Below are 57,333 nucleotides of genomic sequence, written 5' to 3'. Positions count from 1 at the left end.
ATGTCGGCGTCGTTGAAGGCTTCGACGTTCTCGCCGGCCACCGCCTGCTGCATATCGTCCAGCACCCGGTCGAAGCGCTCGAAGTAGGCGGCGTCATAGCTTTCCAGGGCGGTGCGCAGAGCGAACTGCTCCACCTGTACGCGCACCGGCAGCAGGAGGTTCTCCACCTCCTCCCGCGAGACCGACGCCACCTCCGAGCCCTTGTAAGGGACGGAGACGATCAGCCCCTGGGACTCCAGGACCAGCATCGCTTCACGCACCACCGAACGGCTGGTGCCGTACTCATTGGCGAACATCTGTTCAGTCAGGCGCATCTTGGGTCCGAGCTCGCCGGAGAGGATCTTCGACCGGATCTCCGCCGCGGCCGGTCTTTCATCGAGACCTGGACGAACTTGGCCATGCGGTGACCTCCTGGGGTTGAGTTGATTACCCACCGCCGATTGTCGACACTGAGACCCGGTCGACCGTTGCCGTCGGGGCCAGGGGCCGGAGCCGGTGCCCGCCGGCCGGATGGCGACAAGGCGGCCTCCCCGGGCGCGGGCCGGAGCGGAAGACCGCTCCCCGGCCACGGCGATGCGAACGCCCTGAGGGGAACACCGCGAGGAAGGGACCGAGATGCAAATAGCCTGGAAGTTCGGACAACTGGCGATCACGGCCGAGGAGATCGACTTCGTGGACCCGGCCGAGACGGGTCCGAACGTCCGGGAGCGAGGACTGCGGATCGAGTTCCGCGTCGTACACGAACGGCAGGAGGGCAGCATCTACGCTTCTGACCGCTGGACGCTGGAGCCGGCGTTCTGCCGTCTCGATCTGCTGGAGTCCGGGCCGGGGCGCGGCGATCGCATTCACTGGCACCCGGCCGTCGAGGACGGTGAACCAGGAGACCGCGTATTCGACTCCGCCCTGACGGCTGACCCCGTCGCCTGGATACGGGAACAGCTCCAGGACCTCCCTGCTTTCCTTCGGCGCACCGGCCAGCCCGACCTTGCAATCGACCGGGAGAGCCTGGACGCCGAACTGGACGGCGTCATCGACTGGCTCCGAAACGCCCTCAGCCACTCGCGGCGCCCGTGGCCCACCGCTTCTCACGGCGAGCGGGGACTCGCTCTGAAGTCCTGAAGGACCGCCCTGCCAGGGCTCCAAAAAACCTGGCCCCCGGACTGACCTGCCGGCCGCCGCATCAGGGAAGAGGACGGGCGGTGTCCCAACGAAGCCCGGACGCCCGCACGGCGTGACGTCGTCACATCGCCTCGTCAGCCGACTCCGGACGTGCAGCCCGACCAGGACGAGCAGTCCGTCGCCACGGCCGACGCCGGTGCTGCCGGTGCTGCCGGTGCCGAAGACTCGGTGACGGCGCGCATGAGGCGCGCAGACAGGTCATGGGGCGGCGCACATCGTCCAGCCTGTTCGTGGCCGCCGCCGGGAAGCCGAGCCCGGTCGACAACGGAGCAGCCGGACAGTCGTGATCGGAGTCGGCTACGCACACCGAAGCGCCTCGGCTCTTGCGACTCGTGCGGAGAACCGGACGCAAAGTCGCGCCACCACGACGGCCCGGCTCAACCGAAGGACGTCAGCCGCACCGGAGTTGAGCGCCCGTCGACCGGGCCGCGCGCTGGCTCACGCCGTCCCACCGTCGAGCAGCTCGTCCACCGCCCGCCGCGGCTCCTCCAGCACGTCCCGCATCGCCCGCTCCGCACGCTCGGGGTCTCCGGCCTCGATCGCCTCCAGCACCGCCGCGTGGTCGTGCGGTGCGAGCGGGGACGTCTGTTCGTCGCGGAGCGACGGGAGGCGGGCGTCACGGAGCGAGGTGAGGAAGGCGTCGCGCACGGAGCCGCTCAGCCACCGGTACGTGGCACTGAGCGCGACGTTGTGCGCCGACTCGACGAGTGCGACGTGGAACGCGGTGTCCTGCTCGGCGAAGAGCTCGTACTGCCCCGCCCCGGGGCGCTGTTCGGCGTCGGCGTACGTCCCCAGCGCGGCGAGCGCCTCGCGCATCCGCGCGATGTCGGCCGGCTGCCTGCGTGTGGCGGCCAGGCGTGCGGCCTCGGTCTCCAGCGCGACACGGAGTTCCAACACGTCGCGTACGCCGGCCCGTTGGACGCTCCGCATCACCTCGCCCGCGTCGGAGGCCGAGACGACGAAGGTGCCCTCGCCCTGCCGCGACCGCAGCATCCCGGCGTGGACGAGGACGCGTACGGCCTCCCTGACGGTGTTCCGACCGACCTGGAGCTGTTCGGCGAGGGCGTGCTCGGTGGGTATGCGCTCGCCCACCTCCCATTCGCCGTCGGCGAGTTGGTCGCGCAGTTGAGCGACGACCGTGTCGACGAGGGACTGCCGTCCCGCGGCACGCAGTACCACCCGGACTCCTCTCACGCAGCAGCGAGCCGCCCCGGCGGGCGCCCCCTTCAATTGCCCAGTCATCCTACAACTCCCGGCCAGCTCCCCCGATGCCTACACTGAGCGTCACCAGGGCGGGGCAGCGGTCCGGGAGAGGCTTCCGGGGGCAACGGCGCCGAGGCAGCAGCCGCAGCGTCGCCGGTCGGGAGAGGTGGGGTTGCGGTGGCGGCGCAGAACGGCGGCTTCGACGGACCGACGAGCGCCCAGTACGGCGACCCGTCCAGCGAAGTGCTCGCCGAGGCGGCGGCCGCTTTCGGGCTCCTCGCCTCCCCCGCCCGCCTCCATCTCGTCTGGGCGCTCGCCCAGCACGAGTCCGACGTGAGCCACCTCGCACAGCGCGTCGGCGGCACCCTCCCCGCCGTCAGCCAGCATCTCGCCAAACTGAAGCTTGCCGGGCTCGTACGCTCCCGGCGCGAGGGGCGCCGAGTGGTGTACCTCGTCGACGACCCGGACGTCGTGACCCTCGTCCGCTGGCTCGTCGGGCGGCTGAGCGAACGCGGCGGCCACGGAATTGAAGCGCCGGGGACCGCACATGGCCTCGGAGCCTGACCACCGCACCAGGCCGAGACAGCGCCTCCCGAGCCGCGGAACGGACTCCGCACCGCGCTCCCTGCCCGTGCCCGACGGCGCCGCGGCCCCGCCGCGGACGGCACCGGACCCCGCCACGGCCGGCACCTCCCTCGAAGCACTCCGCCACCTGGGCTCAGGGCCCCGCGGTCTCCACGAGGCCGCAGCGGAAGGGCGGTTGACGCACTGGGGCGAGAACGCGCTCCCCGACCGCGAGACCCCTTCGTGGCCGCGGCGGCTGCTGCTGGCGCTGCGCGACCCCTTCGCCGCGGTGCTGCTCACGCTCGCCGTCGTCTCGGCGGCCGTCGCCTCGTGGGGGACGGCGTGCACCATCTCGCTGCTGGTGCTCGTCGGTTCGGGGCTGCGGGCAGCGGGCGAGCACCGCGCCGACCGCTCGACGTCGAGGTTGCGCGAACTCCTCGCCGCCACCGCCACCGTGCAGCGCCGAGCCACGGAGGGCGCGCCGTCCGCCGTGCGGGAGATCCCCGTCGACGAGCTCGTGCCCGGCGACGTCGTCCGCCTCGCTCCCGGCGACGCGGTCCCCGCCGACCTCCGCCTGCTGCGCGCCTCCGGGCTCACGGTGCGGCAGTCGGCGCTGACGGGCGAGTCGGCGCCGGTCCCCAAGTACCCGGTGGAGGAGCCCGATCGGGACCGCGGGCCGTTCGAAGGGCCGCATCTGTGCTTCCAGGGCAGCAGCGTCGCCGCCGGTACGGGGCAGGGCGTCGTCGTGGCGACGGGGGCGCGCACCCGCTTCGCGTCCGCCTACCGCCGGCAGCGGCGGCGGGGCGGCGGGGCCTTCGACCGGGCGGTGAGCCAAGTCGCGTGGATGCTCATGCGGTTCATGCTGCTGCTGCCGCCCGCCGCCCTCCTCGTCGACGCGCTGCTGCGTGGACGGGGCCTCGCCACGCTGCCGTTCGCGGTCGCCGTGGCCGTCGCGCTGACGCCCGAGATGCTTCCCGTCGTCGTCTCGACGGCGCTGTCGCGGGGCGCGGCGCGGCTGGCCGGGGACGGCGAGGTGCTCGTCAAACGCCTTCCCGCGCTCCACGACCTCGGCGCGGCCGAGGTCCTCTGCACCGACAAGACCGGCACGCTCACCCAGGGCCGCCCCGTCCTCGACTCCTCGGTGGACGGGACGGGCGCCGCCGAACCGCTCGTCGCCCACTGGGCCGCCGTCAACAGCCTGTGGACGCTCCAACTGGCCGACGCGCCCCGTCCGGACGCACTCGACGAGGCGCTGCTGGAGGCGGCGGAGGAGGCCGCTCCCGAGTCCGCCTCGCCGTGGGCGTACGAGGGCGTCGACGCATTGCCGCTCGACCCGGCGCACCGCAGCGCCTGCGCCGTGGTGCGCACGCCTCAGCGCGCCGGCTTCCACACGCTCGTCAGCAAAGGCGCCCCGGAGCAGATCCTGGAGCGCTGCACCGGCCTGCGCCTCCCCGACGGCACCGAGCGCCCTCTCGACGAGCGGGAGCGCGATCAACTCCGGCGCCGCGCCGTCGACTTCGGGGGCGACGGGCTGCGGGTTCTCGCCGTGGCGGCGGCGGAGCGCCCGGCACGGACGACGCGGTACACCCGGGCCGACGAGCGCGGCCTGACCCTCCTCGGCTACGTCGGCCTCCGCGACGCACCCGACCCCTCCGCCGGGGAGGCGCTCGCCGAACTCGGGGCCCTCGGCGTCTCCGTGAAGCTCCTCACCGGCGATCACCCCGGCACCGCGGCGCGAGCGGCACGCGACCTCGGTCTCGCCGCGCACGGGCCCGCGCACCCCGCGACACAGGAGTTCGGCAATGCGGGCGCCCGCTTCCCGGTCCTCACCGGCGACGCGACGGACCGCCTCGACGACGCCCAACTCGCCGACGCCGCCGAGCGTACCGACGTCTTCGCGCGGTGCACGCCCGAGCAGAAGGCCCGCGTCGTCACCGCGCTGCGCGCTCGGGGGCGCACGACGGCGTACCTGGGGGACGGAGTGAACGACCTGCCCGCACTCCAGTCGGCGGACGTCGGCCTCGCCCCGCGCGACGCGGCACCCGTGGCGCGCGAGGCGGCGGACATCGTGGTGGCCGTCGGTGCAGCGAAGGACCTCACCGCCGTCACCGGGGCCGTCACGGTGGGGAGGCGGTGCGGGGCCAACCTCGGTGCGTACTTGAGAGCCGTCCTCTCCTCCAACCTCGGCAACGTGCTGGCGATGCTCGTCGCCGGGCTCCTCCTGCCGTTCCTGCCGATGTTCCCCGCGCAGGTCCTCGTCCAGAACCTCTGCTTCGACGCCGCCCAGCTCGCCTTCGCCTTCGACCGGCCGGCGCCCGCGTCGCTGCGGAGGCCCACGGCGCTGCGCCCGCGCGAACTCCTCGGCTTCGTCGCGGGTTTCGGCCTGCTCAACGCCGTCGCCGACCTCGCCACCTTCGCGGTGCTCGCACTCGCCGTGCACGGGGCGCTGGGACCGGGCGGGCAGGACGAGTTCCACGCCGGCTGGTTCACGGAGAACCTGCTCACCCAAGCGCTCGTCATCCTCCTGCTGCGGACGGGGCGCGCGGCGTACGCGCCGGGGTGCGGTGCCGTGCCGCGCCCCGTGCTCGCGGCCGTCGCCGGACTCTCCTGCGTCGGCGTGGTGCTGCCGCTCTCGCCGCTCGCCTCGCCGCTCGGCATGACGGGGCTGCCGCCGCTGTACTACGCGCTGCTGGTCCCGGTGCTCGGGCTCTACGCCGTCGCTCTCGTCGTGGCCCGGCGCCGGTACGAAAGACGGCGCGAACTCGCCGCGTACGGCGGTGAATTCGGCCACCCCGCACACCGGGACGTCGCAGAGCGCGACGCCGCCGGAGCGGCGGACAGGACGGCGTCGCCGCGCTTCGCCGCAGGTGAGGAACGGTCACACCCGGGTAGGGATGTCGCGTGAAGGCGACGAGCCGGCAATCCACCCGACCGAGCGTGACCAACTCGCTTTAGGGATTGCGCAATACGGGAAATAGAATGGCGAGTGCAGCACCGTTCACGCTCGCCCGCCGGAGCGGCTCCCCGCCGGCCGGTCGAGGAGGCGGAGCGGTGCACGCACCACCGCCCGCAGCAAGGCCGCCGGGCGTACGCACGCCGTTCCACTGCAACCGGGGGTGTCCATGGACCGCGCCAACCGTCTCAAGGCGGAGGACAGGCCGGAGTTCGAGAGGGTACTCGACGAGGCGATCGGTTCCGAGGAGGTCGAATCCCTCCTCGACGCTCCCGAAACCCGCCTGGACGCCCGCAGGTTGCGTGCCCGCGCGCTCCGCGCGACCGACTCCGTGGCAGCACCGGCCGCCCCCGAGTACCGCGCCTACCTCACCCGCAGGCGCCCCCGCCCCGCCCGCTCCGGCATCCCCCGCCGCAGACACCCCGACGAGCCGCACACCCCCTGGACTCCTCGCGCCGTCCTCCAGGCGCTCGGCGCCATCGTCCCCTCGCTCGCCGCCGTCGCCGCGCTGGTCTTCCTCGCGGGCGGCTACGGCCTCCGGATACTCAGCGAACCCCCGCCGCTCGCCGACGGGTTGGTCACGGCGGGCTGGACGACGCTGGTGGTGGCGCTCGTCGCGCTGCTCGCGGCCCTCGTGGGCGTCGCCGTCGGGGCGCTGCGGAACCGCCCGCTCCACCGGCACGGCCCCGTCTCCCCCGAGGCGGCGCAGGCGGAGGAGGAGGCACGCGAGGCGTGGCTCACCGCTCTTCGGGACCGCGGCGTCCTCCCCTACCTGCGCAAACAGCTCAAGCCCGGCGGCAGCCCGCGACCCAACTCCGGTGACGCGCCCGCCCGTTCGACCCCGGCTTCCACGGGCGTTACGCTCCCGCCGCAGCGCGGCGCCGGAACCACCGAACAGGAGGACGCCCGCACCGAGGACGACCCCGGATACGCCGCGCCCGACTTCTCCAGCCCCGACTTCGCCACCCCGGGCTTCCGCAGTCCGCGGAGCGCCCCGGGGGACTCGGAGCGGACGTCGGACTGAGACCGGGACGCCTTGCCTGGCTGCCGCTCGGCGGGGCGGCGCGTCGTGGTTCTCCGGGAGTGGGCACGCGGAGGCGCGGCCGCGAGGTGAGCCGGGGGGCGGACCTACGTCGTCGGCGGCCACGTGCGGTTCCGTCGGGGGCGGCACCCCGCGTCCCCCACCGCGGCATCCCGTGTCCCGAAGTTTGGCGTTCAGCACCCGACATCCTCCGTCCCCACGGTCTGCGTCCCACGCCGGTGTCCAGCGTGACGCGTCCACCGCCCAAGGTCGGGCATGCGGCATTCCACGTCCGGCATGACGCGCCCGGCGTCCGCGTTCGACGCCCGGCACTCCTGCGTCTCGTGTCCTGCACCCGACACCCGAACGTTCTGCATCCGGCGTCCCGCGTCCGATGCCCGCCGTCCGGCGCCCAATGCCTGGCACGTGGCATTCCATGTCCGGCGCCACACGCCCGGGACCCCGCGTAGCCATGTCCGGCACCCCGCATCCGAACGTCCCACGTCCGCACGTCCGGCATCCCGCACTCCGCATTGCGATGTCCGGCATGCAGCATTCCCCGCCCGGCGCCGCCGCGCCAGCGTCCGGCATCCCGCGTCCGACGCCCGGCGTCCGTCGCCCCATGTCCGGCAACCGGCATCAGACAGCCGACAGCCAGCGTCCGCCAATCCCGCATCCGCCGCCCGCCATTCAGAGTCCGGCGCCACGCACCCCGCATCCACGTGTCCGGCGTGCGACGCCCGCGACCTGCGCCCCACCTCCGGTGCAGGGCCACCGACACCACGCGCCTGGCCCCCAGCACCAACCCCCAGCAGCCCGCCCGAAGTTGCCCCCCCTCCGCCGGACCTCGCGCGGCTGCCCTTGACCCGGCGGCGCTGCCTCAGTGCACGCAGAACTCGTTGCCCTCAGGGTCCGTCATCACCGTCCAACTCCCCGCCGGCTCCGCGACGTTCGCCTCGACGCGGGCGCCGAGGGCGCGGAGGCGCTCCACCTCCGGCTCGCGTGCGCCTTCGGGGCCGTGAAGGTCGATGTGGAGGCGGTTCCTCGCGGTCTTCTCCGGCAGTGGGACGCGGTTGAAGAGCAGGCGGCGGCCGAGTCCTGTGTCGCTCTCCGGGTCGTACGGGTCCGTGGGGTGGCGTACCGCGGCGGCGTCCCGCCAGGCGTCGCGGTCCCGGTGGCGGAGCACCAGTTCCTGGGTGATCGCGCCGAGTCCGAGGAGCTTGCCGATGAGGAGGCTGTGGTCCTCGAAGGTGTAGTGGAGGGCGGCAGCCCAGAACTCGGCCTGCGCATGCGGATCGCGGGCGTCGAGGACGAGCTTCCAGTGGACGGGTTCCCGAGTCATGCGCACAGTTATAGGCCCAGGCACTGACATCGGCGTCGCTCTGGAACACACAGCTACGGAACCCCCGCGGGCTGCCCGGAGCAAACGAGAGTCGGCCCCCGACCTTCGCGCGTCTGCGGCACGACGTCGTTCCCCCGGCAGTGCACGACCGAACCGACCTGCCTGCTGTGCGAGTTCAGCCGCAGGGTCGTCGCGCGATCCGTGCGGAGCGGAACCCGCCGGTCAGTTGCAGTTAAGTGATTGCGCAATCTTGGAACTCCCTGTGCGCCCGGCCCGTTCACCGGACAGCAGCACACCACCCCGCGCACCACCCGCACCGCACGCGGGACGGTCCGCGGCGGCAGAGAAGCAGTGGAGGTATACCCATGGGTGTGACCCTGTCCAAGGGCGGCAACGTCTCGCTGAGCAAGGAGGCCCCCGGGCTCACCGCCGTCATGGTGGGTCTCGGCTGGGAGGTCCGCACCACCACGGGTGCCGACTACGACCTCGACGCCTCCGCACTCCTCTGCGACGCGGCCGGCAAGGTCCCCAGCGACCAGCACTTCGTCTTCTTCAACAACCTGCGCAGCCCCGAGGGTTCGGTGGTGCACTCCGGCGACGACCTCACCGGCGGCAGCGGCGGGGACGACGAGCAGATCCAGGTCGACCTCTCCCAGGTGCCGGCCGAGGTCGAAAAGGTCGTCTTCCCCGTCTCGATCTACGACGCCGAAGAACGCAACCAGAGCTTCGGCCAGGTCCGCAACGCCTTCATCCGCGTCGTCAACAGCGCCGACGGCTCCGAACTCGCCCGCTACGACCTCACGGAGGACGCGGCGACGGAGACCGCGATGGTCTTCGGCGAGCTCTACCGCCACGGCGCCGAGTGGAAGTTCCGCGCCGTCGGCCAGGGCTACGCCTCCGGACTCGCAGGCATCGCCCAGGACTTCGGCGTCAACGTCTGAAACCGCTCGCGCGGCCCGGCGCCACCGTTCGGGCCGCGCCACAGCACTGCCCGCCTGCGCCTCCGGTGAGGGTGGATGCTCCTCGACGACGCGGCGCAACGACTCGCCCGCCCCCACCAACTCGCCGCAACACGAGCGCTGTTGCTCCGACCCTGTGCCTCTCCGGTCGCCGCCCGCCCACAATCCGTCGGCCGTAGGGCCGAGCCCCACCCGCCCCACCACGCAGAACCCTCTGAACCGGGGCGCAGCTACATGCCGCGACTCACTGACCCGGCGTATCAGCCCTTCAGGGGCGTTGCGTGAACGGCGGTCCCCGAAGCGCCCTTCGGCGCGTGCGCGGGGCCACCCTGTCCGCTCGGCGGGCCGCCTCCTGACCGGCAGCAGCGAAGTTCAGGTGTCCGACGCCGGCTTCGATCGTGGAGTGGCGCAGCGTCTTTCCTCGTGAGGAGCGCACCGCCGCCCGCGTGGATCAGGGTCGCGGTGTCACGTGACGGAAGTCGCGGAGAGGTTGGGTGACCCCTCGCGGACGCTGTACGCGAACGAGGCGTAGGCAAGGGAGCTGTGCAATCACGTGAGCAACAAGTGCCCGTAATCAGCCAGCACTTCGCGCGCCTCGGGTACCTCCTCGTGTCCCTTCAATCGGTGCAGGACCGTACGGGTCCGCTTCGCCGTGCGCTCCGAGGAAAGATCCCCGGACGTGTCGATGACGCGGCGGGCCTCTTCGGCGGCCTGCTCGGGCTCGTTGGCGTCGGCCAGTGCAACGGCCAGCCACGAGCGGTACAGCGCGACCTCCCGGGCGTGCGTGGCGTCATACCGTCCCAGCACGTCCTGAAGCAGCGGCACCGCGCGCAGCGGGCGGCGCAGCTCGGTGAACACCCGGGCGTCCATGACCTCGAGCTCCTCGCGGTTCACCCAGTACGCCCACGTCGGTGCCGGAGGGCCATCCGTGGTGTCCAGGGCGGCGTGCGCCTCCCCGAGCGCCCGTAGAGCCGGTTGTGCCTCCCCTGCACGCGTATGCGCCCACGCCACGCGATCGAGGAACAGGGCGCGCGTCGTGGCCGGAGCGTCCGGCCCGGCCTCCGCAACGGCCGCCTTCGCCAACTCCAGGCCCTCCCGCTCTCGGCCGCTGTTCGTGAGGTGGTAGCCGAGGCTGCCCGCGAGCTGTGCCACCAACGGCGCGTCCCCGGCCTGGCGGGCGGCCGAGAGCCCGAGCCGGTAGGCGTGCTCCGCGTCCTCCCCCCCGACCGGCGTCCGAGGCGATCCACCCTGCGATCTGCGCCAACTCCCCGACCTGCACCAGCAGTCCGCGCCCCGTCTCCTCGGAATGCTCGGACTCGCGGTACAGCCGGACGGCGGCGCGCAGCTCACGGAATGCGGGGGCGATCAGGTCCCCACCGGACAGAACGTCGTCCGCGAGCCGGAGGCCGTGCACTCGGGCCGCCAGACCCTCGACGGTGGTGGCACCGATCCGACGGCCGCAGAGCGCCGCCGGGGGCTTCAGCGCGTCCCCGTCGGGCAGCAGGTCCGCGAGGGTGGACGCGACCCGGGGCAGTCCTGCCTGGGCGTATCCCCGGGCGTACGCGGCTGCTTGCTCCAGCTCACGCAGCGGCACGCCGAGTACCCGGGCGAAGGTGGGCAGCCACACGTCCGGGATGCGCTCCCCGCGCTCCCACCGGGAGACCTCGTTCCGCGTGATCGACCGGGCGCCGGACACGGCGCACAGCACGGCGGCGAGCTGCCGTTGCGAGCGGTCGGAATGCCGCCGCAGACCGGCGAGGTAGGCGCCGAACTCGCGGCGTCGGTCGGCGGTGTCGCTCATGGCGGCCCCTTTCGTGGCCAGTGTGGCCCCTCCCCGGCCCCCTGGTTGGCTCCTCCGCGTGATCACGCCCCCCGGTTACTTGAACGCGAAGCGCCCCGGCGACCGCGCGAACGGCCCCGGGGCTGGCCGATCTGAAGGAAGCAGACCGACGTGCCGCAACCTGCAACCCGAGCCCGTCAGTCCGGGCACCCCAGGTACAGCGAGACCCTGCTCCGCCGGCCGGAAAGCACCGCGACCGCGCGGCGCCTGGTTCATGCAGCCTGTTCCGTCTGGGGGCTGAACGACTTGGCCGAGGACGGGGCGCTGCTCGTCTCCGAGCTGGTGGCCAACGCCGTGCAGTACGCACGGCGGGATTCCATCCGAGTCGTCGTCGACCGCCCCGACGCCGCGCGCGTGCGGGTCGGCGTCGCGGACCTCTCCAGGGCGCGGCCGGTGAAGCGCGAAGCGGACAACAACGGAGAGGGCGGGCGCGGCCTGCGTCTCCGCGCGGCGTTGGCCGCCGACTGGGGCACAGATGAGCAGCGCTGGGGCAAGAGCGTATGGGCGGACCTCGAAAGGCGCGGCTGACGGGAGAGCCCCCGGCCGCAGTGCGGTCGCGCCACCTCCTCAACTTCACGAGGTCCAACGGCGGTCGTGACCAACCACCGCCCCCGCCGACCCCTGGTCGGTCTTCGTCGCACACGTCGACGCACTCAGGTGCAGGGCCCGCGGAGGGGCCGGCTGAGTGTCCCCTCCGCCTGGCCGATGGCGTGGGCCGCGTTGATGAGGCCGATGTGGCTGAACGCCTGGGGGTAGTTGCCCAGGAGGGAGCCGGTGTCGGCGTCGACCTGTTCGGCGAGGAGGCCGAGGTCGTTGGCGTAGGAGGCGGCGCGTTCGAAGACGGTGCGGGCCTCCTCGACGCGGCCGGCGAGCGCCTGGGCCTGGGCGAGCCAGAACGTGCAGAGGAGGAAGCTGCCCTCGCTGCCCTCCAGGCCGTCGACGGGTGCCGCGCTGCGGTATCTGCGGACGAGTCCTGAGCCCGCGTCCGTGAGGTGTGCGGCCACGGCGTCGATCGTGGCGAGAGCGCGCTCGTCGGTCGGCGGCAGGAAGCCGGAGATCGGCAGCATCAGTGCGGAGGCGTCGAGCTCCGTCGAGCCGAAGTACTGCGTGAACGCGCCGGTCCGGCTGTTCCAGCCGTGCTCGAGGATCGCCTCCCGGATCTCCTCGCGGTCGCGCTTCCATTCCTCGACGCGATGGTGCGCGCCGATGCGGTCGGCGAGGCGCAGGGCGCGGTCGAGGGCGACCCAGCACATGAGCTTGGAGTGGACGAAGTGCTGTGCGGGGCCGCGCACTTCCCAGATCCCGTGGTCGGGCGTGCGCCACTCCTCGGCTGCCGTGTCGGCGAGCGAGATGAGGAAGGCGTGCTGTGCGGCGTCGTCCGGGTCGAGCCGGTCGGCGAAGCGCTCGGCGCAGGCGAGGAGTTCGCCGTAGGAGTCGAGCTGCGCCTGCGTCCAGGCGGCGTTCCCCACTCGTACGGGCGCGCTGTCGCGCCATCCGGCGAGGTGCGGCAACTCCCGTTCCGTCAGGTCGCGTTCGCCGCCGATGCCGTACATGATCTGGAGGTGGGTGCGCGGCCAGTCGGTGGCCGCCGCGTCGGTCATGAAGGCGAAGAAGCCGCCCACCTCGTCGAGGCAGGCCGAGGAGCCGAGGGCGTCCATGCTCAGTGCCGCGTCCCGCACCCAGCTATAGCGGTAGTCCCAGTTCCGCACGCCGCCGACCTCCTCGGGCAGGGAGGTGGTCGCCGCTGCGACGATCGCGCCCGTCGGCTGGTAGGAGAGCGCCTGCAGGACGCGGCCCGAGGCGAGCACCTCACGGCGCCACGGTCCTCGGTAGTCCTGGTGGAGGCGGGACCAGGAGCGCCAGGCCGTCGCCGTCGCGGCGAGGTGCTCGCCGATCTCGCGCTGGCCGAGGAGGCGCGGCAGCGGGCCGTCGAGGCTTCCGGCGTGCAGCGCGAGCCGGACCGTCTCGCCCTCGGAGAGTGCGAGCACGGTACTGGCGGCGCCGTCGCCCGTGTCCAGCCCGACGGGGCTGCTCAGCGCGAGCGCCGCGGGGCCGCCGCGCGCCCGCAAACCTCCGTCGAACGCCCGCAGGACGGGCACGACGCGGCCGTACTCGGGACGCGGCCGGTACTCGACGCGGACCTCGGCGGAGCCCTTGGTGCACCGCACGGACCGGATGAGCAGGTGTTCCGCGCCCTCGCCGAGCCGGTGCGGGTCCCCGCTTCCGCCGAGTGCGAGCGCGTCCGTGAGCTCGACGGTGCCGGTCTCCGTGGTGAACTCCGTGCGCAGCACCATCGTTCCCGGCAGGTAGCGGCGTGCGGTGTGCAGGGTGCGCTCGGGGCGTACGAGCCAGTGGCCTGCGGAGTCGTCGAGGAGCCGGGCGAAGAGCGCGGGGCTGTCGAAGCGGGGGAGACAGAGCCAGTCGACGCTGCCCTCCCTGCTGACGAGCGCGGCGCCGTTCCGGTCGGAGAGGAGGCCGTACTCCTCGATCGGGGTGTCGCTCACCGGGTGCCCGCCTCTCGCTCGCTGCCTGCCCCAATCCCCCGGCTACGCACTCGCGTTGCCACGGCGCGGGGGCGCTTCCCCCGACACCCTCCCGCGTACGGCGCCGGGCGCGGGTCGCTGCCGTACGAGCGGGCTGCGGGATCACCCGTTCGTACGGTTCCGATGCGCGCTGCCGGGCGGACTCCCGCGCACGACCCAGCGCGGCAGGACGCCCCGCGCGGGCCAGGCGGGCGCGGCGAGCGTGCAAGTACACCGCAGCGGAGCCGAGTTGACCCGCTCCAGCACACCGCCTGCCGTACGCCGCCCGCGCACGAGCCCTCGAGGGGAGGCGAGCGCAGCCCCGCCTCGCCAACGCCAGACGGACACGAGGCGACGGCCGCCCCGGCAGGACCTGCCGGCAGAAGCCCGCCGAGTCCCCGACCGCCAGGCACGTCCGAAGACGACGCAAGCCCGGCCCGGCAATTCCTCCGCACACAACTCTGCCGACAGGAGCGAGACGGCAACCAGGACCGACCCCTCACGCACACGGACCCCGTCGATCGGAGGCGACGGCGCCCGGCACCGGGTCCGCCTCACGGAAAAACACCCCGACCGCCGGGCCCCGCCCCCGATTTCCGCCCTACCGCCCCTCGTTCGCCTCCCCGAGGAGCTGCTCCAACCGTTCGAGGTCCAAGGTCGCGCCGAAGAACGAGGGGAGCCTGCCGACGGGGAAGGAGGCCGCCATCTGCTGCGTCGTCGGGTCGTCGAGAAGCCCCGAGACCGCCTCCTCGCCCACGGCGGAGGCGGCGGCCCTGCGGAACGCCGGGCCCGCGACGGGGTGCGCGAGCAGTTCTCCGAGGGTGGAGTGGAGGCCGAGCGGGAGGTCGGCGTCGTCGCCCGCCAGCTCGGTGCGGGTGCTCAGCCGCAGGTCGCGGCTGGAGGCGCCGACGTCGACCGCGTGGCGACCTCCCTCGACGAGCCATCTGTCCGCCCGCGTGTCCCAGTACGCGAGGTCGGCGCGCCGTACCCGCAGCTCCAGCTCCCGTTCCTCGCCCGGCTCCAGGTGGACGGAGGCGAAGGCCTTCAGCTCGCGCGGCGGGCGCGCCACGCGGGAGTCCGGACGGCCGACGTAGACCTGGACGACCTCCCGACCGGCCCGCCGCCCGGTGTTGGCGACGGTGCACCGCACGAGGAGCCCGTCCGCGTCCTGCGCGACGGCGAGGTCGCGGTAGCCGAAGGTGGTGTAGGAGAGCCCGTGCCCGAAGGGGAAGGCGACGTCCGCCTGGCGCGCGTCGTACCAGCGGTATCCGACGAAGACGCCCTCGCCGTACCGCACGTGGCCGAGTTCGCCGGGGAAGTCGAGGTACGCGGGGGTGTCCTGGAGGCGGTGCGGGAGGGTCTCGGTGAGCCGCGCCGAGGGGTTGACGTCGCCGTAGAGGACGTCGACGGTCGCGGAGCCGCCCGCCTGCCCCAGCAGCCAGCCCTCCAGCAGCGCGGGCACCGCGTCGGCGAACCCGGAGACCTCGACGGCGCCGCCGTTGGAGAGCACGGCGACGGTGCGCGGGTTGACCTCCAGGACGGCGTCGAGCAGCCGGAGTTGGGGTTCGGGCAGCCGCAGGTGCGCCCTGTCGTAGCCCTCCGACTCCGCCTCCGCGGGCAGCCCGAGGAAGACGACGGCGGTGTGTGCGGAGGCGGCGGCCGTGACGGCGTTGGCGAGCAGCTCCCCCTCGTCGCTCTCGTCGCCCTCCAGCGGGAAGCCGGGGGCGAAGTCGACCTGTTCGGAGCCGAGGCGCCGGACGAACTCGTCGAGCGCCGAGTCGACCCGTGTGGGGTTGATGTGCGAGCTGCCGCCGCCCTGGTAGCGCGGAGTCCGTGCGAACTCGCCCAGCACGGCGAGGCGTTGGCCGTCCTCGGCGAGGGGGAGGAGTCCGCCCTCGTTCTTCAGCAGCACGATGCTGCGCGCTGCCGCCTCCCTCGCGAGGGCGTGGTGCGCCTGCGCGTTGTAGCCGGCTCCGGGGTCCTCCGCCGCGTGCGCCCGGCGCACAAGCCGCACGACGCGCCCCGCGGAGCGGTCGAGCGCGGACTCCTCCAACTCGCCGCTGCGGACGGCCTCCACCAACTGCGCGTCGGTACGGCCCCCACTCGACGGCATCTCCAGGTCGAGCCCGGCCGCCAGGCCCGCGACCCGGTCGTCGACGGCGCCCCAGTCGGAGACGACGAGCCCGTCGAACCCCCACTCCTCGCGCAGGACCTGCGTGAGGAGCCACGGGTGCTGCGAGGTGTAGACGCCGTTGAGCCGGTTGTAGGAGCACATCACCGTCCACGGCTGCGCCTCGGCGACCACCCGCGCGAACCCGCGCAAGTAGATCTCGCGCAACGGGCGTTCGTCGACCTCGGCGCTGATCCGAAGGCGGTCGTGCTCCTGGTTGTTGGCCGCGAAGTGCTTCAGCGAGGCCCCCACACCGCGGCTCTGCACCCCGCGCACGAACGCGGCACCGAGGGCGCCCGAGACCAGCGGGTCCTCCGAGTAGTACTCGAAGTTCCGCCCGCACAGCGGCGAGCGCTTGATGTTGATCCCCGGACCCAGCACCACGTGCACGCCCTCGGCGCGCGCCTCGTCGGCGATGGCCGCGCCGACGCGCTCCAACAGCTCGGTGTCGAGCGAGGAGCCGACACCGACCGCGGGCGGGAAGCAGGTCGCGGGGACGCTGTCGCCCGCGCCGAGGTGCTCTCCCTGTTCCGGCTGCTTCCGCAGCCCGTGCGGCCCGTCGCTCAGCGCAACGCGGGGGACGAGCAGTTCGCCACCGGGACGGGCTATCTCCTCCGTGTGCCAGAAGTCGGCGCCGCTCGTCAGCGAAGCCTTCTCGGCGAGCGTCAGCCGGGAGACGACCTCCTCGGGCGGCTCGCCCGGCTCGGGGACTGCGGACGTGTCGAGGTGCGCACCGTTGCCGTTCACGTCGGTCATACCCCGCTGGATACCCCGTCGCTGCACCCCGCGTACAGACCGCGTCGCGCGGCCGCGCCCGCCACCGGCTACTTCCTCTTGCGGCCCAGCGCCTTTTCGAGCTGCGCCTTGTTCATCCGGGAGCGCCCCTCGACGCCGCGCTGCTTCGCCTCGTTGTAGAGCTGGTCGCGGGTCGGGCTGATGGGGCCGCGGTGCGAACGCTCGCCGCCGCGCTGAGGCGCGGGCATGTCCCGGGTGGAGGTGCGGCTGCGCCGGCGGGACTCGCCGGTCTGCGCCCGCTCCTTGTTGACGGTGCGCGCCGCGATCTCCTCGGCCCTGCCTTCCGAAGTGCCGCGCTCCCGCTGGCCCTTCTTGATGTGCTCGTACTGCCGCTCACGCTTGTTGCTGGCTCCGGCCGGCATGGCGTCCCTCCTCACGTACGACTGCCGCCGCGGGTGCCACGGGGACGCGGACGGCAAACGCGTTCACTCCGGCACGTTCCCGAAGATGCCGGACGCCCCGACCTTTGCGATCGTTGCGGGGAGCGCCGCATCGCCTGGCGCCGGGACGTCCGCCGGCCGGCGCACGCCCGGGGACGGCAGCGGTGCCGGCCGGCTCCGTGGGAGGTCAGATGGCGAACGCGGCTGCACCGACGGTCGGCGTCGAGGAGGAGTTCTTCCTCGTCGACGCGGCGACCGGGCGCCTTGCGCCGTGCGCCGACCGGGTGCTGGCCCGCGTCCCCGACGGCCCGGAGTTCGCGCGCCGATCGGGCCGGCCGCTCCCCGAGTTCAAGTTCGAGCTGCTCACCACGCAGTTGGAGACGGCCTCCTCGATCTGCGGCAGCCTCGCCGAGGTCGCGGAGGACCTCCTCCTCGCCCGTCGGATGCTCGCCGACGCGGCGGCCGAAGAGGGCTCCCGCCTCGTCGCCACCGCGACGCCGTGGCTCCGCTCCCGCCCCTCCCCGCTCGCGCCCGGCGACCGCTACCGCCGCATCGCGGAGACGTACGCGAGGACGGCGGGCGACTACGAGTGCAACGGCTGCCACGTCCACGTCGCCGTCGGGGAGCGCGAACGCGCCGTCGCCGTCCTCAACCACCTCCGCCCCTGGCTCCCGACGCTCCTCGCCCTCTCCTCCAACTCCCCCTTCCGCTGCGGCACCGACACCGGGTACGGAAGCTGGCGGGCGATCGAGCAGACGCGGTTCCCCGCTGCGGGGATGCCGCCGTACGCGGCCTCGGCCGAGGCGTACGACGCCTGGATCGACCGCCTCGTCGCGTGCGGTGCGCGTATCGACGAGCGGCACAGCATGTGGCTCGCGCGCGTCTCCAACCGCTTCCCGACGGTGGAGCTGCGCGCCTCCGACAGCGCGCTCACCGTCGAGGACGCGGTGCTCCAGGCGGCGTTGGCGCGCGGCCTCGTCGTCACGGCCCTCCGCGACCTCGAACGGGGCCGCGAGGCCGTGCCGTTCGACCCGCAGGTCGGCAACACGGCGGTGTGGTCGGCGGCCCGGCACGGCGTGCGCGGCTGGGCCGTCGACGTCTACGCGCAGCGCCAGATCCCGGCGAGGCGCCTCCTCGACGCCCTCGTCCGCCACACTTCCGACGCGCTGGAGGACGCGGGGGACCTCGCGGCCGTCCAGCGGATGCTCGGCGCGGTCGTCTCCGAGGGGACGGGCGCGGAGCGCCAGCGCGCCGCGGCCGGCGGCGGGGGCACCGTCGACCCGGTGCAGGGTCACAGGCGGCTCACCGACTTCCTCGTCCACCGGACGCTGAGTCCGCCGGTGCGCGTGACCGGCGGAGGCTCCGCCGCGCCGCACGCGGGTCCGGTGCGGCGGACCGGCGGCAGCTAGCCGCCCGACGGGTGCACGGCGCCCTCCTGCCGCGCGTGGGCGAACTCGTCGACGAGCCGGTCGGCGTCGGTGAGGAGCACGCCGTACGTCGGCCAGGCGGAGGGGTCCTCGGAGCTGTCGGGTGTCGAGCGGTGGAGTTCGTCGAGGAGTTCGCGGGCGCGCGTGAGCGCGTCCTCGTAGGTGTCCTCGGCCCGCTCGTCCTGCTCGCCGTCGTGCGACGAGCCGCCGCCCTCCCGGCTCTGCTGCTGTTCGCAGAGCGCCTGGGGTGCGCCTGCCAGCGCGTCGAGGAAGTCGGCGTACCGGGAGAGGAACCCCCCGCTCGGCAGTCGCGCTTCGTCGTCGTCCATGATCCGCAGGAGCGCGTAGCTGATGCTGCGCAGGTGCTCGCCGCCGCGCGCCAGCGCCTCGACGAGCGAGCGGTACCCGCTGAACCGCTTCGGCACCGAGCGCTTGAGGAACCGCCGCGGGTTGTAGAGCACGCTCTCCGCCCCGCTCTCCACGGCGCTGCGCGCCCCCGCGACGGTGCGGTCCAACTCCCGTGCGCGGTCGAGCCAGTCGCCGACGCGCCTGCGCTCGGGCACGCCGTCCCGCAGCCCGCCCGCAACGTCGCTCAGCAGGCTGTCGAAGGCGGTGGAGAGCTGCCGGACGCCCGCGGCCGCCGTGTTGTACCGCAGCGGCGGCAGGATGAGCAGCGAGACGAGGAGACCCACGCCGGCGCCGAGCAGCGTCGTCCCCGCGATCTGCCAGACCGACGCCGAACCGCTCTGGAGCAGCGCGTTGTACGCGAAGACGGCGGCGACGGAGACCTGGACGCCCTGCGTCCCCAGCCGCCGCCACCGGCCGATCACCAGCGCGACGAGGAGCATCAGCGAGAACGTCAGGAGGTTGGGGCCGAGGAGCGGCTGCGCGGCCCCCGCCGCGAAGACGCCGAGCAGCAGGGCGCCGACGTACTGCACCGACTGCCAGATCGTCCGGTACGCCGAGGACTGCACCAGGAGCAACGCGGTGAACGGCGCGTACGTCGGCTGCGACGAACCCACCACGTACTGCGCCAGCGCCCACGCGACGATCCCTGCGAGCGCGCTTTTGACGAGGAGCAGCAGCGTCTCGCGTTCGGGTCCCGCCCTGTTCCGCACCCGCTGCACCCTGTCGACGAGGCGGGCCGCACGCTCCCGTACGTAACGCACAGGTCCCCCCTGGCCGTTCTTGTATTGCTTGGGCTCGCTCATCCGTCCCTTCCCGGCAACCGCCGCTCAGGCGGCTGCCGCTGCCGGCCCGTGGCGGCCGGCGCCCTCCTCCGCGTCCGCCGGCTGCGGACGCGCGTCCGACTCGATCTCCTCACGCACCTGTCTGCACGCGTGGCTGAGCAGCCGCGAGACGTGCATCTGCGAAATGCCGAGCAGGTCCGCTATCCGCGACTGCGTCATGTCGCAGAAGAATCGCAGGTAGAGGATGTGCTGCTCGCGTTCGGGCAGGTGGCACAGGCAGGGCCGCACCGCTTCGCGGTCGACGACGCGGTCGAAACCGTGCTCCTCGGTGCCGAGCGTCTCCAGCAGGGTGCAGCCCTCGTCCTCCGCGTTGCCCGTGGAGAGTTCGGCCTCCAGCGAGAGCGAGCTGTAGCTGCGCATCGCCTCCAGGCCGAGCTGTACGTCCTCCTCGCCGAGACCGGTCTCGGCGGCGAGTTCGGCGACGGTGGGCGAGCCGTGCCCCGGGCGGCTCGCGAACTCCTGGAGGGCGGTGCGCACGCGGTTGCGGAGCGTCTGCACCCTCCGGGGTACGTGCAGATCCCATCCGTTGTCGCGGAAGTGCCGCTTCACCTCGCCGACGATCGTGGGGATCGCGTACGACTCGAAGGCGTGCCCCCGCGCCGGGTCGTACCGCTCGACGGCCTTCACCAGGCCGAGCGCCGCGACCTGTTCGAGGTCCTCCAGGTTCTCGCCGCGGTCCCGGTAGCGGCGTGCGAGCCGGTGCGCCATGGGCAGCCAGGCGGCCGCGACCTCCTGCCGGATGCGCTCGCGGTCGGCTCCCTCGGGGAGCGCCGCGATGCGCCGGAAAGCCTCGGCGGTGTCCGGCACGTCTCGCCGCCTGCGAGTCGCTGCGCGCGGCTCCCGTGCGGGTGCCGCACTGCTGGTCGGATCGGTTTCCATTCCACGCTCACCCCCGGATCGGCTCGGGGCCGACTGGGCTGGTCGTGTCCGTACGTCGTCCACAGCCCACCATCGCAGAGTGGGAGGGTTACGGCATCCGATGGACATCGGCTCCGCCGGTGACACGAGGCACACCTACGCGCGGACGCCGGGGCGCCGTACGGCGAAGGCCGCTCGGGAGCAACGCACGTCCACGAAAAGGCGGTTGGCGGCACCCCACGGAAAGCCCCTTCCGAAAAGGCGTCTTTGCCCGATTTGATGCACACTGGCATGGCATGTGCCATACCCGCCCCGCGGGAGCCGGCCGCGGCGGAGCGGCGGGGCTCGGCACGCGCACCCGACCACGGCGGGTCGAGGACGACGCCGCCGCGTACGCCGGGCCCGCCCCGGCGCCCAGAAGACGGTGGTGGACGATGCTGAAGGCGCACCCTGCGGTTCTGCGCGAACTCGTGGGCAGGTACCTCGCGATGGAGATCCTTTCGCGCGAGGCGCACGCCCCGCACCGGCTCGCCCGACGCCTGGAGGACACCGCCTACACCCTGTGCGTCCTCACCGGCACCCGCCGCATCGAGGACGCGCTCAGAGAGGCAGCGCTCCGGGTACGCGGCGAGGCCGCACCGCGCGAACTCCCGGCGCCCGCCCGCCACCCCGCGCCCCACCGGAGGCGGAGGACGACCGCGCTGGCGGCCTGACCGCCGGCGCATCGCATGCCCGACGCACGCCCGTCCGTGCGCGGAGCGGCAGGCAAGGAGCACGGCATGGAGTTCGACGTCGTGGTGGAGATCCCGCAGGGGTCCCGGAACAAGTACGAGATGGACCACAGCAGCGGCCGGATCAGGCTCGACCGGATGCTCTTCACCTCCACCCGCTATCCGGCCGACTACGGGTTCATCGAGGGCACCCTCGGCCGCGACGGCGACCCGCTCGACGCGCTCGTCCTCTGCGACCCGACCTTCCCCGGCTGCGTCATCAGGGCCCGCGCGATCGGCATGTACCTCATGCGGGACGAGCACGGGCCGGACGAGAAGGTCCTCTGCGTACCGGCGGGCGACCCGCGCCATGCGCACCGCCAGGACATCGGCGACGTCTCGGAGTTCGACAAGCTGGAGATCACCCACTTCTTCCAGGTCTACAAGGACCTGGAGCCGGGCAAGTCGGTCGAGGGCTCGCACTGGGTGGGCAGGGCGGAGGCGCTCCACGAGATCGAGGCGTCCCGCGCCCGCGCCCTCCACTGACCGACCGTCCACGTCCCGGCACGGAGCGCATCCCGCCCAACCAGCCGCCCCCGGCCGCCGGTTGACGCCCCGACCCGCGCCGACGACCGCCCACCCACCGTCCCGCCACCGCGCGCCCCGCGCCCGGGCGCGGCACCCTTGAAGGCGTGGGGTCCACCGCCTTGCGGGGCGGGGGCCACCGCTCCGGCGTCCGACAGCTTCCGGAGGGCTCAGTGATCACCACAGACTTCCACGACGGCTCGCCGTGCTGGCTCGACCTCGGCGCCGCGGACCCGGCCGCAACGATCGGCTTCTACGCCGCCGTCCTCGGCTGGGAACAGCGCTCCGCAGGTCCCGACAGCGGCGGGTACACGTTCTGCACGCTCGAAGGCCGCATCGTCGCCGCCGTCGGCCCCGAGTCCCCCGGCACGCCGCCGCGGTGGACGGTGTACTTCGAGACGCCCGACGCCGACTCCACGGCCCGGTCCGTCCAACTCGCCGGCGGCACGGTGCGGGGCGGCCCGATGGACGTCGGTGCGCAGGGCAGGCTCGTCCACCTCACCGACCCGCTCGGCGCCGAGTTCGCCGCCTGGCAGCCGGGCGCGAGGGCGGGACTCGAAGCGGTCGACCTGCCGGGAACGCTCTGCTGGCTGGAGCTGTGCACCTCGTCGGCGCGCGACTCCGTCGAGTTCTACCGCACCCTCTTCGAGTGGGACGTCCAGCGCACCCCCATGTCGGGGGACGAGAACGGCAGGTACACGCTCATCGGCACCGGCGGTGCGGAGCGGATGCACGGCGGCATCGTCGAACTCAGCGGAGAGCAGCTCGCCGCGATGGGCGGCACCCCGTACTGGCACCCGGTGTTCGCCGTCTCCGACGCCGACGCCGCGGGCGAGGCCGTCGGCGCGAGCGGCGGGCAGGTCTCGATGGGGCCGCTCGACGCGCCCGGCGTCGGGCGCCTCGCCGTCTGCCGCGACCCGTGGGACGCCGAGTTCGTCCTGCTGCACCCGGAGGGCTGAGGGCGCCCAACGCACGGCCCGGCACCCCAGGTTGACAACCGGGTGCTCCCTGATCGGCGGCGCTCGAACGTGCCAACCCGCACGCCCCCTGCGCCGGCTCCCCCGTACAGTCCCCTCACACTCCGCTGACCAGTCGCGACGCCTCGTACCCCGCGTGCACGGGCAGCCCCGCACGCCTCGGCCGACCGGCGCAAGGGCGCGCTGCGGCCGGGCTGCGCCGCTCCCAGGATCGGACGCGTGAGACGACGCATCGTGCAGAAGAATTCCGCGGCCAAGGCGGCAACGGCCTCTCTGCTGGCCTCCGTTGCCGTGCTCGCCGTACCTTCGCCCGCGCACGCGGACCCGGGACACGGGAGCGGACGGGGTCTGCCCGCCCGCGTGGAGGCGCTCTACGCGCGCGCTTCCGAGGCGGCGCAGGCCCACGAGAAGGCGAAGCGCAAGGCGGCGCGGCAGCGCGCGGAGCTGCGGAAGCTGCGCGCGGCCGAGCGGCGCAACCGCGCGCACCGCCTCCGCCTCAACGACCTCGTGGGCGCGGCGGCACGCGCCCAGTACCGCAGCGGCCCCCTCACCGCGGGCGCCACCCTCCTCAGCTCCGAGAGACCGGACGCGCTCATGTACCGCCTCAGCGTCAAGCGCCAGGGCGACCACGCGCTCGGGCACCTTTTCACGGCCGCCCGCGAAGCGGGGGCGCACTACGAGCGCGAACGCGTCGCGGAGGAGCGCGCGTTGAAGTCGCTGAAGCGCACCCAGTCGCGTCGCGCCGCGCTCCGCGAGGGCATCGAGCGGAAGCTGCACCGGGTCGAGGAGGAAGTACGTGCCGCGCAGGCGAAGCGCGGCGACGCGAAGAACGGCGGGCACCGCCCGGCGGGCGGTGCTGCGCCCGGCAAGTGCGCGTACGGCGGCGGCGGTCGCGCGCACCGCGCCAACACCGCGTGGACGCTGCCCACCTCGCACTACTGGCTCTCGGCCGGCTTCGGCGGCCAGGGGGCGCACTGGGCGAACCGGCACACGGGGCAGGACTTCGCCGTCTCGCTGGGGACGCCCGTGCGGGCTGTCGGCGCCGGCACGGTTGTCCGGGTCGCCTGCGACGACGGGTTCGGCAACCAGATCGTCGTCGGCCATCCCAACGGCTACTACACGCAGTACGCGCACCTCTCCGAGACCCGCGTAAGGGAGGGCCAACGGGTCGCGGCGGGCGAGGAACTCGGCCTCTCGGGCGAGACCGGCAACGCGCAGGGCCCGCATCTCCACTTCGAGGTGCGCCTCACGGAGTCGATGGGCTCGGCGATCGACCCGCTCCCGTGGCTTCGGCAGCACGGAGTCAAACCCTAGGGGAGCGAGCTGCGTTGGGGCCCGCCGCACGCCCTACGTCGCCGGTCGCACGGGCCTCCTCCGACAGTCCCCTTCCTCGCGTTCGCACGCCCCCGGACGGCGCCGGGCGCCTATCGTCGTGCCAGACGACCGCACCCGTGGAAGGACGCCCATGACCGTGCACTCCTCCGTCGAGCTCAACCACACCATCGTCCACTCCAGGGACCGCAGCGAGTCCGCGCACTTCCTCGCCGACATCCTCGGCCTCGAAGTCGGCCCGCAGAGCGGCCCGTTCCTCCCCGTCGCCACCGCGAACGGGGTCACGCTCGACTTCGCCGACGCTCCCGCGGAGGAGATCAAGGAGCAGCACTACGCGTTCCTCGTCAGCGAGGAGCAGTTCGACGTCTCCTTCGCACGGCTGAAGGAGCACGGCGTGACGTACTACGCGGACCCGTTCCGGCGCCGTCCGGGCGAGATCAACCAGGGCGGAGGCCGACGCGGCGTCTACTTCCTCGACCCCTCGGGCCACTCCATGGAGCTCCTCACCGGCGCATGAACCGCCTCACACCCCGGTGGCCCGGCGGTCCGGCACGGTCAGCGCGTAGACGACGAGCAGGCTGAGGCCGACGCTGATCAGCGACCAGAGGGGGTGCGCCGAGAGGTAGAGCAGGTGGCCGAGGAGGGAGAGCAGCGCGAAGAAGACGCCGGTGATCCTCGCCCACCACGCGCCCCACAGCACGCCGAGCCCGGTCACCACGAGCACGATGCCGACGATCATCCAGATCCAGCCCCACGCCGTGAAGTCGAAGATCAGGAGGTCGTGCGAGGTACCGATGAAGTAGTTGCTCTTCCACAGTGCGGCGCACGCCACGAAGATGTCGGAGAGCCCCGCCACGAGGACGAGCAGTCCCCCGAAGGCGAGCCACCCCGAGGTCGTCGGCTTCTCCTCGGACGGGGTGATGCCGGGTGGGGTCATCGTCGTCTCCCTCTCGCCCTCGGTGGTCGGCGGACGGGCAAGCGCGGTCCGTCCGCCGGGTGTTCGCCCCCTCCCGCTTGCGTCTGCCATGGGGCCACACCCGCACGGAGCGCGCGCTGCCGCCCGGGCCGAACGGGTGAACGCCCGCGCGTACCGGCGCCGGCGCACCGCCCGTACGATGCGGGTTCCCGGCCGCGCTCGCCCGGTGCCGTGCGCCGTCCCCGTACTCCCGACGGACGAAGCGGACGCGCACGGTCCTGAGCGCGGCGAGGGCAGCCAGAGACCGCAACGCACCGAGAGGCCGGCCCATGTCGTCCACGTCCGAACCGCCGCTGCGCCAGAACCTCCGCTTCACCGCAGGCGAGAACGAGATCTACGGCTACCTCGCGCTGCCGCCCTCCGGCTCGGGTCCCGGCGTGATCGTGATCCAGGAGTGGTGGGGGCTCACCGACCAGATCGCCGCCGTCGCCGACCGCCTCGCCGCCTCCGGCTACGTGGCGCTCGCGCCCGACCTCTACGGCGGCCGCACCACCCACGACAGCGCCGACGCGTTCCGGATGCTCCAGGAGCTCCCCCGCGAGGAGGGTGTGCGCAAGCTCCTCGGCGCCGTCGACCACCTGCTCGGCCACGAGGCCGTCCGCGGCGACGCGCTCGGCGCCGTCGGGTTCTGCATGGGCGGCGGCTTCGTCCTCTCCCTCGCCGCGGCGGCGGGAGACCGGATCGCCGCCGCCGTGCCGTACTACGGGATCGTCACGGGCGAGGACGTCGACTTCGGGACCGTCCGCGCCGCCGTCCTCGGCCACTACGGGGACCGCGACGAGACCATCCCGCGCGAGCTGCCGGACCAGGTGGCGGAGGAGATCCGCACGGCAGCGGGCGTCCCCGTCGAGATCCACCACTACGACGCGGGCCACGCCTTCGCCAACGACGAGGACCACCTGGGCACCTACGACCCGGAGTTGGCCCGCACGGCGTGGGAGCGCACCCTCGCCTTCCTCGGCGAGAAGCTCTGAGCCGGCGGCGGCGCCTCCCGAGGTGCGCGGAGGCGCCGCCGGGCGCACCGTGGAGACATGGCAGCACCGATCGTCGTCCGGCCTCCGGACGCCACGGGCGGACGCCACGTCCTCGCCCGCGGTGAGCCCCTGGGCACCGCCTGGGGGATGGTCGACGTGATCGAGTTCCTCCGCCGTGCCGGACTCGACATCGCCACCGTCGACCTCTACGACGAATCCCTCATCGACTGGCAGGGCGGCGGGCCCGAGGTGTGGGGACGAGAAGCGAGCTGACGGCCTGCGTGTCCAGCCGGCTCATGCACCGCGCGAAGGCACGATGGCGCGCAGCCGGCCACCGACTCAGCGTCTGGAGCCTCCTGTTGCGCACCACGCTCGTCCTCTTCACCTCCGACCTGAGGGTCCACGACAACCCGGCGCTCCACGCCGCGTCCCGCGGCGCCGACGCCGTGGTCCCGCTCTTCGTCCGCGACGACGGCGTCTCGGCGGCCGGGTTCGCCGTACCCAACCGCCTCGCCTTCCTCGCCGACTCGCTCCGCGACCTCGATGCGGTGCTCCGGGCCCGCGGGGGGCGGCTGGTGGTCCGCAGCGGGCCCGTCGTCGACGAGGTGTGCCGCGCGGTCGACGAGACCGGCGCCGCCGAGGTCCACCTCGCCGCGGGCGTCAGCGGGTACGCGCAGGCGAGGGAGCGCGGGCTCGCCTCCGCGCTCCACGGGAAGGCCGCGCTCCACGTCCACGACGCAGTGGTGACGGCCGTGCCCGCGGGCGAGGTCGTCCCGAAGGGCGGTGACCACTACGCCGTCTTCACGCCCTACTTCAGACGCTGGCGCTCCGCGCACCGGCGCACACCGCTGCCTCCGCCGCGCTCCCTCCGTACCCCCGGCATCCGCAGCGACCCGCTGCCCCGGCACCCCGAAGGGTGCGCGCCCCAACTCCCGGACGGTGGCGAGGAGGCGGCCCGCTCGCGCGTCACCGCCTGGCTGCGCGGCCCCGTCGAGCGGTACGCGGAGCTCGGCGACTCGCTCGCCGCGGACGCCACCTCGCGGCTCTCGCCGCACCTGCACTTCGGCACCGTCTCCGCCGTCGAACTCGCGCACAAGGTCGAGCGCCGGCTCCCCCAGGAGGGCGCGGAGGCGTTCCTCAGGCAGCTCGCCTGGCGGGACTTCCACCACCAGGTCCTCGCCGCGCGCCCCGCCGCCTCCCGGCACAACTACCGTGAGAAGGACGACCGTTGGCGCCGCGGCAAGGCCACGGAGAAGGAGGCCGCGGCGTGGCGCGCCGGACGCACGGGCTACCCCGTGATCGACGCGGCGATGCGGCAGCTCACGCAGGAGGGCTGGATGCACAACCGCGCCCGCCTGCTGACGGCGAGCTTCCTCACCAAGTCCCTGTACCACGACTGGCGTTCGGGCGCCGCCCACTTCCTCGCCCACCTCGTCGACGGCGACGTCGCCAACAACCAGCTCAACTGGCAGTGGGCGGCCGGCACCGGCACCGACACCCGGCCCAACCGCGTCCTCAACCCGCTCACCCAGGCCGGCAGGCTCGACCCCGACGGCACCTACGTACGGCGGTGGGTACCGGAGCTGTCCCGGGTGGAGGGCCGCGCGGCGCACCGGCCCTGGGAGCTCTCCGCGGCGGAGCGCGAGGAGCTGGGCGCGCAGGAGTACCCCGAGCGGATCGTCGACCTCGGCGAGGCGCAGGGGCGCTTCCGCGCGGCACGCGGGCTGGAGTGAGCGCCATGGCGTCCAACCCCCGCGCCCGTACGCGGCGTTGGGCTGGAGCACGCGCCCCTCGCGCCGCCGGCGCCTCCGACACGCACCCGGCGCACCGGCGCCTCGCGCGCCCCCTGTGCCCTACTGGTGGCAGCCCGTCCCGGGCCCTTCGGCGGCCCAACCGGCCCAACGTGCGGCACGGGCGGCGAGGCACCCTGGGGAGTGCGCCACGAAGCGGGCCCGAGCAGCCCGCGAGAGCGAGGAGGTACCGATGGTCGAGAACGCGAGGCCCGGTGGGCCGGGGGCGGCGGTGTGTACACGACGCCGCTCGGCGACGTGGCAGGAGGAGCGTCGCGCGCCGGCGCGGCAGCAGGAGCATGGCGCCGCCGGCGCACGCACGACGTGGGGAGGCAAGCCGTGAACGCGCCCGTCGTCGCCGGTACGGACGGGTCCGAGTCCAGCCTCCGGGCCGTCGAGCTCGCCGCACACGAGGCACGTCTCCGCGGCCGCGCGCTGCGGGTGGTCCACGCGTTCACCTGGCCGATGACGCGCGTACCGCTCGGCGCCTCCCCCCTCGGGCCGCCCGACGGCGGCCTCCGCAACGAGGCGGAGGCGAACGTCGCGGAGGCGCTCGCACGCGCCCGCGCCGCCGAGCCCCAACTCGACGTCGACGGCGACCTGGTGACGGGTGAGCCGCTCGCCGTGCTCGCCGCCGAGTCGCGCACGGCCGACCTCGTCGTCGTCGGCAGCCGCGGCCTCGGCGGCTTCACGGGGCTGCTCGTCGGCTCCGTCGCCGTGCACCTCGCGGCGCACGGCGAGTGCCCCGTGCTCGTCGTGCGCGGCAGGGAGGAGGCGCAGGGCCCCGTGCTGCTCGCCGTCGACGGCGCACCGGACGGCGCCGCCGCGCTGGAGTTCGGGTTCGCCGAGGCGCAGCGCCGCGGCCTCCCCCTCCAGGCCCTGCACTCCTGGAACGACTACTACTACCCGACGGCGCTCGCACCGGGCACGATGATGCCGGTCGCCTTCGATCAGGAGGTCCACGACTCGCTGGAGGCCGAGGCGCACCGGCTGCTCACCGAGGCGCTCGCCGGGCCCCGCGAGAGGTACCCGGACGTCCACGTCGACGCGCAGCTCGACCGGTTGCAGATCCGTCCCGCCCTGATCGAGGCGAGCCGGCGAGCGGGGCTGCTCGTCATCGGCGCCCGGGGACGCGGCGGCTTCGCCGGGCTCCTCCTCGGCTCGGTGAGCCAGGCGATGCTCCACCATGCCGACTGCCCCGTCGCCGTGGTGCGCCCGGGCGCGGAGGAGCCGGAGGACTGACGCGGCGGCCGCCCCCTCGCGGTACGCGGACGGCCCGCACCTGCGGCAGCCCCGCCGGGTCGCCGCCACCGCGGGAGGCGGCCGAACTCCGCCGCCGCGGGGGCCTGTTCGGGGGACGGCCGCACGCGCCGAGCAGGGCCGGGACCGGCCTCAGGCCGCCGCCGGCTGCTCGGGGCGGGTACGGGCCCGCAGCTCGTCGGGCTTCAGGTAGTCGCCGGTGCGCTCGAAGTCGCCGAGCGTGACGGGGCGGTGGTTGAGGAAGCCGATGCGGACGAAGTCGTCGCCCGTCGTCGCGTTGAGCGCCCAGTTGGCGGCCGTGCGCAGCCGTGCCGTGCCGGTGCGGAGCGACAGGAGGTGGTACGAGCGCGTCACCAACTGCGCGGTCATGCCCGACAGTTCGAAGCCCATCGGGTTGGCGACCGCGTCGCGCCCGGCGAGGTCGACCACGAGGCCGAGGTCCCTGTGCCGGTACGGGGTCGTCGGCTCGCCGTGGAGCTGGGCGACGAGGTTCTGCGCCGCGTGCTTGCCCTGCCGGCTCGCGTGCTGCGCGGTCGGCGGGCAGACGGCGCCCTCCTCGTCCTGCTCCAGGTCGGGGACGGCCGCCGCGTCGCCGACCGCCATCACGCCCTCGCGTCCGGGCACGGTGAGGTCCGAGTTGACGACGAGCCGCCCGCGCGAGGTCTCCGCCTCCAGCGTCTCCATCAGCGGACTCGCGACGACCCCGGCCGTCCAGATGAGCGTCCGGCTCGGCAGCACGCGGTTGTCGGTGAGCGTCACCGACTTGTCGTCGACCGAGGCGACCGAGACGCCGAGCGACACCTGCGTACCCCGCATCCGCAGGATGCGCAGGGCGTGGTTGCCGAGCTCCTCGCCGAGCTCGGGCATCAGCTTCGGTGCGACGTCGAGCAGGTGCCAGCGGATCTGGCTGGGGTCGATGTTCTGGTAGCGCTTGGCCGCGTTGTTGGTGAGCCGCTGGAGCCCCGCGACGGTCTCCGTCCCCGCGTACCCGCCGCCGACCACGACGAACTGGAGCCGCGAGGCCCGCTCCTCGGGGTCGTTGCTGCAGTTGGCCAGGTCGAGTTGGGCGATCACGTGGTCGCGGACGTACGCGGCCTCGGCGAGGGTCTTCATGCCGCGCGCGTGCTCGTCGAGCCCCGGGATGTCGAACCGCCGGGTGACGCTGCCGGGCGTGAGCACGATGTGGTCGTAGTCGAGGTTGACGAGCTCGCCTGTGATCATCCGCGTGACGCAGACCTTGGCCTCCGTGTCCACACCGACGGCGAACCCGGGCACGAGCTGGGTCCGCCGCAGGACGCGCCGCAGGGGCGGCGCGAGCGACTGGGGGGTGAGCACTCCGCTCGCCAACTGCGGTAGCAGCGGCAGGTAGAGCTGGTAGTTGGTCGGCGTGGCCAGGGAGATCTCGGCTTCGTACGGCGCGAGCCGGCGCTCCAGAGCGCGCGCGCACTCCACACCGGCGAAGCCGCCTCCGACGACAAGAATCTTCGTACGTTCCATGGCTGCACCCGCAACGGTGAACTCGGGGGTTACCGGTCAGATCTTCCGTTTGCCCTGAAAAGGCTCGCACGCCTGCCGACCGGCTGCCACCGGTCAACCGGCACGCGGAGCCTCGCGTCCCGCCTTTCCCGCAGCCCCGGCGTTATGCACTCCGTCCGCCGCCGTCTCCTGCTCCCCTTCCGACACGTCGGCGCCGTTCGGACGCGACCGCGCAGGACCGTCCGGCGGCCCCAACTCCAGCCTCGTGTGCCGCAGCGCGCCCGCCCCGACGAGGACGCCGAGCGCGACCGCCACCACCGTCACGACCGTGCCCGTCAGGATCGCGAGGCTCCCCGGCCGGTGCTCGACGAGCAGGTCGGAGACGCCGCGCAGCCCCGTGGAGCCCGGCACGAGGAGCCAGAAGCACGGCAGGAAGACGACCTGGTCCGGCACGCGCGACCGGCGCCCCACCCAGGAGGCGAGCAGCGGCAGCGCGGCGCCCGCGGCGAAGGCGCCGAGGACGCTGCTCACCGCCAGCGACCCGAGCACCTGTACGCCGCGCTCGGCGAGCAGCGCACCGAGCAGCCATCCCAACGCCCCTGCGTGCGCCGACTGGTAGAGCACGAACCCGACGCCGAGGAGCAGCACCCCGCACCATCCGGCCCACGCGCCGAGCGTCCCGGGCGCAGGGCCGTCGGGGCCGCGCTGCGCCACCAGGTCCGTCCCCACGAAGATCCCGAAGGCGAGGAGCAGCAGTTGGTTGAACGCCCCCGCGAGCCGGCCGATCCCGGAGAGCACCGCGCCCCACGCGACCTCCAGTGCCCCCATCGTCAGGGCCGTGCCCGGGAGGAAGGCGATGAGCGGCGGCACGAAGAGCCGCGCGGGCTGCTCGTGGAGCAGCGGCCCCGCCCACCGCAGCGAAACGCCCGTGACGAGCGCCGCCGCGAGCACCGGGAGCGCCGGGCGCAGCAACGCGAACCGCAGGCCGGCGAGGCGCAGCACCCCTACGAAGGCACCGAGGACGAGGTAGCCGAGGAGCGCGGGCGGCGAGGCGTGCTGTACGGCGCCGAGGCCGACGGTGAGCAGCATGTGGCCGCCGACCGTCGTGGCCGGGCTGTACCGCTGCGGCATCGCGCGCATCGCCGTCAGCTCGGCCCGCACCTCGTCGAACGGGACGGCCTGCGCCCGCATCCGGGCGAGCAGCGCCTCCAGCGCCTCGATCTGGTCGAGCCGCAGGTCGCCGTCGTCCACGGGTGCGAAGTCGAGCTCGCCCTCGCTTCCCCTGCGCCCTCCGCCGACCCGGACGAAGAGTCCCGTCGGCACGATGAAGCAGCGCGCGGGCACGCCGTACCGTGCCGCGACGTCGCGGAGCCCCGCCTCGGCCTGCTCCGTCCTGATGCCGGCGCGCAGCATCTCCACGCCCACCTCGCAGAGCAGCCCGGCGAGCTCCCTCGCCCACTCCCGCTGGTCGTCCTCGGACGCCGCCGGGACGGTGATCGTGCGCCCGCGCCGGCGCCAGAGGCGGAGGGACGGCATGTGCCCGGCGGGCGAGGCGGCACCGAGCGCCCGGCGCACGGTGGCGGCGGGTTCCGCGCGCCGCCTCGTCAGCAGGCGCCGCAGCCGCCGCGTCCCCCGCTCCGAACTCCCCTGCTCTGCTGCCTCGTTCGCCTGCGCACGGGCAGCCGCTTCCCCTGCCTCGTCGCGGGCCCCGCGTCGGAGCCGCCGTACCGGCAGACGCTCGCGCATCAGACTTGCGCTCCCGCCGTACGCACCGCAGCCATGTCCCTACCCTAGGCTTACGTCCCGAAAAGGGAACTTCGCCCGGAACCCACCCGACCCAACGGCGTCCCCCGGAGGTGCGGTGACCCACGGCCTCCCGCAGGACCCCGAAGACTCCGACGAGCCCAGGCCCTCCCCCGAACCCGGCCCGGGCGCCCACGGCTGGCACCACCTCGCCCCCGACTGGGACCCGGCGACCCGCACCGCGGACGCCGACGCGCACGCCGCCGCCACCCTCGACGAGGCGAACCGCACCGCACAGCGCGTCTCGCACGGCGGTATCAGGGCGGCGGTGCTCGGCGTCAACGACGGCCTCGTCACCAACCTCTGCCTGATCCTCGGCATCGCGGGCGCCTCCGCCGACTCCGCGACCGTGCGCCTCGCCGGGCTCGCCAGCCTCCTCGCCGGGGCGCTCTCCATGGCGGCGGGGGAGTGGGTGTCGGTGCGCAGCCAGGTGGAGGTCGCCGAGTCGATGGAGCGGGCGCTCCATCGCGCCTGGCTGCTCTCTCCCCCGACGGTCCTCGGCAGGCTCTCGGCGCGGATGCAGGGCGGCGGGCTCGACCGCCCCACGGCGCAGCGCGCCAGCCGCAGCCTCCTCGCCGCCGGGATGCGCACGCGCAACTCGCAGGTCTGGGTCCTCTACGGCGTCACGCCCGGGGACGTCGGCTCGCCCCTCGTCGCCGCCGTCTACTCGCTGCTCCTCTTCGTCGTCGGCGCTTTCGTCCCGCTGCTGCCGTGGTTCCTCACCTCGGGCGGCGCTGCGCTCACGGGCTCGATGGTGCTGACGGGGCTCGCGTCGCTCGGCGTCGGCGGGGTGCTGGGCTGGCAGGCGGGGCGGGCGGTGTGGACGGCCGTGCGGCAACTGCTCATCGTGACCGCCGCCTCCGCGGTCACGTACCTCATCGGCGAGTTGGCCGGCACGACCGTCGCCTGACGCGCCGCCGCGTCAGACCCCGATGCGCCCGCCGCCCTCCGGCCACACCGCGACGACCGCGGGACGCACGAGGGCGCCGGGCCCGTCGGGCCAGCTCGACGCCGGCTCCTCCACGCTCGCCCCGTCGGACTCTCCCGGATGCTGCACGCAGACGAGCACCCGTCGCTCCTGCACGATGGGGCCGCAGGTCTCCGCGCCCGCCGGCACCGTGAGGAACTGGCGCACCTCGCCGCGGCGCGCGCCCTCCACCGCGACGCCGAAGAGGCCGTCGTGCGAGCCGAGCGCGTTGCCGTCGGTGGAGATCCACAGGTTGCCGTAGGGGTCGAAGGCGACGTTGTCGGGGCAGGAGATCGGGCTCACCTGCTCCTTCGGGAAGCCGGCGAAGTACGTCGACGGGTCCTCCGGGTCGCCGCAGACGAGGAAGAGCCGCCACGAGAAGCGGCGGGCCGCGGCGTCGCCGCGGGCCTCGGCGAACTCCAGGATCTGGCCGTGCTTGTTGCCGCTGCGCGGGTTCGCCTCGTCGGCCGGGTGCCCGTCGGGCGCTCCGCGCGAGCTGTTGTTGGTGAGCGCGACGTAGACGCGGCCGGTCCGCGGGCTCGCCTCGACGTCCTCGGGGCGGTCCATCTTCGTCGCGCCGACCCTGTCGGCCGCGAGGCGCGTGAAGACGTAGACCTCCTCGGCCGTCATCCCCGCAACGTGCGAGGTGTCTCCCGTGGCTAGGGGTATCCAGCGTCCCGTGCCGTCGAACTCGCCGTCCTCGGGGAGGGTTCCGGTGCCGTCGATCTCCTCCGGCGGGCTGTTGCCTTCCAGGCGCGCGACGTAGAGCGTGCCCTCGTCGAGGAGCGTCATGTTGTGCTCGTGGGCCGCGGCGCTGCGGCCGCGGTGCATCCGGCGGGACGAGACGAACTTGTAGAAGTAGTCGAACTTCTGGTCGTCGCCGAGGTAGACGACGGGCCGGCCGTCCTCGGTGAGGCGGGGCTGCGCCGCCTCGTGCTTGAAGCGGCCGAGCGCCGTGCGCTTCCGCGGCGCCGACTCCGGGTCGTACGGGTCGAGTTCGACGACCCAGCCGAACCGGTTGGCCTCGTTCGGCTCCCGCGTGAGGTCGAAGCGGCTGTCGAACCGCTCCCACTTGCGCTGCGTCTCCCCGCCGGCCATCCCGTACCGCTTGAGTCGGGCGCGGGTCCGCTCGTCCGCGACGCGCTCGCCGTGCGCGAAGTACTGATCGACGTTCTCCTCGCCGGAGAGCACCGTGCCCCACGGAGTGGTGCCGCCCGAGCAGTTGTTCAGGGTGCCGAGGACGGTGCGGCCCTCCGGGTCGGCCGAGGTGCGCAGCAGCTCGCCGCCGGCCGCGGGCCCCGTGACGGTGAACGGCGTCCGCGCCGTGATCCGCCGGTTCACCCGGTGCCTGCGCACCGGACGCAGCCCGCCGCCGCGCCGCTCCTCCTCGACGACCACGACGGAGAGCCCGTGCGCGGCCCACGCGATCTCGGCCTGCTCGCGCGACGGCTTCTCCGGGTCGTACCCGGCGAACATCAACTCCTCGTTGGTGTACTCGTGGTTGGCGACGAGGAGCTGCCGCCCGGGCTCGTCGAAGGGGAGCAGCTCGGCGAAGTCGTTGTTGTAACCGAACTGCCCCTCCTGCGCCCGCGCCGACTGCCGCTCCGGGTCGAACTCCGGCGCCCCGCGCAGGATCGGGTCCCCCCACCGGACGACGACGGCCTGCGCGTACCCGTCCGGCACCGTCACGGCGTCCGCCGTGTTCGGTGCGACGGGCGCGAACCGCAGCCCCTTCGCCGGCTTCCCGCGCGGACCCGCGCCGTGCCCCGCCGCCTCGGCCGGTGCCGCCCCGGTGCCCGTACCGCCCACGACCGCGACGGCACCGGCGACGGCACCGGTGCGCAGCACGGAGCGGCGGGAGACGGCGCGGGCGACGAACTCTCCGAGGTAGCCGTTGTCCGTCTCGTTCGGCGTCTCGTGGAAGCAGGCGTCCCCGCACCGGTAGCGGCAGGTCATCGCCGACCTTCCGCCGTGCGAGCCCAGGATCGGCAGCTCTCTGCGCATCGTTGCCCTCCGTGCTCCGCGTGCGGAGCGTCGTTCGTCGTCGGATGTCGTCGGATACGGCCGCGACGCTAGGCAGACGCCGCCGCACCCCGGCGACCGCAGCGTGAACCGGGGGTGAACCGCTCACGTCCACAGGGAGCGCTCACGCTGCGTCACGGGGAGAAAACCGGTGGCGCGAGGCCGATAGGATTTCGCACATGGCGGCCACAGGAGCAGAGAAGAGCACCGCGCAGGGCGCGTACCAGGACGGCACGAAGGCGTACTACGTCACCACGCCGATCTATTACGTCAACGACGCCCCGCATCTCGGCCACGCCTACACGACCGTCGCGGGCGACGTCCTCTCGCGCTGGCACCGGCAGCGCGGCGAGAAGGTGTGGTACCTCACCGGCACCGACGAGCACGGTCAGAAGATCATGCGCACCGCCGAGGCCAACGACGTCTCCCCGCAGGCGTGGTGCGACCGGCTCGTCGAGGAGTCCTGGAAGCCGCTCTGGGAGCATCTCGGCATCGCCAACGACGACTTCATCCGCACCACGGAGAAGCGCCACACCGACCGCGTCCGCGAGTTCGTGCAGGACCTCTACGACCGCGGCGAGATCTACCAGGGCGGCTACGAGGGCCCGTACTGCGTGCCCTGCGAGGAGTACAAGACCTACGGCGAACTCCTCGAAGGCGAGGGCGAGTTCGAGGGGCAGAAGCTGTGCCCCATCCACCGCAGGCCGGTGGAGATGCTCTCCGAGGAGAACTACTTCTTCAAGCTCTCCGAGTACGGCCCGAAGCTCCTCGCGCACTACGAGGCGCACCCCGAGTTCATCCAGCCCGAGTCGGCGCGCAACGAGGTCGTGCAGTTCGTCCGCCAGGGCCTGGAGGACCTCTCCATCTCCCGCTCCACCTTCGACTGGGGCGTCAAGGTCCCGTGGGACGACAAGCACGTCATCTACGTCTGGATCGACGCCCTCCTCAACTACGCCACCGCCGTCGGATACGGCGCCGACCAGCGGAAGTTCGACGAGACCTTCCCCGCTCAGGTCCACCTCGTCGGCAAGGACATCCTCCGCTTCCACGCGGTGATCTGGCCGGCGATGCTCATGGCCAACGGGCTCCCGCTGCCGGAGCGCGTGGTCGCCAACGGCTGGCTCATGGTCGGCGGCGAGAAGATGTCCAAGTCCAACCTCACCGGCATCTCCCCGCAGCAGCTCACCGACCACTTCGGCATCGACGCCTACCGCTGGTACTTCCTCCGCGCCATCGCCTACGGCCAGGACGGCTCCTTCTCCTGGGAGGACTTCGCAGCGCGGTACACCAGCGAGCTCGCCAACGACTACGGCAACCTCGCCTCCCGCGTCGCCGCCATGGTGGGCAAGTACTTCGGCGGGGTGCTGCCGGAGTCGACCGCCGAGGGCGAGGCCGAGGAGGCGATCAAGTCGGGCCTGACGAAGGCCGCTTCGGAGGCGGACCGCCGGATCGGCGAGGAGCTCGACTTCGCGGGCGGCATCGGCGCCGTCTTCGAGTTCATCAAGCAGGTCAACGGCTATCTCACCGAGCAGCAGCCCTGGAAGGTCGCCAAGGAGGAGGGCGAGGAGGCGCGGGCCCGCCTGGCGACGATCCTCCACACGGCCGCCGAGTCGCTGCGCGCCGTCGCCGTCCTCCTCAACCCGGTGATGCCGGAGACGAGCGAGAAGCTCTGGTCCTCGCTCGGAGCCGAGCCGGCGCTCGGCCCCCTCGCGGAGCAGCGGATCGACACCGTCGCCGACTGGGGCCGCCTGCCCGCGGGCGCGACGGTCACCAAGGGCGCGGTCCTCTTCCCGCGCCTGGAGGAGAGCTGAGGGACGCGCGGGGCCCCGACGGCAGACAGCCGTCGGGGCCCCTCTCAGCGGCCGGCGCTCACTCCACGTTCCACAGCAGCGGGTCGCGCACGTCGCCGGCCCACGCGACCTGCTCGACGTCGGTGCCCTCGTCGAGGAGGAAGGTCGAGCAGAGCGTCTTGGTGTCGCCGACCTTGAAGTCGTCGTCCCGCTCCTCGGGGCAGCCGCCCTTGATCGGGTCGGCGCCGATCGCCATCAGCTTTTTGCCCGGCTTGTCGTCCTCACCGAGGACGCGCGCCTTGAGGTTGAAGTCCGGCTCCTTGAGGCCGGACCCGGACTTCACGGTGTACGTGAAGTGGACGAAGACCGGGTACTGGCCCTTCACGTCGGACTTCTGCAGGCCGGCCGCCGTCAGGTCCGCGTTCTTGCCCGTGTCGACCTTCTCCGCGGTGATCTCTAGCTGCGCCTTGCCGCTCGACATGTCGAACTCGTGGGTTCCGGGCGCCTTTTGGCCAACGGTGAGCGGGCCGCTCGGAGCCTCGTCCTCCGCCTCCTCGGCGTCGGCCGCTTCCTTTTTCCCCTCCTGCGCGCTGGGCTTGGCGTCGGCCGAGTCGTCCGAGTCGTCCGAGTCGTCGGAGCCGCAGCCGGTGAGGACGAGCGCGAGAGCAGCAGCGGGCACAGCGGCGCGCAGCAGCGCCTTCCTGCGGTGGAGCGTCAACGTGGGTTCCCCTCGTTCCCGCGCGCACGGATAGCGAAGAACCGTCCCCCCGCGTTGCGCCCGGTTTCGAGGAGACTACTGGGGAGCATGTGACGTCAGGGTCTCGGAAGCTTCACGTCCGTGAATCAAGGGACGTCAATCCCCGTGCGCCATCCGGGACAACTCACGGCGGTGCGAGCTGTGTTGGGGCGGACTCAGCCGATCCAGTTCTTGAGGTCCTCCGTGTCCAGCTCGAAGCCGACCGGGTCGGGGAGGAGGACCGACTTGCCGTACGGCACCGTGACCACCTGCTGGTAGCGGACCCCGTCCGGCTCGGAGTGCACCCGGACTTCGCCCTTCTGTCGGTCGATGAGCAGGTACACCGGGATATCCACGGCCGCATAGGCGGCGGGCTTTTCGACGCGGTCGCGCCGGTTGGTGTCCGAGTCGAACGATGTGACCTCTACGGCCATGAAGACGCCCTCGCTCTCGGCCCACTCGCCCTGCCCGGCAAAGGCGCCGCTCGGCGCGAGCACCCCGTCCGGACGGGCGTTGCCCCCGCGGTACTTCTCCACCCTCAGACCGATGCCTGTCGCCAGCCACCAGTCGGTCCGCGCCTGGATGCACAGGCGCGAAAGCCACTCGATGATGGTCTCGTGGTCTCCGTCGGGCACCGGCTTCACCCCCAGCTTTCCGTTCAGGTGCTCCAGCCGCAGCGCCTTGTTGGTCTGCGCGGCATGACGCGCAAGATCCTCGAACTCGTCCTGACGCAGAACGCCGGCCCGCTCCTCCGCGCTGCCCACCACGGCCTCCTCAGGGATCGCTGGTACCTCCCACAGTACGGCGCCTGCACACGGAACGACTTGGTCCACCGACGGCTCTGCCATGCCCGGACCCTACGCACGACAAGACCCCGGAATCCTTCGATCCCGGGGCCCCGTACCGCCTTCGTGTGGTTACTTCACCGAAGGCTTGCGCACCTGGAGATGCAGCTCCTTCAAACGCGACTCCCCGACCTCGCTCGGCGCCCCCATCAGGAGGTCCTGTGCGTTGCCGTTGAGGGGGAAGGCGATCGTCTCGCGGATGTTCGGCTCGTCGGCGAGGAGCATCACGATGCGGTCGATGCCGGGCGCGATGCCGCCGTGCGGCGGGGCGCCGAACTGGAAGGCGCGGAGCATGCCGCCGAAGTCCCGCTCCACTTCCTCGCGGGAGTACCCGGCGATGCCGAACGCCTCGAACATGACCTCGGGTTCGTGGTTCCGGATCGCGCCCGAGGAGAGTTCGACGCCGTTGCAGACGATGTCGTACTGCCAGGCGAGGATGTCGAGCGGGTCCTTGGAGCGCAACGCCTCCAGGCCGCCCTGCGGCATCGAGAACGGGTTGTGCGAGAACGCGATCTCGCCCGTCTCCTCGTCCTTCTCGAACATCGGGAAGTCGACGATCCAGCAGAACCGGTAGGCGTTCTCCTCGAAGTGCCCCGTGCGCTTCGCAGCCTCCACCCGGACCGCACCCATGATCTGCGCGACCTCACCCGGCTCGCCCGCGCCGAAGAAGACGGCGTGCCCGGGCTTCAGGCCGAGCTTGCCGGTGAGCGCCAGGACGTCTTCCTCGGTGAGGAACTTGGCGATCGGCCCGGAGAGCGAGCCGTCCTCGGCGACGCGCACCCAGGCGAGCCCCTTGGCGCCCTGCTCCACGGCGAACTCCCCGAGCTGGTCGAAGAACTTCCGCGGCTGGTGCGAGGTGTCGGGCACGGGCAGGGCGCGTACGTGCTTGTCGGCGAACGCCTTGAAGCCCGAGCCGGCGAACACCTCGGAGACGTCGACGAGTTCGAGGTGCGCCCGCAGGTCGGGCTTGTCGGTGCCGTACTTCTCCAGCGCCTCGAGGAAGGGGATGCGCGGGAAGGGAGAGGTGACCTCGCGGCCGTCGCCGAGTTCGCGGAAGACCTCGGTCATCAGCACCTCGACGACCGCGAAGACGTCCTCCTGCTCGACGAAGCTCATCTCCATGTCGAGCTGGTAGAACTCGCCGGGGGAGCGGTCGGCGCGCGCGTCCTCGTCGCGGAAGCAGGGGGCGATCTGGAAGTAGCGGTCGAAGCCGGCGACCATCAGCAGTTGCTTGAACTGCTGCGGCGCCTGCGGCAGCGCGTAGAACTTCCCCGCGTGCAGCCGCGAGGGGACGAGGAAGTCGCGGGCGCCCTCGGGCGAGGTGGCCGAGAGGATCGGGGTGGCCATCTCGTGGAAGCCCTGCGCGACCATCTTCTCCCGGATCATCGCGATGACCTTGCTACGGAGCATCACGTTCCGGTGCATGCGCTCGCGCCGCAGGTCGAGGAAGCGGTACTCCAGCCGCTTCTCCTCGTTGACGCCGTCCTCGGTGTTGATGGTGAAGGGGACCTGATCGGCCTGCCCGAGCACCTCGACGGTGCGGACCTCGACCTCCACCTCACCGGTCGGCAGCTCCGGGTTGACGTTCTCCGCACCGCGCGCGGTGACCCTGCCGTCGACCCGCAGCACCGACTCCTTGGAGAGGCTGCTCAGCTGCTCGACGACGGCCGTCTGCTCCGGGCGGACGACGAGCTGGGTGACGCCGTAGTGGTCGCGCAGATCGACGAAGAGGATGCCGCCCAGGTTCCGGCGATTGTGCAGCCAGCCGCTGAGCCGGACGTCGGTGCCGACGTCGGAGGCACGGAGCTCGCCGCAGGTGTGGGACCGGTACCGATGCATCATTCATCCAAGTCGTCTGGCTGTGGTGGGGGCCGTCGGGGCGCGCGTCCCGGCCCCCCGGAATCCCCGTCCGGAGTCGTCTTCGGACGCCGGACAAGACTACCGCCCTGGCCCAATCCCGGTCGCCGCCGATCTAAGACCATCATAAATTGGGGCAATGCTCACCGAGGAAGTCCTTGCTGCTCTGGGCACAGGGACCTGGTACTGGGAGAGCGACACCGGACAGGTGACCCTCGACGCCCAGGCCGCCCGGCTGCTGGAGATTCCGTTCGAGGCCACGCAGGCACCGCTTGCGCACCGGCCGATCGGCGAGGAGACCCGGCACCCGGGCGGCGCCGAGGTGTCCGGCTCCGACTCCCCCTCGGCGCTCAGAGCGACGACCGTCCCCGAGTACACGGTCCGCTCCCACCTGCACGCGGGGGACTACCTGAAGTTCCAGCAAGCGGCCGTACGCGCCCTCGCCTACGAGGCGACCCAGGAGATGCGGATGCGCATCGTCACGCCCAACGGCGTCACGATCCGCACCCTCCACGTGCGCATGAGCCCCGTCTACCGCTCCGGCGAGGCCACCGCCGCCGGCATCGCAGGACTCGCGCAGGAGACGTACCGCCCCGCTTCCGACGAGGCGTACGCGCCCGACGAGGCGGCGGAGTCCACCGAGCGCACCGACGCCGAGGACCCGACGGGCACCGACGGACCCGCGGCACAGGAGCGCGACGGTTTCCTCCTCGACGCCGGCCACTCGCTCGTCGACACCCGCTCCACCGCCGAAGTCCTGCGCGTCGCCACCTCACTCGCCCTCCCCTGGCGCTCCCTCGAGGACCTCGGCGTCTTCCTCCTCCGCGGCGACGAGCTCGAACTGGCGAGCCTCGGCGCCCCGTTGAGCGAGGAGGCCACCTCCTCCCCCGGCGAGGTCCCCGGCAGGCGGCAGATGCCGCTCGACGCGGACCACCCCGCCGCGGAGGCCGTCCGCACCCGCAAGCCCGTCTACCTCAGCAGCCACGCGGAGTACCTCCGGGACTATCCGCGCAGTGGAGCCCGCTACCAGGGCCGCCGGCAGTCGTGGGCGTTCCTGCCGCTCGACGCGGGAGAGCGCGCGCTCGGGGTGTGGGCCGTCACCTTCACGCAGGCCGGCGAACTCGCCCCCGGGGACCGCAACCTCCTGATGCAGGTGGCGAGGATGCTCGCCCAGTCGTTCTCCCGCGCCGAGGCGAAGGAGACGGAGCGGGAGTTGACCGAGGGCCTTCAGCGCAGCCTGCGCCCCGCCAGCGAACCGGAGATCGACGGCATACTCCTCGCGGCCCGCTACGTCCCCACCGGCGGCGGCATCCAGATCGGCGGCGACTGGTACGACGTCATCCCGCTCCCCGACGGCCGCACCGCGCTCGTCATCGGCGACGTCCAGGGCCACGACGTCCAAGCGGCCAGCGTCATGGCCCAACTGCGGATCGCACTGCGCGCCTACGCGGCCGAGGGGCACAGCCCGGAGGCCGTGCTCAACCGCGCCTCACGTTTCCTCTACGGCATGAACGCCACCGGCAGCTCCGAGGCGACCCAGCCGGCGGGGCCCGCCGTCACCTCGCTCCCCGAGGACGAGTCGTACGCCGGCTACGTCGCCCATCCCGCCGAGTACCCGGCGGAGGGCCGCTTCGCCACCTGCCTCTACCTGGAGCTCGACCCGGAGTCCGGCACCGTCGACATCGCCAGGGCCGGCCACTGCGAACCGCTTCTCCAGATGCCCGACGGCCTCGTCGTCCCCCGGCACACGGCGGGCGGGCTGCCGCTCGGCCTCGCCAAGGAGAACGAGTACCAGACGACGCGGATGGTGCTGGAGGAGGGCGAGACGCTCCTCCTCTACACCGACGGCCTCCTGGAGTCGGGCGGGCTCGACATGGACGCGGGCTGGGACCGCGTCCGCGGCGTCTTCGAGCAGGCCTGGCGCTCCGGCCGCGGCGACGACCTGGAGCACCTCGCCGACTCCCTGCTCCGCCGCGTCGTCGGCTCCGCGGGCACACCGGTGAGCGCCGCCTCCACCACCTACCGCACGACGGGAAGGACCCCGTCGAAGCACGACGACGACATGGCGCTGCTCCTCCTCGCCCGCGAGCGCTCCCGGGTCCGCCCGACGGGCAACTGGATACGCCGCACCGTGCTGACCGTCTCCCAGTCGGGCCCCTCGGAGATCTCGGGGGCGCGGCACAGGCTGGAGAACCTGCTCCACGACTGGTCCGACGAGGAGCAGGCCGAGGGCGCCGTCCTCCTCCTCTCCGAGGTGCTCGCCAACGTGCACGTCCACACGGAGGGCGACGCCACCGTCGTCATCCAGATCGGCGGCAGCCGCGGCGAACGCCTGCTGCGCGTCGAGGTCATGGACACCAGCGACGAGCTCCCGCACCGCAGGGACCCGGGCGAGATGGCCTCCTCGGGACGCGGCCTGCTCCTCCTCGGCACTATCTCGGACCGCTGGGGCGTCGACCCGAAGGGCGAAGGCAAGACCGTCTGGTTCGAGATGGACGAGGGCAGCGAGGGCTCGGGCGAGTCCGACTGGGACGCGCTCACCTCGGCGTGGAGCGACGAGGGCGCACTCGCGTAGGGGGCGGCGCTCCGACCTCGACGTTGCTTCGGGGGAGCCATGTTCACCGTGCCGTTCCGTGGCTCCCCTCGGCACGGCAACGTCGACGTGAGGTGCTGCGGTTTCACGTGGAACCGAGCGGCCCGCGGCTGCGGCGCGGCGGAAGGACCGGACAACTGCCGCTTCGGCCGGGGCAGTTGGCACACGCACGAGTGCCGGTCACCCGACACGGGTGACCGGCACTCGCTCCCGTGGCGGCCAGGGGGATGCCGCCGGGTTCTCAGAGGCGGATCGCGGGGTCCAGTCGGGGGTCGGGGCCGGTGGGCGGGACGGGTGCCGGCTGCTGCTTCGACGGACGGATCGAGGCGAGGAGCGCCACGGCGACGAGCGCCTGGATGCCCATGGTCAGGGCCTGCGCCTCGGGCTCCATGACACTGAGCAGGTTCATGCTCGCGTTGACGGCGAAGTGGACGGCCATGGAGGCGAGGACACCGGCGTACTCGTAGGCGGCAGCGGCGAGCATGGCCATGGGGATGGAGCTGGCGAAGAAGAGTATGCCGCTCGCCGAGGCGAAGCCGAGCTCGTTCTGGACCGTGCCCTCGATGAAGAAGAGCGGCGCGTGCCAGACAGCCCAGATGACACCGGTGAGCACGGCGGTCTGGTAGCGGCCCATCGTGGCGCGCATCCTCGGCTGGGCGGTACCCCGCCAGCCGGCCTCCTCGGAGAGCGGCCCCGCCAGGAACAGGTTGACGAAGAACGCGGCGGGACCCGCCGGGTTGTCCTTGATCACGTTCTCCATCTCCTCCAGGCTCACCCCCGGACCGCCCGCCGCGTGCGCCAGCAGCACACCCACCACCACGGTCGCGGCGGCGACCACGAGCAGCAGCGGCGACCACAGCAGCGCCGACCGCCGGAACCTCACGGCCTTCGCCGGAACGGGCTCCCCGCGCCGCTTCCGGCGCACGCGGATCACAAGGGCGCCCACCAACGGCCCGAACGCACCGAAGAGATAGGGCGCGAACGCCGGGCCCTCCATCGCGGGCCCTCCGATCAGCATCGCCGCTCCCCAGGAGGCCCAGCTCACGACGAAGGTGACGGCCATGAAGAGAACGAGGTCGGAGCGGTAGCTGGTGGGTGCGGCGGAGGCCGTCGCGCGGGGAGAGGACATGCCAGGACTTCCTTCGGTGGACGTGCGGTGCGCTGCCTGTGTGCCCGTCTCCGACAGCGGGGCGTGCTTCCGCCGGAGAGCGGCGTTGAGTTGACGGGCCGACCAGACGGCGACGAGGGCACGGAGGACGGGGTCGACCGGCTCCGCTTCCCACCGCTCTCAACGTCGAGAACGTTATCAGATGTGAGACTCAAAGCGCACACCCAGCCGCGCGGATGCCTTGCCCGGCTCTTTGGCTGCGGGGCTCAAGGTCCGTCCTCAGCAGGCGAGTTCGCGCACGTCGGCAGGCGGAACGTCGTGAGGCGGGTGCTCGCCGGGAAGGGCGTCCGGTTGGGCGCATCCACCGGTGGCGCCCAGTACGGAGCGAGGTGATCGCGACCGGAGGAGGCACATGCGTGAGTGATGGCCGACCGTGGCCGAGGGCGGAACCCGCAGGACGAGAGCGGCTCCGGCCACACGCACGGGCGGCGGTTCCGACGAGGGTGGCAACACCAACGACGGTCAGGGAACGGCGGACGGCAAGTGAGCGAGCAGGAAAGGAAGGGGGCGGGCTTTCAGGGGCTCGTCTCTGCACTCCTCAGAAGAGCTCGCTCTCACCGCTGGTGGGCGGTACCCGGGAAGCCGGGGTGCGAGCGAGGTGATCCGGAGGAATACGGCGAGACGGGCTCGACCGCCGGACGACGTGGTTCCACGGGCCGGCTGAGCCCGCCTGCTCGGCCGCGCCCCTGACCGGTTCTCCGGAGTGGAGTCGACCGCCCTCAGGCCCGAGTGGCCGGAATACGCCCCAGCCGCCCCGACTTGAAGTCCTCGAAGGCTTCCGCGAGTTCGACCTGGCTGTTCATGACGAACGGGCCGTAGTGGGCCATCGGTTCCCGGAGCGGGCGGCCGCCGAGGAGGAGGATCTCCAGCTCGGGGGTGTGCGCGTCCTGGGAGTCGGCGGCGCGGACGGTGAGCGACTCGCCGGAGCCGAAGACGGCGGCCTGGCCGAGGCGGACGGGGCGGTGCTCGGTGCCGACCGAGCCGCGTCCGGCGAGGACGTACGCGAGCGCGTTGTACTCGGGGCGCCAGGGGACGGTGATCTCGGCGCCGGGGGAGACGGTGGCGTGGAGCAGCGTGATCGGCGTGTGCGTGACCCCCGGGCCCTCGTGGCCGTCGAGTCGGCCGGCGATGACGCGGAGGAGCGCGCCACCGTCCGCGGTGGTGAGGAGTTTGACCTGGCCGCCGCCGATGTCCTGGTAGCGCGGGTCCTTCATCTTGTCGGCGGCGGGGAGGTTCACCCAGAGCTGGATGCCGTGGAACAGGCCGCCGGTGACGACGAGTTCCTCCGGCGGGGCCTCGATGTGGAGGAGCCCGGACCCGGCCGTCATCCACTGGGTGTCGCCGTCGTTGATCGTGCCGCCGCCGCCCTCGGAGTCCTGGTGGACGAAGGTGCCGTCGAGGAGGTACGTAACGGTCTCGAAGCCGCGGTGCGGGTGCCAGGGGGTGCCCCTCGCCTCGCCGGGCGCGTACTCCACCTCTCCCATCTGGTCCATCATGATGAACGGGTCGAGGTGCCGGTAGTCGATCCCGGCGAACGCCCTGCGCACCGGGAAGCCCTCGCCCTCGTACCCCTTCGGCGCCGTGGTGACGGCTCTCACCGGCCGTGCGGCGGCGGTCTGTTCGGCGGTGGCGACGACGCGGGGCAGGCTGAGCGGGTTCTCCACGGTGACGGCTGGCATGGGGGCCTCCTGAAGTCGACCACCAAGATAGTTGAATCCTCAACTTGTGTCGAGCGGGGCGGACATACGTGGAGCCCCCGACGGGGTCGGGGGCTCCACGGGGTCGCGGTGTCGGTCAGGCGCTCAACTCGCCGTGTTTGAGGGCGGATACGAAGCGGGACCAGCCGAACGCACCGAAAAGGAGAACGGGGCCACCGACCTCCTTGGAATCACGCACAGGGACAGGAGAACCTGCGGTAGCCACCTCGACGCACTGTCCTCCGTTACCGCTGCTGTACGACGACCTGATCCACTCTCCAGGGGGAAGAGGGGACTTCCTATTCATCGCGCGTGCTCCTCTTTCGCCCGTCGGATCAGCAACTTTGACTCTTCGGGCGAGCAGGCATCAGCTCGCAACCGTGCATAAGTCTCAGTCGCCGCACCAACTTTGGAAGCTGAATCGATCAAACGCCCTCCGTTGAGAGCTTCTTCGTACAGCATGCACGTCCCGTCCGCGAACGTCAGCAGTGTGAAGCTCTCCGCTGCGGGAGGTGCACCGGATGCGAACGGCAAGACCTGGACGGTCACGTGTGGCGACTCCGACTCACAGAGAAGGTACGTGAGTTGCGCTTCCATCACCTCGGAGCCACCGATCGGCCTCCGTAGGCAACACTCGTCCAGCACGACCCAGAGCAGGGGTGCGGTGTCCCGGTCAAGGACCTCGTGGCGGCGTCTGCGGGCCTGCACTCGCTCGTCGATCTCCTCGTCCGACGACCGCGGAAGAGCACCACGGAAGACAGCGGACGCATACTCCGGCGTCTGCAGCACTCCCATGATCAGGTTGGTGCTGTAGTCCAGGATGCTGGCGGCCTGGGCCTCCATCTTTAGGTAGGGCTCGAACCAGTCAGGGTGGCCACGCCCTTTTACTCGCTCGCGCAGCCTGACGAACCACCCTGCTGTGTTGAAGATGCGGTCACAACCGCGGGCGAGCTGCTCACTGCCTAGTTGGGCGCCACTCTCGACCTTACTGACGTACGGCGGCTGGTAGTTGAGGGCTTCGGCAAGCTCCCGTTGCGTCATTCCCGCGTACACCCGCGCCGCGCGCACTTCTTCCCCGAACCACCTGTAGCCGTCGAGCCCCTCTTTTGCAGCTTCGTCCACGCCCTGCCCCGACCTTCCAACCTGGTTTGGAAACCCTCAGCCCCTGTTGCGAGCAAGCGCACACGGTAACCATCGGAGTACAACATGTAACTCCCAACAGACGCCACCACGGGAGGAATTGCAGATGCACGGAATCGGCGACACAGAGGACCAAGCCGAGTGCGCACGCGAGGAGTTGGCGCGGGCGCTGGCGCACGCCGGGGTGCTGTTGCCCTCGCTGACGGTGGACGTCGCACCGTGGCCGTCGGGGATGCCGGCGCTCGTGGACCTCGGGCGGTGCAACGCGAGGACGGCGCGGGCGCTGGCGACGGCGCTGCTCAGCGCACCCGAAGCGCGGTGACCCCGCGTCGGCCCGAGGAGGAGGCGGAGGGCGACGCGGACGGGACCGAGGCGGACGACCCCGAGAGCCTCGCCGAGCTCGTCCGCCGAGCCGATCTCCTACGCGAGGAGATCAGCGAGCACCTCGCACACCTGCGGCAGCGCCGCTGATGCCCTGAGTCGCTGATTCGACAGCGCCGGTCACCCGATCTTCGGCGGCCCGTCCGGCAGTTTCTCGGCGCCGCCGCAGCACCCCTCCGCACCGACGCGTCAAGATCACCGGAAGATAACGGCTGCTCTTCGCTCCCCGTCACCTATAGACAACGTTGTCAGCAACTGGTTGTACTGGGCCCCGCAGTTGATCTCCCTCAACGAGGAGGTGTCGCACGTGCCTCGGGTGTCGTTGCCGTCCCCCGCCCTGAACCGCCGCCGGTTCCTAGCCACGGCGGCCGGCGGCCTGATAGCCCCGGCCCTCGCCGGATGCGGCTCGCTCACGAGCGGGTACGAGCCGGACGGCCTGGTCCTGCACTCCCAGTTGGGCGGCAGCACCCCCGGTGCCCCGGCCTTCGCCGCCGCAGTCGACACCTTCCGCAAGCGAAACCCCCGCACCCCGGTCAAGGTGCTCAGCAACGCCGACGACCTCCAGCAGGTCTACGAGACCTCCAAACTCGCGGGCAAAGAGGCCGACATCGTCCTCGTCAACCTCTACGACAAGTCCCTGGCCTGGACCGAGGTGGGCGCCACCGTCCCCGTGAACGGCCACATGAAGCGCTGGGGGCTGCATGAAAGGGTGCTCCAAGGGCCGCTGCGGGAGTGGACCGACGGGAAGGGACGGCTGCGCGGCTTCCCGTACCTGCGTACCAACTGGCCCGTCGCCTTCAACACCACGCTGTTGGAACGCGCGGGCGTCGACGGTGTACCGACCACCGTCGACCAGCTCCTGACGGCCGCCAAAAAGCTGCGCCGCAAGGGCATTTCCCCCGTCACCATCGGCGGCAACGACTGGAGCGGCCAGAAGCTGCTGCTCCAGGTCATGCAGACCTACATGCGCCCGGCCGAGGCCAAGGAGGTCATGCGCACCGGCGACTTCAGCGGCTCGCGCGGTGCCCGGCGCGGCCTCGAACTCTTCGTCGAGCTGCGCAAGGGAGGCGTCTTCGCCGACAGCGCACAGGGGCTGACCTCCGACCTGATGACGACGCAGGTCAGCACCCAGAAGGCCGCCATCGCCTCGATGCTCTCCTCCGCGATGGGCAAGGTGCCCCGCAGCGCGGCCGAGCACATCACCGTCGGCGGCTGGCCCGTCCCCGACGACGCCGTCTACGAGAGACCCACGATCATGCGGGCCAACGCCTCACTGGGCATGTGGATCAGCCCCAACGGCGAGGAGAAGATCGACCGCGTCGAGCGGTTCATCCGCTTCATGTACAGCGAGGAGATCGTCTCCCGGTTCGTGCACGGAGGCCGCGACATGGCGCTGCGCACCGACCAGTTCAGCACCGAGTACCCGCTCGTCGCCGCCGGCCAGAAGCTGACGAGCGACGACGTCAGCGAGTGCGTGACGCCCGACGTCTATGTCCCCGCCGCCGCCACCCAGCCCCTGATCCAGGCCACCGGCGTTGCCTTCTCCCCCGGCAGCGACGCGCGGAAGGTGCGCACCGCGCTGGAGAAGGCGTACCGCAGCGCAGGCGCCTGAACCCGAACTCCCGGGCCCCCGACCCTCGGGACCCGCACCTTCGCACCATCGAACCCCCGCACCACAGCCCACCGTTGGAGGACGCATGTCGACGGCGCCCGTGCTCGGCACCGCACCCCAGTCCCCGGCCCCGTCGCCCCCCGCAGCCCGCGGCGGCCGTGCTGCGGGGGCGCGGGGTGGCCGGCGTGCCCAGGGCAGCACGTGGCTCGCCGTGCCCGCGCTCGTCTGGTACGTGATCTTCATGGTGGGCCCGGTGCTCGCCATCTTCGTGATCGCCTCGCTGCACTGGCCGGGCATGCTGCAACCCCGCACCTTCGCGGGCCTGGACAACTACCGCACCGTGCTGGACGACCCCGTCTTCTGGCAGGCGTTCCGCAACACCCTCACCCAGCTCGCGATCGCGCTGCCGGTGATGATGGTCTGCGCGTACATGCTCGCCTACTACGTGGCGCAGCGCCCGCCGGGCCACCGCGTGCTGCGCTACCTCCTGTTCATCCCCGGGCTCATCTCCACACCGGCCAAGGCGATGTTCTTCTACGCGGCCCTGTCACCCGACGGGCTCGTCAACGGCGTACTGCGCGATCTGGGCCTCGGTTCCCTCGCGAAGGTCTGGCTCGCCGACTCCGGCACGGCCCTGTACGCGATCATCGCCCTGGACATCTGGGCCGGCATCGGCTTCACCGCCGTCCTCATCGCGGCCCGGCTCGGCAGCGTCAGCGACGAGATCGGTGAGGCGGCGCAGCTCGACGGCGCGGGGCACTGGCGCTCCATGTGGAGCATCCACTTCCCCATCATCCGCGACTACTTCGGCGTCGCGACGATGCTCCAGTTCCTGTGGACGCTCTTCGGCTCGGCCCAGCACGTGCTGCTGCTCACCCAGGGCGGTCCCGGCAACGCGTCCAGCACGCTTTCCTTCCTCGTCTACCAACGCGCCTTCCTCCAGGCGGACCTCGGCTACAGCCAGGCCGTCGGGGTCTTCCTCTTCGTCCTCGGCCTCGCCGGGATGCTCCTCATCCGCCGCGCGTTCCGCCAGAACCACTGACCGGAGGTCGTCCGTCATGAAGCGCATACGCCTCTCCTGGCTGCCCGCGCACGTGCTGGCCTGGGGCTACGCGGCGCTGCTCCTCATCCCCGTCTACTACTTCCTCGCCTCGGCGTTCAAGGACAACGGCGCCATCTTCTCCAGCCCCCTCGGGCTGCCCACCTCGCTCTCGCCGGACAACTTCACCCGCGCGTTCGACCTCGGTGGGCTCGGGAACGCCGTGACCAACTCCGCGCTGGTCACGGTCGGCGGGCTCGCCGTCACGCTGTTCCTCGCGCTCCCGGCGTCGTTCGCGCTGGCGCGCAGTACGGGGCGCGCGGCGCGGGTCATGGAACGCGCGTTCTCGCTGGGCTTCCTCGTCCCGACGTTCGCCGCGCTCTTCCCGACCTTCCTGCTCGCCGCCGCCACCGGGCTCTTCCACACCCGTACGTTCATGGTGCTGCTGCTGCCGGCCACCGCGATGCCGCTGTCGGTCGTCCTGCTCACGCAGTTCATGCGGACCGTGCCGCCGGAGTTGGAGGAGGCGGCGCGGATGGACGGTGCGGGCACGCTCGCCGTGCTGCGGCACATCTACGCACCGATCAGCATGCCGGGTATCGCTGCTGTGGTGCTGCTGAACTTTCTCAACTTCTGGAACGAGTATCTCTACTCACTCATCATCATCGGGCCCGACCCTGATCAGCGCACCACGCAGTTGGCGTTGCCGACCCTTGTGTCCACGTCGGGTACGGACTACGGCGTCCTCACCGCCGCCACGGTTCTGACGCTGCTGCCCGTGTATGTCGTCTACACGGTGCTGCAGCGGCGGATGCAGGCTGCGCTCGTCAGCGGGGCCGTGAAGATGTGACCGCGCCTCTTCACTCCAGGAGAGCTGTGTGCCCCCGCGGGTGCTCCCCCAAGCACTTCGAGCAGGGAGGTGCCCCAGCCTGCGGGTGCTTCGTGGCTGGTCGCGCTCACGCGGCCCTTCACGGAGCGCCTCCCCTACCCCTTGTATACCGCAAAACGCTCAACGTCCCACCGCACCACAGGAGTTCACCACCATGCGGCGATTCAGTGCCCAGCTCACGCACGACCCGGCGACCCTTCCCTGGCTCGGGGCCAATTTCTGGTCCCGAGCCGGGGGACCGCTCATGTGGCGCTCATACGACCCCGCCGTGGTCCGCGAGGAGCTGCGGGTGCTGCGGGAGCACGGGCTCAACTGCACCCGTTCCTTCTTCTATTGGCCCGACTTCATGCCCACGCCGTACACGGTCGACGAGGAACTGTGTGCGCACTACGCGGACTTCCTCGAAGCGCACACGGAGACCGGCATGACCACCATCCCGACCTTCATCGTCGGGCACATGTCGGGCCAGAACTGGGACCCGGCCTGGCGCGACGGGCGCGACCTGTACGGGGACGTGTGGATGGTCTCGCGGCAGGCTTGGTTCGCCAGGGAGATGGCGGGGCGTTACAAGGATCATCCGGCCGTCACCGCCTGGCTCATCAGCAACGAGATGCCCATCTACGGCCGCATCCGCGGTGAGGAGACGGCACCCCGTGAGCACGTCACCGCGTGGGCCGAGGCGCTCGTCAACGCCGTGCGGGCCGCTGGTGCCACGCAGCCTCTGTCACTGGGTGACGGCGCCTGGGGTCTGGAGGTCTCCGGCAAGGAGAACGGGTTCTCGCTGCGCGACACCGCCGAGATCATCGACTTCGCCGGGCCGCACGTCTACCGCATGGAGAACGACCGCATACGCCAGCACCACCGCGCCGCCTTCGAGTGCGAGCTGGCGTCCGTCGCCGGGAAGCCGGTGGTCCTGGAGGAGTTCGGGCTCTCCACCGACTTCGTCTCAGACGAGAACGCGGCCACGTACTACCGCCAGACCCTGCACAACTCCCTGCTGGCGGGCAGCACCGGCTGGATCGCCTGGAACAACACCGACTACGACCACCTGCTGGAGCAGTCGCCGTACGACCACCACGGCTTCGAGATGCACTTCGGCATCACGGACAACGAAGGTCGCCCCAAGCCGCCGCTGCGCGAACTTGCCGCGTTCGCACGTGAGTTGGAGCGCGTCGACTTCGCGCGCTGCCGCCGTGCCGATACGGACGCCGCGCTGGTCGTGCCGACGTTCATGGAGCGCGGCTATCCCTTCGGGTACGGCCTCGACCGGCCCGTCATCTTCGAGGCGCTGCGGCAGAGCTACACCACGGCGCGCCTCGCCGACCTGCCGCTCGCGCTCACCCGCGAGCGCGACGGGCTGCCCGAGGACGGCAAGCTGTACCTGCTGCCGTCCACCCGGCTGATCCTCGCACCCACCCGCGTGCACCTCGAAGAGCTGGCACGCGGCGGCGCCACCGTCTACCTCTCGTACCTCTCCGGCGACCAGGGCACCACCCGCGGCCCGTGGTTCCAGGATCTCAACGGGCTGTTCGGCGTGCGACTGCAACTGTCGTACGGGGTCGCCGAACCGATCACCGACGAGACTGTCGAGATCACCTTCACCGAGGACTTCGGCAGCCTGCGCGCCGGCGACATCCTGCGCTTCCCCACCGGCGGCTACCGGGGCGCCGACGACAGCCTCGCCTACCTCCCCGTCGAGGCGGACGGCGCCCGCGTCGTCGCCAGGGACGCGCACGGCCGTCCCGCCGTCCTGCGCCACCGGATCGGTGCGGGCGAGACCGTACTGTGCACGTACCCGCTGGAGACCCTCGCCGCCGGCACCCCCCACGCCAACCCGGACGACACCCCGCGCCTGTACGCCGCGCTCGCCGAACTCGCCGGCGTCGAACGGCCGGTGACGGTCCCCGACCCGCTGGTGCACGCCGACACCCTCGTGCACGAGGACGGCCGCCGCTTCGCCTGGCTCGTCAGCCAGTCCGACGAAACCCGCACCGTACGTCCCGTCGCGGGCGGGACACCGCTGGACGAGGTCACCCTGGCCCCGTTCGGGGTCCAGGTCCTCGACCTGCCCTGATGGACCCCGCACGACAACGGGCGGCGGACGGGCCGAACTCCGGCCCGTCCGCCGCCCGTGTTCCAGGCGTCGTGCACTTCCAGAAGCGCCGAACCAAGTCCGGGCCGTCGTTGAACAGGTTGGTCGAAGCAGCGGAGGTCTTGGCTCGCGCGGAGTCCGCATCGACGCCCAACCTCTCCCACAGGTCTGGGCGGGCTTGCCCGACTGGTCGCCGTGCACGACGGGAGCGGCTTTCCCGCTCTGTCCTGCGTCTGCGGACTTGATCCTGATCGGCTTTCCTCCACCGAAGGCTCTGCCCGACTCACCGCGAATGGCGTTCAGCTCCACCGCGGCGTCGCGACCCGCTCGATCACGTGCCCGCCGCCGGGACACCGGCTGAGCAGGCGACGTACGAAGGGAGTTCGGCCCCCGGGCGTCACCCGTACATGCGCCGCATCGCGAAGTCGACCATCTCCTCGACCGCTTTCGCGTCGAAGACGACGCGGTGTGCGGACTCCATGTCGAGGACGAAGCCGTACCCGGAGGGCAGCAGGTCGAGGACCTCGGCGCCGGTGATGACGAAGTACCGGGACTCCTTGCCGGCGTACCTGCGCAGCTCCTTGAGGGTGCTGAACATCGGGATGACCGGCTGCTGGCTGTTCTGGAGCGCGAGGAAGCCGGGGTTGTCGCCGCGGGGGCAGTAGACCTTCGAGGTGGAGAAGACCGCCTGGAAGTCCTCGGCGAGCAGCACGCCGTTGGCGAAGCTCTGGACCGCCTCCTGGAGGGAGGCCGGCGCCGGTTCCGGGTAGAGCGGGGCCTGTTGCTGTGCGTAGACGTCCTGTTGCTGCGCGTAGGGGTCGGGCTGGCCCATGTACTGCTGGCCCTGCTGCGGGCCCGGCTGGCCCGGGTACCCCTGCTGCCCGGGGGGCGCGTAGCCGTAGCCCGTCGAGCCCGTCTGGTCATAGCCGTACATGCGGAAAGAGTAACGAGTCACAGATGGACGGCGAGGGGTTGCTTCTTATTACCGGCGGGTAGCATCATCGAAGTCCATCTTGTACACACCGCACGAGCCTTACGGAGCCGTTGCCATGGGGCACTACAAATCGAATCTGCGCGACATCGAGTTCAACCTCTTCGAGGTCCTCGGCCGCGAATCGGTGTACGGCACCGGACCGTTCGCCGAGATGGACGTCGAGACCGCCAAGAGCATCCTGAGCGAGATCTCCCGCCTCGCCGAGAACGAGCTGGCCGCTTCCTACGAGGAGGGCGACCGCACCCCGCCCGTCTTCGACCCGGAGACCAACACGGCCCCCGTCCCCGAGTCGTTCAGGAAGAGCTACCAGGCGTACATGGACGCCGAGTGGTGGCGCCTCGGCATCCCGGAGGAGATCGGCGGCACCCCGACGCCGCGCTCCCTGCTCTGGGCGTTCGCGGAGACGATCCTCGGCTCCAACCCCGCGGTGTGGATGTACGCCTCGGGCCCGGCCTTCGCCGGCGTCCTGTACGAGGAGGGCACCGAGGAGCAGAAGAAGATCGCCAAGCTGATGGCGGAGCAGCAGTGGGGCTCCACCATGGTGCTCACCGAGCCGGACGCGGGCTCGGACGTCGGCGCGGGCCGCGCCAAGGCCGTCGAACAGGCCGACGGCACCTGGCACATCGAGGGCGTGAAGCGGTTCATCACCTCAGGTGAGCACGACATGTCCGAGAACATCGTGCACTTCGTCCTCGCCCGCCCGGAGGGTCACGGCCCGGGCACCAAGGGCCTGAGCCTCTTCGTCGTACCGAAGTACGACTTCGACTGGGACAGCGGCGAGCTCGGCGAGCGCAACGGCGTCTACGCCACCAACGTCGAGCACAAGATGGGTCTGAAGGTCTCCAACACCTGCGAGATGACCTTCGGGGCCAACGGTCCGGCCAAGGGCTGGCTCCTCGGCGAGAAGCACGACGGCATCCGCCAGATGTTCAAGATCATCGAGTTCGCGCGGATGATGGTCGGCACCAAGGCGATCGCCACCGCCTCCGCCGGCTACCTCAACGCGCTGGAGTACGCCAAGGAGCGCGTCCAGGGCGCCGACCTCGCCAACCCGGGCAAGACGGCGCCGCGTGTCACCATCACCCACCACCCGGACGTGCGCCGCTCGTTGCTCACGCAGAAGGCGTACGCCGAGGGCATGCGCTCCCTCGTGCTCTACACCGCCTCCGTGCAGGACGAGATCGCGGTGAAGGAGGCGGCAGGCGAGGACGCCTCGGCCGCGCACGCCATGAACGACCTGCTGCTGCCGCTCGTCAAGGGCTACGGCTCGGAGAAGGCGGGGGAGCAGCTCGTGCAGTCGCTCCAGACGCTCGGCGGCTCGGGCTTCCTCCAGGACTACCCGATCGAGCAGTACGTCAGGGACTCCAAGATCGACACCCTCTACGAGGGCACCACCGCGATCCAGGGGCAGGACTTCTTCTTCCGGAAGGTCGTCCGCAACCAGGGCGCGGCGCTCACCTCCCTCTCCGAGGAGATCAAGAAGTTCCTCGCCGACGGCAGGGGCGGCGAGGAACTCGCCGGCGCCCGCGAGAAGTTGGGCCAGGCCGCCGGCGAACTGGAGGCGATCGTCGGGACGATGCTCACCGACCTCGCCGCCACCGAGAAGGACGCCCAGTCGATCTACAAGGTCGGCCTCAACACCACGCGGTTCCTCCTCGCGGCGGGCGACGTCGTCGTCGGGTACCTGCTGGTGCGCGGTGCCGCGGTCGCGGCCGAGAAGGTCGGCAGCGCCTCCGGCAAGGACAAGGCGTTCTACCAGGGCAAGATCGAGGCCGCGAAGCTCTTCGCCGGGAGCGTGCTGCCGCACGTCGCCGCGGAGCGCGCCATCGCGGACGAGGTCGACCTCTCCGTCATGGAGCTCGACGAGGCCGCGTTCTGAACCACCCGGCCACCAGAGCCGGACCTGCACTCCGCACCGGCCGCTTCCCCCCTCCGGGCCGGAGCACCGACGGGTCCAGGGGCCCGCACCCTCGCGGAGGGTGCGGGCCTCCGTCGTACGGTGCGCCTGCCGCCCGTCCTACCGAAACCGCCCGGTCGTAGGCTTGCCCGCATGAGCACTCCCCGCCGATTCGACCGCGCTCACACCGACGACCTCGCGTCCTACCTCGCGGCCTCGCCCTCCCCCTACCACGCCGTGGCAGCCGCCGCGGAGCGGCTGCGCGCCGCAGGGTTCGTCGAGCTCGGTGAGGTCGACGCGTGGGACGCCTCGCCCGGGGGCAAGTACGTGCTGCGCGGCGGCGCGCTCCTCGCCTGGTACGTCGCCGAAGGGACGGCGCCCGCCGCGCCGTTCCGGATCGTGGGGGCACACACCGACTCGCCCAACCTGCGCGTCAAGCCGATCCCCGACACCGGCGCGGAGGGGTGGCGGCAGGTCGCCGTGGAGATCTACGGCGGTGCGCTCCTCAATAGCTGGCTCGACCGGGACCTCGGCCTCGCCGGCCGCCTCTCGCTCCGCGACGGCACCACGCGGCTCGTCTCCGTCGACCGGCCGCTGCTGCGCGTGCCGCAGCTCGCCATCCACCTCGACCGCCAGGTCAACGACGGGCTCAAGCTCGACAGGCAGCGCCACATGACGCCCGTGTGGGGCCTCGGCAAGCCCCGGGAGGGCGACCTGCTGCGGTTCCTCGCGGACGAGTCGGGCGTGGCCGCCGAGGAGATCGGCGGCTGGGACCTGATGGCGCACAGCGTCGAGGCGCCCGCCTATCTCGGCCGGGACCGCGAACTGCTCGCGGGGCCGCGGATGGACAACCTCCTCTCCGTGCACGCCGGGGTCGCCGCGCTGCTCGCGGCCGTCGAAAACGGGGGCAGCCCGCAGTCGGTGCCGGTGCTCGCCGCCTTCGACCATGAGGAGAACGGCAGCCAGGCCGACACGGGCGCCGAAGGCCCCCTGCTCGGCGGTGTGTTGGAGCGCTCGGTGCGCGCACGCGGCGGCACGGCGGAGGACGTCGCACGGGCGCTCGCGGGCTCCTGGTGCCTCTCCTCCGACACCGGGCACGCCGTCCACCCCAACTACGCCGAGCGGCACGAGCCGGGCCACCACCCGCTGCCGAACGGCGGCCCGATCCTCAAGGTCAACGTCAACCAGCGGTACGCGACGGACGGTCGGGGGCGCGCCCTCTTCGCCGAGGTCTGCGACCGGGCCGGGGTGCCGTGGCAGTCCTTCGT

General features: G+C 72.2%; 48 protein-coding genes and 1 pseudogene (2 of these 49 only partly in view). 27 read left to right on the top strand and 22 right to left on the bottom strand.

Annotation, left to right across the window (positions count from 1 at the left end):
• On the bottom strand, window positions 1-314 hold the 5' portion of the coding sequence (locus tag F603_RS32460; protein WP_245600833.1) for a GntR family transcriptional regulator. Its footprint begins 265 nt before the window's first position; 314 of the gene's 579 nt are visible here — the first part of the coding sequence; it begins with the start codon at window positions 312-314; its stop codon lies beyond the left edge, outside the window.
• A 301-nt stretch (window positions 315-615) separates the two neighbouring features.
• On the opposite strand from F603_RS32460, the gene F603_RS0120050 reads away from it, so the two are divergent.
• Window positions 616-1,119 (top strand): hypothetical protein, encoded by a 504-nt coding sequence (locus F603_RS0120050; protein ID WP_019547763.1) that lies wholly within the window; start codon window positions 616-618, stop codon window positions 1,117-1,119.
• Between the two features lie 498 nt (window positions 1,120-1,617).
• On the opposite strand, the gene F603_RS0120045 is transcribed toward F603_RS0120050, so the two are convergent.
• Window positions 1,618-2,358: a FadR/GntR family transcriptional regulator gene (locus F603_RS0120045; RefSeq protein WP_019547762.1), complete on the bottom strand. Its 741-nt coding sequence runs from the start codon at window positions 2,356-2,358 to the stop codon at window positions 1,618-1,620.
• A gap of 201 nt (window positions 2,359-2,559) precedes the next feature.
• Between F603_RS0120045 and F603_RS0120040 the strand changes: the two genes are divergently transcribed.
• The 3 genes from F603_RS0120040 to F603_RS0120030 all read left to right on the top strand — a co-directional run bounded on the left by F603_RS0120040 (window position 2,560) and on the right by F603_RS0120030 (window position 6,923).
• Window positions 2,560-2,946 (top strand): ArsR/SmtB family transcription factor, encoded by a 387-nt coding sequence (locus tag F603_RS0120040; protein WP_019547761.1) that lies wholly within the window; start codon window positions 2,560-2,562, stop codon window positions 2,944-2,946.
• Complete coding sequence (gene mgtA, locus F603_RS0120035; protein WP_019547760.1) at window positions 2,930-5,851, top strand: magnesium-translocating P-type ATPase; 2,922 nt, start codon at window positions 2,930-2,932, stop codon at window positions 5,849-5,851. Before F603_RS0120040 ends, mgtA begins: the two co-directional genes overlap by 17 nt.
• Window positions 5,852-6,068: 217 nt before the next feature.
• Complete coding sequence (locus F603_RS0120030) at window positions 6,069-6,923, top strand: hypothetical protein (protein WP_019547759.1); 855 nt, start codon at window positions 6,069-6,071, stop codon at window positions 6,921-6,923.
• Window positions 6,924-7,800: 877 nt separating this feature from the next.
• Here F603_RS0120030 and F603_RS0120025 read toward each other — a convergent pair.
• Window positions 7,801-8,262, bottom strand: coding sequence for a VOC family protein (locus F603_RS0120025; protein WP_019547758.1), 462 nt, complete (start codon window positions 8,260-8,262; stop codon window positions 7,801-7,803).
• 365 nt (window positions 8,263-8,627) lie between these two features.
• Here F603_RS0120025 and F603_RS0120020 point away from each other — a divergent pair, with 365 nt between their 5' ends.
• Complete coding sequence (locus tag F603_RS0120020; protein ID WP_016906297.1) at window positions 8,628-9,203, top strand: TerD family protein; 576 nt, start codon at window positions 8,628-8,630, stop codon at window positions 9,201-9,203.
• Window positions 9,204-9,770: 567 nt separating this feature from the next.
• Here F603_RS0120020 and F603_RS35945 read toward each other — a convergent pair.
• A complete protein-coding gene (locus F603_RS35945; RefSeq protein WP_483855293.1) occupies window positions 9,771-10,571 on the bottom strand; it encodes an NsdA family TPR-like regulatory protein in 801 nt (266 codons plus the stop codon).
• Window positions 10,572-10,854: 283 nt separating this feature from the next.
• A pseudogene (locus F603_RS35940) lies at window positions 10,855-11,022 on the bottom strand (transcriptional regulator); the annotation flags it as partial.
• Between the two features lie 150 nt (window positions 11,023-11,172).
• Here F603_RS35940 and F603_RS0120010 point away from each other — a divergent pair.
• Window positions 11,173-11,589, top strand: coding sequence for an ATP-binding protein (locus tag F603_RS0120010; RefSeq protein ID WP_019547756.1), 417 nt, complete (start codon window positions 11,173-11,175; stop codon window positions 11,587-11,589).
• Between the two features lie 125 nt (window positions 11,590-11,714).
• Here F603_RS0120010 and F603_RS0120005 read toward each other — a convergent pair whose 3' ends face one another.
• The 3 genes from F603_RS0120005 to F603_RS0119995 form a co-directional block, all read right to left on the bottom strand.
• Window positions 11,715-13,565, bottom strand: coding sequence for a glycoside hydrolase family 15 protein (locus tag F603_RS0120005; protein WP_019547755.1), 1,851 nt, complete (start codon window positions 13,563-13,565; stop codon window positions 11,715-11,717).
• Between the two features lie 619 nt (window positions 13,566-14,184).
• Window positions 14,185-16,509, bottom strand: a complete 2,325-nt coding sequence (locus F603_RS0120000; protein WP_019547754.1) for a glycoside hydrolase family 3 C-terminal domain-containing protein — start codon at window positions 16,507-16,509, stop codon at window positions 14,185-14,187.
• 68 nt (window positions 16,510-16,577) lie between these two features.
• Window positions 16,578-16,910 (bottom strand): hypothetical protein, encoded by a 333-nt coding sequence (locus F603_RS0119995; RefSeq protein ID WP_019547753.1) that lies wholly within the window; start codon window positions 16,908-16,910, stop codon window positions 16,578-16,580.
• A 209-nt stretch (window positions 16,911-17,119) separates the two neighbouring features.
• Between F603_RS0119995 and F603_RS0119990 the strand changes: the two genes are divergently transcribed.
• Entirely contained in the window at window positions 17,120-18,337 is a 1,218-nt protein-coding gene (locus F603_RS0119990; protein ID WP_019547752.1) for a carboxylate-amine ligase, read from the top strand.
• On the opposite strand, the gene F603_RS0119985 is transcribed toward F603_RS0119990, so the two are convergent.
• Complete coding sequence (locus F603_RS0119985) at window positions 18,334-19,566, bottom strand: FUSC family protein (RefSeq protein ID WP_019547751.1); 1,233 nt, start codon at window positions 19,564-19,566, stop codon at window positions 18,334-18,336. The genes F603_RS0119990 and F603_RS0119985 overlap by 4 nt on opposite strands.
• Window positions 19,567-19,590: 24 nt before the next feature.
• Window positions 19,591-20,484 carry a SigB/SigF/SigG family RNA polymerase sigma factor gene (locus F603_RS0119980; RefSeq protein ID WP_026328573.1) on the bottom strand — a complete coding sequence of 298 codons (894 nt, stop codon included), beginning with the start codon at window positions 20,482-20,484 and terminating at the stop codon, window positions 19,591-19,593.
• A 275-nt stretch (window positions 20,485-20,759) separates the two neighbouring features.
• On the opposite strand from F603_RS0119980, the gene F603_RS0119975 reads away from it, so the two are divergent.
• From F603_RS0119975 to F603_RS0119955, 5 genes are all read left to right on the top strand, one after another.
• Window positions 20,760-21,176, top strand: a complete 417-nt coding sequence (locus tag F603_RS0119975) for a DUF5133 domain-containing protein (protein ID WP_245600832.1) — start codon at window positions 20,760-20,762, stop codon at window positions 21,174-21,176.
• A 66-nt stretch (window positions 21,177-21,242) separates the two neighbouring features.
• Window positions 21,243-21,719, top strand: coding sequence for an inorganic diphosphatase (locus tag F603_RS0119970; protein WP_019547748.1), 477 nt, complete (start codon window positions 21,243-21,245; stop codon window positions 21,717-21,719).
• A gap of 212 nt (window positions 21,720-21,931) precedes the next feature.
• On the top strand, window positions 21,932-22,717 hold the full coding sequence (locus F603_RS0119965) for a VOC family protein (protein ID WP_019547747.1): 786 nt from the start codon (window positions 21,932-21,934) through the stop codon (window positions 22,715-22,717).
• Between the two features lie 237 nt (window positions 22,718-22,954).
• On the top strand, window positions 22,955-24,049 hold the full coding sequence (locus F603_RS0119960) for a M23 family metallopeptidase (protein WP_019547746.1): 1,095 nt from the start codon (window positions 22,955-22,957) through the stop codon (window positions 24,047-24,049).
• A gap of 151 nt (window positions 24,050-24,200) precedes the next feature.
• Window positions 24,201-24,584 (top strand): VOC family protein, encoded by a 384-nt coding sequence (locus F603_RS0119955; protein WP_019547745.1) that lies wholly within the window; start codon window positions 24,201-24,203, stop codon window positions 24,582-24,584.
• Between the two features lie 6 nt (window positions 24,585-24,590).
• Here the strand turns inward: F603_RS0119955 and F603_RS0119950 are convergent, their stop codons facing one another.
• Window positions 24,591-25,004 carry a DUF7144 family membrane protein gene (locus tag F603_RS0119950; RefSeq protein WP_019547744.1) on the bottom strand — a complete coding sequence of 138 codons (414 nt, stop codon included), beginning with the start codon at window positions 25,002-25,004 and terminating at the stop codon, window positions 24,591-24,593.
• A gap of 308 nt (window positions 25,005-25,312) precedes the next feature.
• Here F603_RS0119950 and F603_RS0119945 point away from each other — a divergent pair, with 308 nt between their 5' ends.
• From F603_RS0119945 to F603_RS0119930, 4 genes are all read left to right on the top strand, one after another.
• Window positions 25,313-26,017: a dienelactone hydrolase family protein gene (locus F603_RS0119945; protein WP_019547743.1), complete on the top strand. Its 705-nt coding sequence runs from the start codon at window positions 25,313-25,315 to the stop codon at window positions 26,015-26,017.
• A gap of 57 nt (window positions 26,018-26,074) precedes the next feature.
• A complete protein-coding gene (locus F603_RS0119940; RefSeq protein WP_016906281.1) occupies window positions 26,075-26,290 on the top strand; it encodes a hypothetical protein in 216 nt (71 codons plus the stop codon).
• 86 nt (window positions 26,291-26,376) lie between these two features.
• Window positions 26,377-27,750 carry a cryptochrome/photolyase family protein gene (locus tag F603_RS0119935; protein ID WP_026328572.1) on the top strand — a complete coding sequence of 458 codons (1,374 nt, stop codon included), beginning with the start codon at window positions 26,377-26,379 and terminating at the stop codon, window positions 27,748-27,750.
• A gap of 396 nt (window positions 27,751-28,146) precedes the next feature.
• Entirely contained in the window at window positions 28,147-29,049 is a 903-nt protein-coding gene (locus tag F603_RS0119930; RefSeq protein WP_019547741.1) for a universal stress protein, read from the top strand.
• A 150-nt stretch (window positions 29,050-29,199) separates the two neighbouring features.
• Here the strand turns inward: F603_RS0119930 and F603_RS0119925 are convergent, their stop codons facing one another.
• Both F603_RS0119925 and F603_RS0119920 read right to left on the bottom strand, forming a co-directional pair.
• A complete protein-coding gene (locus F603_RS0119925; RefSeq protein ID WP_019547740.1) occupies window positions 29,200-30,564 on the bottom strand; it encodes an NAD(P)/FAD-dependent oxidoreductase in 1,365 nt (454 codons plus the stop codon).
• A gap of 93 nt (window positions 30,565-30,657) precedes the next feature.
• Window positions 30,658-32,289 carry a threonine/serine exporter family protein gene (locus F603_RS0119920; protein ID WP_019547739.1) on the bottom strand — a complete coding sequence of 544 codons (1,632 nt, stop codon included), beginning with the start codon at window positions 32,287-32,289 and terminating at the stop codon, window positions 30,658-30,660.
• A 115-nt stretch (window positions 32,290-32,404) separates the two neighbouring features.
• Between F603_RS0119920 and F603_RS0119915 the strand changes: the two genes are divergently transcribed.
• Window positions 32,405-33,256 (top strand): VIT1/CCC1 transporter family protein, encoded by an 852-nt coding sequence (locus tag F603_RS0119915; RefSeq protein WP_019547738.1) that lies wholly within the window; start codon window positions 32,405-32,407, stop codon window positions 33,254-33,256.
• A gap of 12 nt (window positions 33,257-33,268) precedes the next feature.
• Here F603_RS0119915 and F603_RS0119910 read toward each other — a convergent pair whose 3' ends face one another.
• Window positions 33,269-35,317, bottom strand: coding sequence for a PhoX family protein (locus F603_RS0119910; RefSeq protein ID WP_019547737.1), 2,049 nt, complete (start codon window positions 35,315-35,317; stop codon window positions 33,269-33,271).
• A gap of 197 nt (window positions 35,318-35,514) precedes the next feature.
• On the opposite strand from F603_RS0119910, the gene metG reads away from it, so the two are divergent.
• Complete coding sequence (gene metG, locus F603_RS0119905; RefSeq protein WP_019547736.1) at window positions 35,515-37,146, top strand: methionine--tRNA ligase; 1,632 nt, start codon at window positions 35,515-35,517, stop codon at window positions 37,144-37,146.
• Between the two features lie 58 nt (window positions 37,147-37,204).
• Here metG and F603_RS0119900 read toward each other — a convergent pair whose 3' ends face one another.
• From F603_RS0119900 to aspS, 3 genes are all read right to left on the bottom strand, one after another.
• Complete coding sequence (locus F603_RS0119900) at window positions 37,205-37,843, bottom strand: hypothetical protein (protein ID WP_019547735.1); 639 nt, start codon at window positions 37,841-37,843, stop codon at window positions 37,205-37,207.
• Window positions 37,844-38,037: 194 nt separating this feature from the next.
• Window positions 38,038-38,625, bottom strand: coding sequence for a Uma2 family endonuclease (locus F603_RS0119895; RefSeq protein ID WP_019547734.1), 588 nt, complete (start codon window positions 38,623-38,625; stop codon window positions 38,038-38,040).
• Between the two features lie 153 nt (window positions 38,626-38,778).
• Window positions 38,779-40,545 (bottom strand): aspartate--tRNA ligase, encoded by a 1,767-nt coding sequence (gene aspS / locus F603_RS0119890; protein ID WP_026328571.1) that lies wholly within the window; start codon window positions 40,543-40,545, stop codon window positions 38,779-38,781.
• A 157-nt stretch (window positions 40,546-40,702) separates the two neighbouring features.
• Between aspS and F603_RS0119885 the strand changes: the two genes are divergently transcribed.
• Complete coding sequence (locus F603_RS0119885) at window positions 40,703-43,138, top strand: ATP-binding SpoIIE family protein phosphatase (RefSeq protein WP_019547732.1); 2,436 nt, start codon at window positions 40,703-40,705, stop codon at window positions 43,136-43,138.
• A 259-nt stretch (window positions 43,139-43,397) separates the two neighbouring features.
• On the opposite strand, the gene F603_RS0119880 is transcribed toward F603_RS0119885, so the two are convergent.
• From F603_RS0119880 to F603_RS0119865, 4 genes are all read right to left on the bottom strand, one after another.
• On the bottom strand, window positions 43,398-44,285 hold the full coding sequence (locus F603_RS0119880) for a CPBP family intramembrane glutamic endopeptidase (RefSeq protein WP_019547731.1): 888 nt from the start codon (window positions 44,283-44,285) through the stop codon (window positions 43,398-43,400).
• A gap of 758 nt (window positions 44,286-45,043) precedes the next feature.
• A complete protein-coding gene (locus F603_RS0119870; RefSeq protein ID WP_019547729.1) occupies window positions 45,044-46,003 on the bottom strand; it encodes a pirin family protein in 960 nt (319 codons plus the stop codon).
• A gap of 115 nt (window positions 46,004-46,118) precedes the next feature.
• Window positions 46,119-46,328, bottom strand: a complete 210-nt coding sequence (locus F603_RS34190; protein ID WP_078503703.1) for a DUF397 domain-containing protein — start codon at window positions 46,326-46,328, stop codon at window positions 46,119-46,121.
• On the bottom strand, window positions 46,325-47,143 hold the full coding sequence (locus F603_RS0119865) for a helix-turn-helix domain-containing protein (RefSeq protein WP_019547728.1): 819 nt from the start codon (window positions 47,141-47,143) through the stop codon (window positions 46,325-46,327). The genes F603_RS34190 and F603_RS0119865 overlap by 4 nt, the downstream gene beginning before the upstream one ends.
• Before the next feature lie 124 nt (window positions 47,144-47,267).
• Here F603_RS0119865 and F603_RS0119860 point away from each other — a divergent pair, with 124 nt between their 5' ends.
• The 6 genes from F603_RS0119860 (at window position 47,268) to F603_RS0119835 (ending at window position 53,156) form a co-directional block, all read left to right on the top strand.
• Window positions 47,268-47,483, top strand: a complete 216-nt coding sequence (locus tag F603_RS0119860) for a hypothetical protein (RefSeq protein ID WP_019547727.1) — start codon at window positions 47,268-47,270, stop codon at window positions 47,481-47,483.
• Window positions 47,480-47,632 carry a hypothetical protein gene (locus F603_RS35410; RefSeq protein WP_019547726.1) on the top strand — a complete coding sequence of 51 codons (153 nt, stop codon included), beginning with the start codon at window positions 47,480-47,482 and terminating at the stop codon, window positions 47,630-47,632. The genes F603_RS0119860 and F603_RS35410 overlap by 4 nt, the downstream gene beginning before the upstream one ends.
• Before the next feature lie 226 nt (window positions 47,633-47,858).
• The gene (locus tag F603_RS0119850) at window positions 47,859-49,154 is read left to right on the top strand and encodes an ABC transporter substrate-binding protein (RefSeq protein ID WP_019547725.1); all 1,296 of its coding nucleotides are present in this window, start codon (window positions 47,859-47,861) and stop codon (window positions 49,152-49,154) included.
• An 85-nt stretch (window positions 49,155-49,239) separates the two neighbouring features.
• Complete coding sequence (locus F603_RS0119845) at window positions 49,240-50,196, top strand: carbohydrate ABC transporter permease (protein ID WP_019547724.1); 957 nt, start codon at window positions 49,240-49,242, stop codon at window positions 50,194-50,196.
• A 16-nt stretch (window positions 50,197-50,212) separates the two neighbouring features.
• Window positions 50,213-51,043 carry a carbohydrate ABC transporter permease gene (locus tag F603_RS0119840; RefSeq protein ID WP_019547723.1) on the top strand — a complete coding sequence of 277 codons (831 nt, stop codon included), beginning with the start codon at window positions 50,213-50,215 and terminating at the stop codon, window positions 51,041-51,043.
• 193 nt (window positions 51,044-51,236) lie between these two features.
• Window positions 51,237-53,156, top strand: a complete 1,920-nt coding sequence (locus F603_RS0119835; protein WP_019547722.1) for a cellulase family glycosylhydrolase — start codon at window positions 51,237-51,239, stop codon at window positions 53,154-53,156.
• 415 nt (window positions 53,157-53,571) lie between these two features.
• Here the strand turns inward: F603_RS0119835 and F603_RS0119830 are convergent, their stop codons facing one another.
• Window positions 53,572-54,108, bottom strand: coding sequence for an SseB family protein (locus tag F603_RS0119830; RefSeq protein WP_019547721.1), 537 nt, complete (start codon window positions 54,106-54,108; stop codon window positions 53,572-53,574).
• 115 nt (window positions 54,109-54,223) lie between these two features.
• On the opposite strand from F603_RS0119830, the gene F603_RS0119825 reads away from it, so the two are divergent.
• Together F603_RS0119825 and F603_RS0119820 are read left to right on the top strand one after the other, a co-directional pair.
• Window positions 54,224-56,047, top strand: coding sequence for an acyl-CoA dehydrogenase (locus tag F603_RS0119825; protein WP_019547720.1), 1,824 nt, complete (start codon window positions 54,224-54,226; stop codon window positions 56,045-56,047).
• 171 nt (window positions 56,048-56,218) lie between these two features.
• A protein-coding gene (locus F603_RS0119820; RefSeq protein ID WP_019547719.1) for a M18 family aminopeptidase crosses the window boundary here: on the top strand, window positions 56,219-57,333 show its 5' portion. It continues 184 nt past the right edge of the window; only the first 1,115 of its 1,299 coding nucleotides appear in the window; it begins with the start codon at window positions 56,219-56,221; its stop codon lies beyond the right edge, outside the window.

Origin of the sequence: Streptomyces sulphureus DSM 40104 (genome assembly GCF_000381025.1) — a bacterium.
Classification (GTDB): Bacteria; Actinomycetota; Actinomycetes; order Streptomycetales; family Streptomycetaceae; genus Streptomyces; species Streptomyces sulphureus.
Note: the sequence above shows the minus strand (reverse complement) of the source record. Positions and strands in the feature narration are given on the sequence as shown.

Bases quoted from the DNA above. Each gene is read 5' to 3' on its own strand.
- F603_RS0120050 (WP_019547763.1), top strand. From the start codon at position 616: ATGCAAATAGCCTGGAAGTTCGGACAACTGGCGATCACGGCCGAGGAG.
- mgtA (WP_019547760.1), top strand. From the start codon at position 2,930: ATGGCCTCGGAGCCTGACCACCGCACCAGGCCGAGACAGCGCCTCCCG.
- F603_RS0120030 (WP_019547759.1), top strand. From the start codon at position 6,069: ATGGACCGCGCCAACCGTCTCAAGGCGGAGGACAGGCCGGAGTTCGAG.
- F603_RS0120025 (WP_019547758.1), bottom strand. From the start codon at position 8,262: ATGACTCGGGAACCCGTCCACTGGAAGCTCGTCCTCGACGCCCGCGAT.
- F603_RS0120020 (WP_016906297.1), top strand. From the start codon at position 8,628: ATGGGTGTGACCCTGTCCAAGGGCGGCAACGTCTCGCTGAGCAAGGAG.
- F603_RS0120000 (WP_019547754.1), bottom strand. From the start codon at position 16,509: ATGACCGACGTGAACGGCAACGGTGCGCACCTCGACACGTCCGCAGTC.
- F603_RS0119995 (WP_019547753.1), bottom strand. From the start codon at position 16,910: ATGCCGGCCGGAGCCAGCAACAAGCGTGAGCGGCAGTACGAGCACATC.
- F603_RS0119990 (WP_019547752.1), top strand. From the start codon at position 17,120: ATGGCGAACGCGGCTGCACCGACGGTCGGCGTCGAGGAGGAGTTCTTC.
- F603_RS0119985 (WP_019547751.1), bottom strand. From the start codon at position 19,566: ATGAGCGAGCCCAAGCAATACAAGAACGGCCAGGGGGGACCTGTGCGT.
- F603_RS0119980 (WP_026328573.1), bottom strand. From the start codon at position 20,484: ATGGAAACCGATCCGACCAGCAGTGCGGCACCCGCACGGGAGCCGCGC.
- F603_RS0119975 (WP_245600832.1), top strand. From the start codon at position 20,760: ATGTGCCATACCCGCCCCGCGGGAGCCGGCCGCGGCGGAGCGGCGGGG.
- F603_RS0119970 (WP_019547748.1), top strand. From the start codon at position 21,243: ATGGAGTTCGACGTCGTGGTGGAGATCCCGCAGGGGTCCCGGAACAAG.
- F603_RS0119955 (WP_019547745.1), top strand. From the start codon at position 24,201: ATGACCGTGCACTCCTCCGTCGAGCTCAACCACACCATCGTCCACTCC.
- F603_RS0119950 (WP_019547744.1), bottom strand. From the start codon at position 25,004: ATGACCCCACCCGGCATCACCCCGTCCGAGGAGAAGCCGACGACCTCG.
- F603_RS0119945 (WP_019547743.1), top strand. From the start codon at position 25,313: ATGTCGTCCACGTCCGAACCGCCGCTGCGCCAGAACCTCCGCTTCACC.
- F603_RS0119940 (WP_016906281.1), top strand. From the start codon at position 26,075: ATGGCAGCACCGATCGTCGTCCGGCCTCCGGACGCCACGGGCGGACGC.
- F603_RS0119925 (WP_019547740.1), bottom strand. From the start codon at position 30,564: ATGGAACGTACGAAGATTCTTGTCGTCGGAGGCGGCTTCGCCGGTGTG.
- F603_RS0119920 (WP_019547739.1), bottom strand. From the start codon at position 32,289: ATGCGCGAGCGTCTGCCGGTACGGCGGCTCCGACGCGGGGCCCGCGAC.
- F603_RS0119910 (WP_019547737.1), bottom strand. From the start codon at position 35,317: ATGCGCAGAGAGCTGCCGATCCTGGGCTCGCACGGCGGAAGGTCGGCG.
- metG (WP_019547736.1), top strand. From the start codon at position 35,515: ATGGCGGCCACAGGAGCAGAGAAGAGCACCGCGCAGGGCGCGTACCAG.
- aspS (WP_026328571.1), bottom strand. From the start codon at position 40,545: ATGCATCGGTACCGGTCCCACACCTGCGGCGAGCTCCGTGCCTCCGAC.
- F603_RS0119885 (WP_019547732.1), top strand. From the start codon at position 40,703: ATGCTCACCGAGGAAGTCCTTGCTGCTCTGGGCACAGGGACCTGGTAC.
- F603_RS0119880 (WP_019547731.1), bottom strand. From the start codon at position 44,285: ATGTCCTCTCCCCGCGCGACGGCCTCCGCCGCACCCACCAGCTACCGC.
- F603_RS0119870 (WP_019547729.1), bottom strand. From the start codon at position 46,003: ATGCCAGCCGTCACCGTGGAGAACCCGCTCAGCCTGCCCCGCGTCGTC.
- F603_RS34190 (WP_078503703.1), bottom strand. From the start codon at position 46,328: ATGAATAGGAAGTCCCCTCTTCCCCCTGGAGAGTGGATCAGGTCGTCG.
- F603_RS0119860 (WP_019547727.1), top strand. From the start codon at position 47,268: ATGCACGGAATCGGCGACACAGAGGACCAAGCCGAGTGCGCACGCGAG.
- F603_RS0119845 (WP_019547724.1), top strand. From the start codon at position 49,240: ATGTCGACGGCGCCCGTGCTCGGCACCGCACCCCAGTCCCCGGCCCCG.
- F603_RS0119840 (WP_019547723.1), top strand. From the start codon at position 50,213: ATGAAGCGCATACGCCTCTCCTGGCTGCCCGCGCACGTGCTGGCCTGG.
- F603_RS0119835 (WP_019547722.1), top strand. From the start codon at position 51,237: ATGCGGCGATTCAGTGCCCAGCTCACGCACGACCCGGCGACCCTTCCC.
- F603_RS0119830 (WP_019547721.1), bottom strand. From the start codon at position 54,108: ATGTACGGCTATGACCAGACGGGCTCGACGGGCTACGGCTACGCGCCC.
- F603_RS0119825 (WP_019547720.1), top strand. From the start codon at position 54,224: ATGGGGCACTACAAATCGAATCTGCGCGACATCGAGTTCAACCTCTTC.